49 protein-coding genes are annotated in these 57671 nt (G+C 62.0%); 24 read left to right on the top strand and 25 right to left on the bottom strand.

Features of this window, described 5'->3' with window-relative positions:
• Positions 1–11: 11 nt before the first annotated feature.
• The 9 genes from O9K64_RS12195 to O9K64_RS12155 all read right to left on the bottom strand — a co-directional run bounded on the left by O9K64_RS12195 (position 12) and on the right by O9K64_RS12155 (position 10907).
• Positions 12–1349 carry a class II 3-deoxy-7-phosphoheptulonate synthase gene (locus O9K64_RS12195; RefSeq protein WP_275098346.1) on the bottom strand — a complete coding sequence of 446 codons (1338 nt, stop codon included), beginning with the start codon at positions 1347–1349 and terminating at the stop codon, positions 12–14.
• A gap of 311 nt (positions 1350–1660) precedes the next feature.
• Positions 1661–2257, bottom strand: a complete 597-nt coding sequence (locus O9K64_RS12190; RefSeq protein ID WP_275098345.1) for an indolepyruvate oxidoreductase subunit beta — start codon at positions 2255–2257, stop codon at positions 1661–1663.
• Between the two features lie 46 nt (positions 2258–2303).
• Complete coding sequence (locus O9K64_RS12185) at positions 2304–4205, bottom strand: thiamine pyrophosphate-dependent enzyme (RefSeq protein WP_335342284.1); 1902 nt, start codon at positions 4203–4205, stop codon at positions 2304–2306.
• Positions 4206–4405: 200 nt separating this feature from the next.
• Positions 4406–5707, bottom strand: coding sequence for a phenylacetate--CoA ligase family protein (locus tag O9K64_RS12180; RefSeq protein ID WP_275098344.1), 1302 nt, complete (start codon positions 5705–5707; stop codon positions 4406–4408).
• Between the two features lie 165 nt (positions 5708–5872).
• Complete coding sequence (locus O9K64_RS12175) at positions 5873–6334, bottom strand: hotdog fold thioesterase (protein WP_275098343.1); 462 nt, start codon at positions 6332–6334, stop codon at positions 5873–5875.
• A gap of 211 nt (positions 6335–6545) precedes the next feature.
• A complete protein-coding gene (gene pcaF / locus O9K64_RS12170; protein ID WP_275098396.1) occupies positions 6546–7757 on the bottom strand; it encodes a 3-oxoadipyl-CoA thiolase in 1212 nt (403 codons plus the stop codon).
• Positions 7758–7799: 42 nt separating this feature from the next.
• Positions 7800–9317 (bottom strand): 3-hydroxyacyl-CoA dehydrogenase PaaH, encoded by a 1518-nt coding sequence (paaH, locus tag O9K64_RS12165; RefSeq protein WP_275098342.1) that lies wholly within the window; start codon positions 9315–9317, stop codon positions 7800–7802.
• Positions 9318–9321: 4 nt separating this feature from the next.
• Complete coding sequence (paaG, locus tag O9K64_RS12160) at positions 9322–10113, bottom strand: 2-(1,2-epoxy-1,2-dihydrophenyl)acetyl-CoA isomerase PaaG (protein ID WP_275098341.1); 792 nt, start codon at positions 10111–10113, stop codon at positions 9322–9324.
• Positions 10114–10124: 11 nt separating this feature from the next.
• On the bottom strand, positions 10125–10907 hold the full coding sequence (locus O9K64_RS12155; RefSeq protein ID WP_275098340.1) for an enoyl-CoA hydratase-related protein: 783 nt from the start codon (positions 10905–10907) through the stop codon (positions 10125–10127).
• 339 nt (positions 10908–11246) lie between these two features.
• Between O9K64_RS12155 and paaZ the strand changes: the two genes are divergently transcribed.
• From paaZ to O9K64_RS12140, 3 genes are all read left to right on the top strand, one after another.
• Positions 11247–13268 (top strand): phenylacetic acid degradation bifunctional protein PaaZ, encoded by a 2022-nt coding sequence (gene paaZ / locus O9K64_RS12150; protein WP_275098339.1) that lies wholly within the window; start codon positions 11247–11249, stop codon positions 13266–13268.
• Positions 13269–13477: 209 nt separating this feature from the next.
• Positions 13478–14503 (top strand): hypothetical protein, encoded by a 1026-nt coding sequence (locus O9K64_RS12145; protein WP_275098338.1) that lies wholly within the window; start codon positions 13478–13480, stop codon positions 14501–14503.
• A 291-nt stretch (positions 14504–14794) separates the two neighbouring features.
• The gene (locus O9K64_RS12140) at positions 14795–15838 is read left to right on the top strand and encodes a 2Fe-2S iron-sulfur cluster-binding protein (RefSeq protein ID WP_275098337.1); all 1044 of its coding nucleotides are present in this window, start codon (positions 14795–14797) and stop codon (positions 15836–15838) included.
• 231 nt (positions 15839–16069) lie between these two features.
• On the opposite strand, the gene O9K64_RS12135 is transcribed toward O9K64_RS12140, so the two are convergent.
• The 11 genes from O9K64_RS12135 to ftsY form a co-directional block, all read right to left on the bottom strand.
• Positions 16070–17017, bottom strand: coding sequence for a PaaX family transcriptional regulator C-terminal domain-containing protein (locus O9K64_RS12135; RefSeq protein WP_275098336.1), 948 nt, complete (start codon positions 17015–17017; stop codon positions 16070–16072).
• A 367-nt stretch (positions 17018–17384) separates the two neighbouring features.
• Positions 17385–18026, bottom strand: a complete 642-nt coding sequence (locus O9K64_RS12130; protein ID WP_275098335.1) for a CBS domain-containing protein — start codon at positions 18024–18026, stop codon at positions 17385–17387.
• A gap of 260 nt (positions 18027–18286) precedes the next feature.
• A complete protein-coding gene (locus tag O9K64_RS12125; RefSeq protein ID WP_275098334.1) occupies positions 18287–19009 on the bottom strand; it encodes an ABC transporter ATP-binding protein in 723 nt (240 codons plus the stop codon).
• Positions 18999–19772 carry an ABC transporter ATP-binding protein gene (locus O9K64_RS12120; RefSeq protein WP_275098333.1) on the bottom strand — a complete coding sequence of 258 codons (774 nt, stop codon included), beginning with the start codon at positions 19770–19772 and terminating at the stop codon, positions 18999–19001. The genes O9K64_RS12125 and O9K64_RS12120 overlap by 11 nt, the downstream gene beginning before the upstream one ends.
• Positions 19759–20802, bottom strand: a complete 1044-nt coding sequence (locus O9K64_RS12115) for a branched-chain amino acid ABC transporter permease (protein ID WP_275098332.1) — start codon at positions 20800–20802, stop codon at positions 19759–19761. Before O9K64_RS12115 ends, O9K64_RS12120 begins: the two co-directional genes overlap by 14 nt.
• Before the next feature lies 1 nt (position 20803).
• Positions 20804–21685, bottom strand: a complete 882-nt coding sequence (locus O9K64_RS12110) for a branched-chain amino acid ABC transporter permease (RefSeq protein WP_275098331.1) — start codon at positions 21683–21685, stop codon at positions 20804–20806.
• A 387-nt stretch (positions 21686–22072) separates the two neighbouring features.
• Positions 22073–23221: an ABC transporter substrate-binding protein gene (locus O9K64_RS12105; protein ID WP_275098330.1), complete on the bottom strand. Its 1149-nt coding sequence runs from the start codon at positions 23219–23221 to the stop codon at positions 22073–22075.
• A 525-nt stretch (positions 23222–23746) separates the two neighbouring features.
• The gene (gene rpoH / locus O9K64_RS12100) at positions 23747–24595 is read right to left on the bottom strand and encodes an RNA polymerase sigma factor RpoH (RefSeq protein WP_275098329.1); all 849 of its coding nucleotides are present in this window, start codon (positions 24593–24595) and stop codon (positions 23747–23749) included.
• Positions 24596–24708: 113 nt separating this feature from the next.
• Positions 24709–25680 carry a permease-like cell division protein FtsX gene (gene ftsX / locus O9K64_RS12095; protein WP_275098328.1) on the bottom strand — a complete coding sequence of 324 codons (972 nt, stop codon included), beginning with the start codon at positions 25678–25680 and terminating at the stop codon, positions 24709–24711.
• The gene (gene ftsE, locus O9K64_RS12090) at positions 25680–26357 is read right to left on the bottom strand and encodes a cell division ATP-binding protein FtsE (protein WP_275098327.1); all 678 of its coding nucleotides are present in this window, start codon (positions 26355–26357) and stop codon (positions 25680–25682) included. Before ftsE ends, ftsX begins: the two co-directional genes overlap by 1 nt.
• Before the next feature lie 20 nt (positions 26358–26377).
• Positions 26378–27391, bottom strand: coding sequence for a signal recognition particle-docking protein FtsY (ftsY, locus tag O9K64_RS12085; protein WP_275098326.1), 1014 nt, complete (start codon positions 27389–27391; stop codon positions 26378–26380).
• Positions 27392–27604: 213 nt separating this feature from the next.
• On the opposite strand from ftsY, the gene O9K64_RS12080 reads away from it, so the two are divergent.
• From O9K64_RS12080 to O9K64_RS12060, 5 genes are all read left to right on the top strand, one after another.
• Positions 27605–28984 carry a M16 family metallopeptidase gene (locus O9K64_RS12080; RefSeq protein ID WP_305793133.1) on the top strand — a complete coding sequence of 460 codons (1380 nt, stop codon included), beginning with the start codon at positions 27605–27607 and terminating at the stop codon, positions 28982–28984.
• A 178-nt stretch (positions 28985–29162) separates the two neighbouring features.
• The gene (locus tag O9K64_RS12075) at positions 29163–30464 is read left to right on the top strand and encodes a M16 family metallopeptidase (RefSeq protein WP_275098325.1); all 1302 of its coding nucleotides are present in this window, start codon (positions 29163–29165) and stop codon (positions 30462–30464) included.
• 5 nt (positions 30465–30469) lie between these two features.
• Complete coding sequence (gene rsmD, locus O9K64_RS12070; protein WP_275098324.1) at positions 30470–31066, top strand: 16S rRNA (guanine(966)-N(2))-methyltransferase RsmD; 597 nt, start codon at positions 30470–30472, stop codon at positions 31064–31066.
• A gap of 498 nt (positions 31067–31564) precedes the next feature.
• On the top strand, positions 31565–32044 hold the full coding sequence (coaD, locus tag O9K64_RS12065; RefSeq protein ID WP_275098323.1) for a pantetheine-phosphate adenylyltransferase: 480 nt from the start codon (positions 31565–31567) through the stop codon (positions 32042–32044).
• A gap of 44 nt (positions 32045–32088) precedes the next feature.
• Entirely contained in the window at positions 32089–32334 is a 246-nt protein-coding gene (locus O9K64_RS12060; protein WP_275098322.1) for a YfhL family 4Fe-4S dicluster ferredoxin, read from the top strand.
• A gap of 116 nt (positions 32335–32450) precedes the next feature.
• Here the strand turns inward: O9K64_RS12060 and O9K64_RS12055 are convergent, their stop codons facing one another.
• A complete protein-coding gene (locus O9K64_RS12055; protein WP_420493169.1) occupies positions 32451–33104 on the bottom strand; it encodes a thiamine pyrophosphate-dependent enzyme in 654 nt (217 codons plus the stop codon).
• Positions 33105–33334: 230 nt separating this feature from the next.
• On the opposite strand from O9K64_RS12055, the gene O9K64_RS12050 reads away from it, so the two are divergent.
• Genes O9K64_RS12050 through O9K64_RS12040 form a run of 3 tightly spaced genes read left to right on the top strand, consistent with a single transcriptional unit; the run spans position 33335 to position 37176 of the window.
• Positions 33335–34186, top strand: coding sequence for an SH3 domain-containing protein (locus O9K64_RS12050; protein WP_275098321.1), 852 nt, complete (start codon positions 33335–33337; stop codon positions 34184–34186).
• Between the two features lie 12 nt (positions 34187–34198).
• Positions 34199–36133 carry a hypothetical protein gene (locus O9K64_RS12045; protein WP_275098320.1) on the top strand — a complete coding sequence of 645 codons (1935 nt, stop codon included), beginning with the start codon at positions 34199–34201 and terminating at the stop codon, positions 36131–36133.
• An 11-nt stretch (positions 36134–36144) separates the two neighbouring features.
• A complete protein-coding gene (locus tag O9K64_RS12040) occupies positions 36145–37176 on the top strand; it encodes a hypothetical protein (protein ID WP_275098319.1) in 1032 nt (343 codons plus the stop codon).
• 10 nt (positions 37177–37186) lie between these two features.
• On the opposite strand, the gene O9K64_RS12035 is transcribed toward O9K64_RS12040, so the two are convergent.
• Positions 37187–38059, bottom strand: coding sequence for a bile acid:sodium symporter family protein (locus O9K64_RS12035; RefSeq protein WP_275098318.1), 873 nt, complete (start codon positions 38057–38059; stop codon positions 37187–37189).
• Positions 38060–38352: 293 nt separating this feature from the next.
• On the opposite strand from O9K64_RS12035, the gene O9K64_RS12030 reads away from it, so the two are divergent.
• The 6 genes from O9K64_RS12030 (at position 38353) to O9K64_RS12005 (ending at position 42780) form a co-directional block, all read left to right on the top strand.
• A complete protein-coding gene (locus O9K64_RS12030) occupies positions 38353–39504 on the top strand; it encodes a helix-turn-helix transcriptional regulator (protein ID WP_275098317.1) in 1152 nt (383 codons plus the stop codon).
• 137 nt (positions 39505–39641) lie between these two features.
• Entirely contained in the window at positions 39642–39983 is a 342-nt protein-coding gene (locus tag O9K64_RS12025; RefSeq protein WP_275098316.1) for a zinc ribbon domain-containing protein, read from the top strand.
• Between the two features lie 59 nt (positions 39984–40042).
• Positions 40043–40540, top strand: a complete 498-nt coding sequence (locus O9K64_RS12020; RefSeq protein WP_275098315.1) for a zinc-ribbon domain-containing protein — start codon at positions 40043–40045, stop codon at positions 40538–40540.
• Between the two features lie 125 nt (positions 40541–40665).
• Positions 40666–41259: a hypothetical protein gene (locus O9K64_RS12015; RefSeq protein WP_275098314.1), complete on the top strand. Its 594-nt coding sequence runs from the start codon at positions 40666–40668 to the stop codon at positions 41257–41259.
• 125 nt (positions 41260–41384) lie between these two features.
• A complete protein-coding gene (locus tag O9K64_RS12010; RefSeq protein ID WP_275098313.1) occupies positions 41385–41741 on the top strand; it encodes a hypothetical protein in 357 nt (118 codons plus the stop codon).
• 145 nt (positions 41742–41886) lie between these two features.
• On the top strand, positions 41887–42780 hold the full coding sequence (locus tag O9K64_RS12005) for a CPBP family intramembrane glutamic endopeptidase (protein ID WP_275098312.1): 894 nt from the start codon (positions 41887–41889) through the stop codon (positions 42778–42780).
• Positions 42781–43163: 383 nt separating this feature from the next.
• Here the strand turns inward: O9K64_RS12005 and O9K64_RS12000 are convergent, their stop codons facing one another.
• A complete protein-coding gene (locus tag O9K64_RS12000) occupies positions 43164–44567 on the bottom strand; it encodes a heavy metal sensor histidine kinase (RefSeq protein WP_275098311.1) in 1404 nt (467 codons plus the stop codon).
• Positions 44564–45241, bottom strand: coding sequence for a heavy metal response regulator transcription factor (locus O9K64_RS11995; RefSeq protein WP_275098310.1), 678 nt, complete (start codon positions 45239–45241; stop codon positions 44564–44566). The genes O9K64_RS12000 and O9K64_RS11995 overlap by 4 nt, the downstream gene beginning before the upstream one ends.
• Before the next feature lie 125 nt (positions 45242–45366).
• Here O9K64_RS11995 and O9K64_RS11990 point away from each other — a divergent pair, with 125 nt between their 5' ends.
• The 4 genes from O9K64_RS11990 (at position 45367) to O9K64_RS11975 (ending at position 52215) form a co-directional block, all read left to right on the top strand.
• A complete protein-coding gene (locus O9K64_RS11990; protein WP_335342283.1) occupies positions 45367–45963 on the top strand; it encodes a cupredoxin family protein in 597 nt (198 codons plus the stop codon).
• 145 nt (positions 45964–46108) lie between these two features.
• Complete coding sequence (locus O9K64_RS11985; RefSeq protein WP_275098309.1) at positions 46109–47428, top strand: TolC family protein; 1320 nt, start codon at positions 46109–46111, stop codon at positions 47426–47428.
• 70 nt (positions 47429–47498) lie between these two features.
• Positions 47499–49091 (top strand): efflux RND transporter periplasmic adaptor subunit, encoded by a 1593-nt coding sequence (locus O9K64_RS11980; RefSeq protein WP_275098308.1) that lies wholly within the window; start codon positions 47499–47501, stop codon positions 49089–49091.
• Between the two features lies 1 nt (position 49092).
• A complete protein-coding gene (locus O9K64_RS11975; protein ID WP_275098307.1) occupies positions 49093–52215 on the top strand; it encodes an efflux RND transporter permease subunit in 3123 nt (1040 codons plus the stop codon).
• Between the two features lie 444 nt (positions 52216–52659).
• On the opposite strand, the gene O9K64_RS11970 is transcribed toward O9K64_RS11975, so the two are convergent.
• The gene (locus tag O9K64_RS11970) at positions 52660–53025 is read right to left on the bottom strand and encodes a DUF4148 domain-containing protein (RefSeq protein WP_275098306.1); all 366 of its coding nucleotides are present in this window, start codon (positions 53023–53025) and stop codon (positions 52660–52662) included.
• Between the two features lie 390 nt (positions 53026–53415).
• Between O9K64_RS11970 and O9K64_RS11965 the strand changes: the two genes are divergently transcribed.
• The 3 genes from O9K64_RS11965 (at position 53416) to O9K64_RS11955 (ending at position 57436) form a co-directional block, all read left to right on the top strand.
• Positions 53416–54813 carry a diguanylate cyclase gene (locus O9K64_RS11965; protein ID WP_275098305.1) on the top strand — a complete coding sequence of 466 codons (1398 nt, stop codon included), beginning with the start codon at positions 53416–53418 and terminating at the stop codon, positions 54811–54813.
• 351 nt (positions 54814–55164) lie between these two features.
• Positions 55165–56640: an NfeD family protein gene (locus tag O9K64_RS11960; RefSeq protein ID WP_275098303.1), complete on the top strand. Its 1476-nt coding sequence runs from the start codon at positions 55165–55167 to the stop codon at positions 56638–56640.
• Between the two features lies 1 nt (position 56641).
• Positions 56642–57436 (top strand): slipin family protein, encoded by a 795-nt coding sequence (locus tag O9K64_RS11955; RefSeq protein WP_335342282.1) that lies wholly within the window; start codon positions 56642–56644, stop codon positions 57434–57436.
• The last annotated feature ends 235 nt before the right edge of the window (positions 57437–57671 follow it).

Here is a 57671-nt window from a genome sequence, read left to right as displayed (position 1 = left end):
TCACCGGCACCCTACGTCCGCCCCAGCTTGCGGGTGATGGCCAGCGCCATCTCCAGCGCCTGTTCGTAGTTGAGGCGCGGGTCTACCTGGGTCTTGTAGGCCCGTTTCAGGCCTGCCTCGTCCAGGCCGCGGGCGCCGCCGATGCACTCGGTGACGTCGTCGCCGGTCAGCTCGAAGTGGACGCCGCCAAGGATGCTGCCCGCGCTGCGGTGGATGTCGATGGCCTGTTCAAGTTCGGCGAGGATATTGTCGAAGTGGCGCGTCTTGTAACCGCTCCGGGTCGACTCGGTGTTGCCGTGCATCGGGTCGCTGACCCAGAGCACCTGGCGCCCGGTGCGCTTGACTGCCTCGATCAGGCCGGGCAGACCGTCGCCGATCTTGTCGGCGCCGAAGCGGTGGATGAACAGCAGCTTGCCCTCCTCGTTGTCCGGGTTCAGGCGTTCCGTCAGCTCGCCGATCCACTGCGCCGACATGCCCGGCCCCACCTTGACGCCGACCGGATTGCGGATGCCGCTGAAGTACTCGATGTGGGCATCGGTGGTGGCGGCGGTACGGAAGCCGATCCACGGCAGGTGGGTGGTCAGGTTGTAGTAGCCGGGACGGTTGGGCACCGGGCGGGTCAGGGACTGCTCGTAGTGCAGGTGCAGCCCCTCGTGGCTGGTAAAGAACTGCACCCGGCTCAGGTCGCTGTCGCGGCCGCTGCCCAGGGTCTCCATGAATTTCAGCGAATGGGAGAGCTCCGCCACCACCTGGTGGTACTCGTCCGCCAGCGGCGAGTGACCGACGAAATCCAGGTCCCAGTTCTCCGGGTGGTGCAGATCGGCGAAACCGCAATCCGACAGGGCGCGGATAAAGTTCAGGGTCATGGCGGCGCGGCCATAGCCACGCAGCAGTCGCACCGGGTCGGGGATGCGCGCCTCCGGGGTGAATTCGGGCCCGTTGATCAGGTCGCCCCGATAGCTGGGCAGGGTCACCCCGTCGATGGTCTCGGTGTCGGCGGAGCGCGGCTTGGCATACTGCCCGGCGATGCGGCCGACCCGGATCACTGGCTTGTTCAACCCATGGATCAGCAGCAGGCTCATCTGCAGCAGGATCTTCAGCTTGTTGGTGATCATCTGCGCATTGCAGTCACCGAAGTTCTCCGCGCAGTCGCCGCCCTGCAGCAGGAACGCCTCGCCGCGGGCGGCGGCGGCCAACTGGCCCTTCAGCGCCTCGATCTCCCAGGAGGTGACCAGCGGCGGCAGCAGGGAGAGCTGTTCCAGGGTGGCGTCGAGGGCCTCCTGCGAAGGGTAGTTGGCCTGCTGTTTGGCGGGCTTTGCCTGCCAGGATGTGGGGTGCCATTGATTCATCTATGTGACTCGGGGTTCAGGTGGTGCGGATGGGTGCGGATGGGGCGCGACCGGTTCGTTTCAACGGCCAGCATAGCCGAAATAGAGCGGCTTGGGGAGGGCTCGGGTCGGTGGTTGTTCCGGATCCGGCGTAGGGGCAACCCCCCGTGGTTGCCCGGTGTTCCTGGGCATCCGGCAAAAAGGGCAGGCACGGGGGCCTGCCCCTACGGGGCCGTGTGGCGTTTATATTGGATCAGGCGTAGGGGCAACCCCCTGTGGTTGCCCGGTGTTCCCGGGCGTCCGGAAAAAAGGGTAGGCACGGGGGCCTGTCCCTACAGGCTGGCCTGGCGGCCCAGCTCGAAGGCCTTGTCGTTGATCTCCACCAGGGTGGGCTTGCGGCCGCGGAAGCGGTCCAGGATCTCGTTCTTCAGCGCCTCGGCCGGGAACGGCAGCAGTGCCGAGATGGCCCCCAGCATCACCGTGTTGACCAGCTTGAAGTTGCCCAGTTCGCGGGCGATGGCGCCGGCGTCGAAGGCGTGGTATTCGATCCCGGTGGCGGCGATCTCGCCGATTGGATCCTGCGGATAATCGTACAGGCCGAGACTCACCACCGGCGGTTCCTGGCGGGTGGTATTGATCATGGCCACGCCGCTGGGGCGCAGGTGACTGATCCAGCGCAGCGCCTCGGCCGGTTCGAAGCCCACCAGGATATCCGCCTCGCCGGGGGGGATGGCGGGTGACAGCACCCGGGTGCCGAAACGCACGTGGGAGGTGACCACGCCGCCGCGCTGGGCCATGCCCGCCACCTCGGTCTTCTTCACATCGAAGCCCTGGGAGAGGGCGGTCTGGGAGAGGATCTCGGCAGCGGTCATGACGCCCTGGCCGCCGATGCCGGCGACCAGGATATTGGTGATTTTGTTTTCGCTCACAATGGATTCTCGGTTCGGATGGGTTGATTCTTCGGTTGCGCCGGGATCACTGGCGGATGTAATCGGCCAGCGGCAGGATGGCATCCGGACCGCAGGTCTTGGGACAGAGATTGCAGCCGGTGCAGGCGCCGCTCTCAATCTTGACGAAGGCCAGCTCCTTCTCGCTGCCGTTCGGCTTGACCACGGTCTCGCGTCGCGTCACCAGGATCGCCGGACAGCCGATATCCAGGCAGTTGCCACAGCCGGTGCACTTGGCGTCATCCACCGTCAGCGCCGGCTGGGCGCCATAGTAGTCGATCAGCACGCAGGGCTGGTTGGTGATGATCACCGAGGGCTCGGGGATCTTCACCTCGTCGCGCAGCGCGGTGAACAGGGTCGGCAGCTCGTAGGGATTCACCTCGTGGATGCGCTCCGGTTTCACCCCCAGGGCCTCGCACAGCTTACGGAAATCCACCTTCATCGCCTCGTTGCCATGGATATCGCGGCCGCTGGCCGGGTTGTCCTGGCCGCCGGTCATGCCGACCGCGCGGTTGTCCAGCAGCAGGATGGTGACGTTGCCCTTGTTGTAGGTGATGTCGAGCAGCCCCTGCATGCCCATGTGCATGAAGGTGGAGTCGCCGATCACGGCGATGATCTTCTTGTCCCTGTCCGCCTCGACCCGGCCCTTGTCCAGGCCGTGGGCGATGCCCATGGAGGCGCCCATGCAGATGGTGGTGTCCAGGGCGTTCCAGGGGTGCCCGGCACCCAGGGTATAGCAGCCGATGTCGCCGGAGATGGTGGTGTTGCGGATTTTCGACAGGCAGTAGTAGATGCCCAGGTGGGGGCAGGCCACGCACATGGTGGGGGGGCGCGGGAACACATTGGCGCCGGTGGCCGGATCGATGCGCGGCGCCGGCGGTTTGATCTCGATCGGCGCCCTGACCGGTTCGGCGGTCTCGGGCAGCGCCTCACCCAGCAGCCTGGCAATGGCCGGGCGCAGCACATTGGGGGAGAGCTCGCCGATGCGCGGCAGGATCTCCTTGCCCAGCAGCGCGATGCCGGCCGCCTTGAGCTCGGTCTCGAGGAGTGGTTCCACCTCTTCCACCACCACCAGCCGGTCCACCTGGCCGGCCAGTTCGCGGATCTTGTCGACGGGGACCGGGTAACTCAGCCCCAGCTTGATCAACGGGGCGTCGGGAAAGGCCTCGCGGACATGCATGTAGGTGGGGCCGGAGGTGACGAAGCCGACCCGCCGGTCGCTGCCGGCCATGATTTGATTGAGTTCGCTGGACTCGCTGTAGCGCTGGATCTCCGCCTCGCGCTCGAACATCAACGGTAGCCGCTTTTTCGCCACGTTGGGTGTCATGATCAGGCGTCCGGGATCCTTGACGAAGCCCTCCGCCCGGCTCGTTTCGCTGCGTTCATCAAAGCTGACCACGCCCTTGACGTGGCAGATGCGGGTGGTGAGGCGCAGGATGACCGGGGTGTTGAAGCTCTCGGAGAGTTCGAACGCCCGCTGGGTGTATTCGTAGGCCTCCTGGGCGTCGGCCGGCTCCAGCAGTGGCACATGGGCGAAGCGGCCCCAGAAGCGGGAGTCCTGTTCGTTCTGCGAGGAGGAGAGGCCGACGTCGTCGGCCACCGCGATCACCAGGCCGGCACCGACCCCGGCCAGGGTTTGGCTCATCAGGGCGTCGGAGGCGACATTCAGGCCGACGTGTTTCATGGCGCAGAGCGCCCGGCTGCCGGCCAGCGAGGCGCCGATGGCCACCTCCAGGGAGACCTTCTCGTTCACCGACCACTCGGTATACATCTCCGGGTAGTGGGCGGCGAATTCCAGGATCTCGGTCGCCGGGGTACCGGGATAGGCGGCCGCCAGGTTGCAGCCGGCCTCCCAGGCGCCGCGTGCCACGGCCTCGTTTCCCGACATGAAGCGCCGGTTGGATCCGGCCAATGGGGGGACTGCACTCACAATATTCACCTCTGATTCTTTAAAGTCGCGCTACCCCGCCAGACGCGGGAAGCTGTTAACTTGGCCGCTGACAGTATGAAGGGGTCGGAGTCAAGCCGCCCACTCGCAGACGGCTTTTTCCAACCGGCCTCGCGCGGCTTGACTCCGACCCCTGTGCGTCCGTCTCACGACCCCTTTGCGTATCCCGTCCCGGGGTTGGATTACTTCTTCCGGTGATCGATCACCCGCACCGCCTTGCCCTCGGAGCGGGGCACCTCGCCCACCGCCTTGATCACCACCTTACAGGAAACGCCGATAAAGTCCTTGATGTCGCGCACCACCTTGGCCGCGGTGCGGTCGCGGGCCTCCTGCGGTTGCTCCATGAGCGGCGGGCTGCCCTCCACGTTGACCACCATGCTGTCCATGCTGCCCTCGCGGAACAGCTCGATCTGGTAGAAGGGCGAGAGGGTCTCGCTCTGCATCAGCACCGCCTCCACCTGGGTCGGATAGACGTTGACGCCACGGATGATCAGCATATCGTCGCTGCGCCCGGTGATGCGCTGCATGCGCACATGGGTGCGGCCGCATTTGCACGGCGCCGGGTTCAGTACCGAGATGTCCCGGGTGCGGTAGCGGATGATCGGAAACGCCTCCTTGGTCAGGGAGGTGAAGACGATCTCCCCCTCCTCGCCATAGGGCACCGGCTTGCCGCTGTCCACATCCACGCACTCCACCAGGAAGTGGTCCTCCCAGATGTGCAGGCCACTCTTCGCCTCCAGGCACTCGTTGCCGACCCCGGGGCCCATCACCTCGGAGAGGCCATAGATGTCGACACAGTCGATGCCGAGTCGGGACTCCAGTTCGTAACGCATCTCCTCGGTCCAGGGCTCGGCGCCGTGGATGCCGACCTTGAGCGGCAGCTTGCGGATATTGATCCCCATCTCCTCGGCCGTCTCGGCCAGGTTGAGGGCGTAGGAGGGGGTGCAGCTGATGGCGGTGGGGGCGAAATCCTGCAGCAGCATGAGCTGCTTTTGGGTCTGGCCGCCGGACATCGGGGTGACCATCACTCCCAGCTCCTCGCCGCCGTAGTGCAGCCCCAGGCCGCCGGTAAACAGGCCGTAGCCGTAGGCATTGTGCAACCGGTCGCCGGGATGCAGGCCGGAGGCGGCGAGACAGCGCGCCACCAGCTGGGCCCAGGTGCGGATGTCCCGCCTGGTGTAGCCCACCACGGTGGGCTTGCCGGTGGTGCCGGAGGAGGCGTGTACCCGCACCACCTGCTCGGTGGGCACGGCAAACAGCCCGAACGGGTAGTTCTCCCGCAGGTGCTCCTTCTTGGTGTAGGGCAGGTGGCGCACGTCGCTGAGCTGGCGGATGTGCTCGGGTTTGACCCCCAGGTCATCCATCGCATTCCGATAAAACTTGACCGTGTGGTAGCAGCGCTCCACCGTGGCCTTCAGGCGTTTCAGCTGCAGCGCCTCCAGCTCCTCACGCGGCATGGTCTCGAACTCGGAATGCAGTATCATCGCTTATCCCCCGGTATTAGCCCGAATCTTTCACAAATTTGCACAGATCTCGCTTGTCTCTTGCTTCCACAAGAAATATTCCCTCAGTCGGCCGTAATCACTGATACGCCGCTCCTTCGGGAATTTCCTTGTGAAAACAATATCCGGCGCGATCTCAGCACAAATTTATGAAATCTTCGGGTCAGATTTATTTTCCATCCACTCCGCGACCTTGTCCGAGCGGCGGAATACCGTGCCGCTGAACAGGCCAACCAGTCGGCCATCCCCGGTCTTTACCTCCACAGTATAGAGACCGGTGCGTTTGGTGGAACTCTCCTCCCGGGCCTCGGCGACCAGGCGGTCACCCTCGCGGCTCGATCCGGGAAAGCTGAGCTGGGTCGAAAGGGCAAGCGAGGTGGTGCCGTGCGAGTTGGAGGCGACCGCAAAGGTAAAATCCGCCAGGGTGAAGGTGACGCCGCCCTGGGTGACCCGGACCGCGTTCAGCATATCCGGCCTGACCGTCAGGGAGGCGCGGGCATAGCCGGGTCGGACCGCTTCCAGTCTGATGCCCAGCAGTCGGGCAAACTTGTCCTGCTGCTCCATCCACTGGCCGATGGCCTCGGCCTGTTGTTCTGTTTCTGTCGACATAAAAACCTTATTCTAAACGTGGGACGAGGGATGACCAAGCCCTTTCTGTTGCAGGGGATACTGTTTCCGGGGAAACCGTGCGGGAGGCTACTTTACCCTCTGGCCAGCCGTTCCGAAAGCAGCCCATCGTTCTTGGTCGGGTGTTATGCGCACGGTGTCTGCCTGCGCCCGGATCGTTTGTTTGCCGATACCGCTGGCGGCCGTCGCTGCGTCATCCCTCGCTACGTTCAATGATCAGGGCGATGCCCTGGCCGACGCCGATGCACATGGTGCAGAGGGCGTAGCGTCCGCCCGTCTGCTGCAGCTGGTACAGGGCGGTGGTGACCAGGCGGGCGCCGCTCATGCCCAGCGGGTGACCCAGGGCGATGGCGCCGCCATTGGGGTTGACGTGGGCGGCGTCATCGGCCACGCCCAGGTCGCGCAGCACCGCCAGCCCCTGGGCGGCGAACGCCTCGTTGAGCTCGATCACGTCTATCTGTTCGATGCTCAGGCCGGTCATGCGCAGCAGCTTGCGGCTGGCCGGGGCCGGACCGAAGCCCATGATGCGCGGCTCCACGCCGACCGCCGTGGCGGCCACCACCCGGGCCTTGGGGACCAGGCCGAAGCGCTCGCCGGCGGTCTTGGAGCCGAGCAGCAGGGCGCAGGCACCGTCGTTGACCCCGGAGGCGTTGCCCGCCGTCACCGAACCGCCCTGGCGGAACGGCGTGGGCAGGCTGGCCAGCTTCTCCAGTCGGGTGTCCGGCCGGGGGTGCTCGTCCTGCTCGACCACCCGCGCCTCGCCCTTGCGCTGGGGTAGGGTCACCGGCACGATCTCCCGGGCCAGGCGCCCGCTGGCCTGGGCCGCGCCGGCGCGCTGCTGGCTCCTGAGGGCGAAGGCATCCTGGTCCGCTCTGCTGATGCCGAACTGCTCCGCCACGTTCTCGGCCGTCTCCGGCATCGAGTCGATGCCGTACTGCTGCTGCATCAGCTGGTTGATGAAGCGCCAGCCGATGGTGGTGTCATAAATCTCCGCCCGGCGCGAGAAGGCGCTCTCCGCCTTGGGCATGACAAACGGGGCGCGGGACATGGACTCGACGCCGCCGGCGATCAACAGCTCCGCCTCGCCACACTTGATGGCGCGCGCCGCCATGCTCACCGCGTCCATGCCGGAGCCGCACAGCCGGTTGACCGTGGTGCCCGGCACCACCGCCGGCAGGCCGGCGAGCAGCGCCGCCATGCGCGCCACGTTGCGATTGTCCTCGCCCGCCTGGTTGGCGCAGCCGTAGATCACGTCCTCCACCTGCGACCAGTCGACCGCGGGGTTGCGCTCCATCAGCGCCTTCAGGGGGATCGCCCCGAGATCATCGGCGCGCACCGCGGCGAGGGCGCCGCCGAAACGGCCGATCGGGGTGCGGATGGCATCGTATATATAGGCGTCGTTCATTCTCTGCATCTCTATCTGGATAAAAATCGGGGCGGGTTGGCTTCAGGCGTAGAAGCGGGTGCCGCCCTCGACCTTGCGGCGCAGCAGCTGGGAGATGCGGTAACGATCCAGGCCGTAGGCCTGCAGCAGGTTCTCCAGCACCGTCAGTACCCGTGGCAGGCCGATGCGCTCGGCCCAGGCCAGCGGGCCGAGGGGGTAGTTGACCCCGCTCTGCATGGCGGTGTCGGCGCCGGCCACGTCGCACACCTGCTGGAACACCGTGTCGGCAGCCTCGTTGGCCAGGGTACAGACGGTACGCATCACCACCATGCCGGGGATGTCGGCGATCACCGAGACCGGCTTGCCCAGGGCCTGGAACAGTCCGACCGCCTGCTGCAGCGCCTCGGGCGTGGCGTTGTCCCCGGGACACAGGGCGAAGCGGGTGGCGGTGGCATAGTCCAGGGCCAGGTCAAACAGTATGGTGTCCGTCAGGTGGTCGGCGGCGCCCCGGCGGGTGGCGCTGCGGCCGTCGGTGAGGGCGATGCGGGTATGGCCGATGCGGATCCAGCCGTTGCCCTCGGTGCGTTTGACGCGGATGCCAGCCTGCTTCCACAGCGCCACCAGCGGTTCGGCGATGCCCAGTTCGCCGGTGATTTCGATGGTCTCGGGTGGCGGGGCGGCCGGGGCGTCGACCGCGGAGGTTTTCACTGCGCCCTCGCGGTAGTCGTAGAAACCCTGACCGCTCTTGCGGCCATGCAGCCCGCCATCCACCAACTCCTTCTGGATCAGCGAGGGGAGGAAACGCGGGTCGTAATAAAAACCGGCGTAGACGCTGCTAGTGACGGCGTAGTTGACGTCGTGGCCGATCAGGTCCATGAGCTCGAACGGTCCCATGCGGAAGCCGCCCGCCTCGCGCATGATGGCGTCCAGGGTGGCGACATCGGCCGCCCCCTCTTCCAGCAGGCGCATGCCCTCGGCATAGAAGGGGCGGGCCACCCGGTTGACGATGAAACCGGGGGTGGACTTGGCGTAGACCGGGTGCTTGCCCCAGCCGGCGGCGGTGTCGAACACGGTCTGCGCCACGGCCGGGCTGGTGGTGACGCCGGAGACCACCTCCACCAGCTTCATCACCGGGGCCGGGTTGAAGAAGTGCATGCCCACCAGGTTGCCGGGGTGCGCCAGCCTGGCGGCAATGGCGGTCACCGACAGGGAGGAGGTGTTGGTGGCGAGGATGGTCTGTTCGCCGCACAGCGATTCCAGCTCGGCGAACAGTTGCTGCTTGACCTGCAGATCCTCCAGGATCGCCTCGATCACCAGTGCCGCCTCACTCAGCTCGTCCAGGCGGGTGGCGGCGGTGATGTTGGCCAGCAGGCTCTCGCGCTCGGCCTCGCTCATCCGCCCCCGGGCGACCTGTTTCTTCAGGCCGGCATCGATCTGGCCGATGCCGCGTCCGATCGCCTCCGGGTTGGCGTCGAACAGCAGCGTGGGGTGGCCCGCGGCGGCGGCGATCTGGGCGATGCCGGCGCCCATGGTGCCGGCACCGATGACGGCGACGGTCTGTTCCGTGGTGAGTGCGGCCATTAGCCTATTCCCCCTTGAATTCCGCTGGGCGCTTGGCGATGAAGGCGGCGACGCCTTCGCGGTAGTCGTGGCTGCAGCCGGCGATGTACTGCAGGTCGCACTCCAGCTCCAGCTGCTGTTTCAGGCTGTTGCCGCCGGCTGCGTTGATGGCCCGCTTGGTCAGCGCCAGTCCCTTGGTGGGCTGGGTGGCCAGGTGAGTGGCCAGGCTGCGCGCCTCCTCCATCAGCCGGTCGTCATCTACCACCTGCCAGATCAGTCCCCAGTCGGCCGCCTGTTCGGCCGACAGCTTGCCGCTGAGCATGGCCATGCCCATGGCGCGGGCACGGCCCACCAGCCGGGGCAGGGTCCAGGTGCCGCCCGAGTCGGGGATCAGGCCGATCTTGGAGAAGCCCTGGATGAAGCTGGCGGAGCGGGCCGCCAGCACGATATCGCAGGCCAGGGCGATGTTGGCACCGGCCCCGGCGGCGACGCCGTTGACCGCGCAGATCACCGGCTTGTCCAGGGTCATGAGGCTGCGCACCAGCGGGTTGTAGTTCTGTTTGATGGAGAGGCTCAGGTCGGGCATCGCCTCGCCCGGTGCCACCGCCCGGTCGTTGAGGTCCTGGCCGGCGCAGAAGCCGCGCCCGGCACCGGTAAGCAGCAGGCAGCGGATGGAGCCGTCCTGTCGCACCTGCTTCAGGGCGTCGCGGATCTCGCCGTGCATCGTGGTGTTGAAACTGTTCAGGCTCTCCGGCCGGTTCAGGGTCAGGGTGGCGACGCCGTCTGCCACCTGGAATTGAATCGTGTGGTAACTCATGGTGTTCTCTTTTATTGACCTGTGAATTTGGGGGGACGCTTCTCCAGGAAGGCCTCGATGCCCTCCCGGCGGTCCGCGCTGGCGGCCAGGAACAGGAACGCCTTGCGTTCCAGTTCCAGGCCCTGGCTCAAGGGGGTTTCAAAGCTGGCCAGAATGGCTTCTTTTGCCAGGCGCAGGGCGATGGGGGATTTCTCCGCCATGGTCTCCGCCAGGGCGGTGGCCCGTTTCAGGGTCAGTTCCGGCTGGGTCACCTCGGCCACCAGGCCGGCGGCCAGGGCCTCGCGCGCGCCGATGAACTCGCCGCTGAGGATAAGCTTCATGGCCAGGGACTTGCCGACCGCGCGCACCAGCCGCTGGGTGCCGCCGGCGCCGGGGATGATCCCCAGGTTGATCTCGGGCTGGCCGAAGCGGGCATCCTCGCCGGCGATGATGCAGTCGGCGTGCATCGCCAGCTCCAGGCCGCCGCCCAGGCAGTAGCCGTTGACCGCGGCGATGAGCGGCTTGGGAAAGCCGCGGATCGCCTTCCAGTGTTGCGGACGCCGATCCTTCCACAGTCCAACCGCGTCCAGCGCCGCCATCTCCTTGATGTCGGCACCGGCGGCAAACACCTTCTCCGATCCGCTGAGCAGCACCACGCGGACTTGTTCATCCACCGTCGCCGCCGCCGCCAGGGCCTCGGCGAGTTCACCCAGCAGGGCGGTGCGCAGCGCATTGTGCGCCTCGGGGCGGTTCAACCGGATCAGCTGGACGCCGTTGCGTGGCGGGTCCACCTGGATATCCCTGTAGGCCATCATCTCGTCTCCTTGGACGCGCTGGTCAGGGCGACTTATCCGCGCGCTTTATAGGGTTGTCGTCAGCCACCCCTGCCGGAATCCCTGGTTACGGGGATGCGCTTTCAGACCTGCATGATGTTGTATCACAACTCGATTTTAAAATACTACGAAAAATAATATAAAAGTCAAAATATTGTATCGTATTAGATTGCGGGCTACTATCAGCCACGGTTGTCTGTGGCGGGACCACACGCATCAGTGAGCATAGCCGCTTTTCCCGCGGGGAGTATTCGGGGCGTCCCCACAGTCCAAATTTATTGAGCGTGATAAACAGGCCCTGGCGGGCTGGAGGAGCGAGAGATGCGATTGAAGAGTTATGCCTGTGGTGCCTGGGTCGAAGGTGCGGGACCGGGGGTCATGCTGAACAGCGCGGTGACCGGTGAGGCGGTGGCCGAGATCAGCAGCCGGGGTCTCGATTTCGCCGCCATGCTGCGTTACGGCCGGGAGGTGGGCGGCCCGGCGTTGCGCGCGCTGACCTTCCATGAACGCGCCTACAAGCTGAAGGAGCTGGGGCTCTACCTGCAGCAGCGCAAGGAGGAGTTCTATACCCTCTCCAGGCACACCGGTGCCACCCGTTCCGACTCCTGGATCGATATCGAAGGCGGTACCGGCACGCTGTTCGCCTACTCCAGCAAGGGGCGGCGCGAGATGCCAAACGGTCACCTCTATATCGACGGCCAGCCAGAGATGCTGTCGCGCAAGGGGAGCTTTGTCGGCCAGCATATTTATGTGCCGCTGGAGGGGGTGGCGATCCACATCAACGCCTTTAACTTCCCCTGCTGGGGAATGCTGGAGAAGCTGGCGCCCAGCTTCATCGCCGGTATGCCGTGCATCATCAAGCCGGCCAGTCAAACCGCCTACCTGACCGAGCTGATGGTCCGCCACATGATCGAATCCGGCATTCTGCCGGAGGGCTCGTTGCAGCTGGTCTGCGGCAGTGTCGGCGACCTGCTGGATCACGTCACCTGCCAGGATGCGGTCACCTTCACCGGCTCCGCCTCCACCGGCCTGATGCTGCGCCGGCACCCGGCCATTCTCAACAATTCGGTGCGCTTCACCATGGAGGCGGATTCGCTCAACGCCTCCATTCTTGGTCCCGACGCCACACCGGGAAGCGAGGAGTTCGATCTCTACGTCAAGGAGGTGGTGCGGGAAATGACAGTGAAGTCCGGACAGAAGTGCACCGCCATCCGCCGCGCCCTGGTGCCGCGTCACCTGGCGCCCTTTGTGATCGATGCGCTGGCGGCACGTCTCGGCCGGGTGGTGGTGGGCGATCCCGACCGGGAGGGGGTGACCATGGGCGCCCTGGCCAGCACAGAGCAGTGTGCCGAGGTACGCGAGCGGATAGCCGAGCTGACCCGCTCCTGCGAAATCGTCTATGGCGACCCGGGCGAGGCGGTCCCCGGCGCGGGGGCCTTCATGAAACCGGTGCTGCTCTATTGCGATCGGCCGTTGCAGAACCGCGAGGTGCACGATGTCGAGGCGTTCGGTCCGGTCAGCACGGTGGTTCCCTACGAGGGGGTGGATGAGGCGATCCGGCTTGCCGGGATGGGCCAGGGCAGCCTGGTCAGCTCCATCTTCACCTACGACGAGGCCTTCGCCCGGGCCATGGTGCTGGGCCTGGGGGCCTGGCACGGCCGGCTGCTGATCAACAACCGCGACTGCGCCAAAGAGTCCACGGGCCACGGTTCGCCGCTGCCCTATCTGATCCATGGCGGGCCGGGCCGCGCCGGCGGCGGCCAGGAGCTGGGCGGTATCCGTGGTGTACTACACTATATGCAGTGCGTCGCGCTGCAGGGATCGCCCAGCATGCTCACCGCGGTGAGCGACAAATGGATAGCGGGTGCCCGGCGCATCGAAGACCGCGTACACCCCTTCCGCAAGTCCATTGAAGAGCTGCAGATTGGCGAGGGCATCGTGAGCGGACAGCGCGTCGTGACCCTGGAGGATATCGAGCATTTCGCCGAGTTCAGCGGCGACCGCTTCTATGCCCACATGGACGAGGCGGCGGCCAGGGCCAATCCGTTCTTCGAGGGGCGGGTGGCCCACGGCTACTTCATCGTCTCGGCGGCCGCCGGGCTGTTCGTCGATCCGGCACCGGGCCCGGTGCTGGCCAATTACGGCCTGGAGCACCTGCGCTTTCTGACACCGCTCTATCCCGGGGATGCCATCCAGGTGACCTTTACCTGCAAGCAGAAGGTGCCGCGGGTGAACGAGGAGTACGGTGAGGTGCGCTGGGATTGCCAGGTACATAACCAGCGCGGCGAACTGGTCGCCACGTATGACGTGTTGACGCTGGTGGCCAAGCGGCAGGCCGCCTAGGAGCCTGTCGCTCCGTCGCAGGGACGCGACGATAACCGGGGGGTTGGCAGCGAGATTTTTAATGATACAAAAATAAAATAAATATAAAAAATATTGTATCGTTTAAGAATGCTTGCTATGTTTCTCCCATGCCGCAACGCGGCGCATGCGGTTTGTCTATCCGCACGGCCCTGGGCGGTGTGGTTACAAAGAGTCGAGGAGCGAGAGCGATGAGTGAGAGAGAGCGGTTTGCAGACAAGATGGAGTTCCCCCCGGAGACCCCCCAGCCCAATATCTATCCCCTGAGCTGGGTGCGCGAGACCAGCAAGATGCAGGAGGTGTGGGAGGCGGCCCAGCGCGAGTATTGGGACCCGGAAAAACTGCCCTGGGATACCTTCGATCCGGACCAGTACAGCTGGGAAGAGCGTGAGTCGATCGCCTACTGGTGGACCCTGCTCTCGGTGTTCGACGCCTCCGCGCCACCGGTGTTTGCCGAGGCCATGATCAAGACCTACGAGGACCATGAAGAGGATCCGGTGCGCCGCTGCTTCTTCTCGGTCACCCGGGACGAACAGAACCATGAGCAGATGTGCGGTCTCGCCATCACCAAGCTGCTGGATCACCCCGATGCCATGACCTACACCCCCAAGACCGAACTGGGGCGGAAACTGCAGCGCAACGCCAAGTGGCTCTACTTCAACGGCGGGCGCTACTGGAACGGTTACAAGCAGGCGGTACCCAAGTACAGCCTGGCGGTGCTGTTCAGCTCCTTCCTGATGGGCGAGATCGCTGCCGCCACCATCTTCCACCAGATGGCCAAGAGCTGCGAGGAGGAGGTGTTCCGGGAGGCGTTCCGCAATATCGGTCGCGACGAGGGCCGCCACATGGCCATCTGCATGGCATTGATGGAACGCGACTATCCGAGCCTGCCGGAGGAGAACAAGTCGGTCATCACCAAACAGATCCGCGCCGGCTACCTGTTCCTGTCGGCGGTGCTGTATGAACCGCCGATGGAGTTCTGGGATCTGCCCGAGGATTTCATTGCCGTGCAGCGTGAGGCGGAGGCGATCGCGCGCAACGCCGGTTTCGGTATCCCCGCGGTCGAGGAGAAGCTGGAGAACTGGCGCAGGGCGATGCTCAATCTGAAGGGGGTGCTGGATCGCTACGACATCCCGTTCCCCGCCATCCCCGAGGTGGGCATTACCGGTCAGGAAGTGCTGGATATTGATCTGGACGAGATCATTCCGATATTCTGAGAATTTCCAGGTAACCGGGTGGTGACCCGCCTCCCGGTTTTGTCCAGGGATTGGCGTAGGGGCAACCCCCCGTGGTTGCCCGGAAGGCGGTGCTTCGTTGGAAAAGGGCAGGCACAGGGGCCTGCCCCTACGGGTTGGTGCGGTGGCTTTTTCCCATGCCGCATAGGGGCAACCCCCCGTGGTTGCCCGGATGGTGGTGCTTCGTTGGAAAAGGGCAGGCACAGGGGCCTGCCCCTGCGGCGACAAGCCGGATGGCCGGGAGCGGCTTTACCCATGGTCTGGTATTAACTGATGAAAAAAATCCGATTATATCCATCCGGTCACGAGGTGGAGTGCCAGCAGGGGGAGACCGTCCTGGCCGCGCTGGAAAAGGCGGGCTATGCACTGCCCAACAACTGCCGTGCCGGCGCCTGCGGCGAATGCAAGATCAAGGTCCGGCAGGGCGAGTTCGACCAGGGCATGGTGCTGGACATGGCGCTGGCCCCGGAGGAGCGGGATCAGGGCTTCGGCCTGATGTGCATGGCCAAGCCGCTGTCGGATCTGCTGGAGATCGAGTGGGGCACCGAGGATGCGCAACCGAAGCTGTTTCCACCGCGGGAGAACGTCTCCTTCGTGGTGGTGGAGCGGCTGGTGCGTACCCACCGTATCATTGAACTGCGGCTACGGCCGGTGGGCAAGCCGCTACGCTACTGGCCGGGCCAGTACGTGCTGGTGAACCATCCTGACAATCAGATTCCACCGCGTGCCTACTCCATTGCCAACGCCTCGCGTCCGGATGGCGAGATCAGCCTGCAGATCGCCCGGGTCGAGGGCGGCGGCATCAGCAACTGGGTGCATGACAACCTCAAGGTGGGCGACCGGATCAAGCTGTCGGGTCCCTACGGCACCTTCATCGGTGATCCGGCGGCCGAGACCCCGGTGCTCTGCCTGGCGGCCGGTACCGGGCTGGCACCGATCATGGCCCTGGCCGAGGCAGCCCTGAGCCGCGGCTACCGGCAACCGGTGACGGTGCTGTTCTCGGCGCCGACCCATGACGATCTGTATGACACCGGCCGGCTTGCCCTGTGGCAGGCGAAACACCGCAACTTCAAATTTGTGCGCACCCTGACCCGGGAGCAGGGTGAGGCGCCGCTGGGGCGGATCCCGGCCATCCTGCCGGAGATGTTCCCCGATCTCTCTAAGCACAGCGTCTATGCCGCCGGCAGCCCCGAGTTCGTCGACGCCTGCATCGCCGCCGCCAGGGCGCTGGGGGCCAGGGAGGCGCAGATCCATACCGAGGGCTTCTTTGAGCAGCAGGCGTCACCGGAGACGCCGGCGGCCGATCGGTTGCTTTGAATGCCGCTTGAGGGATGCCTGTTTCCGGGTCGGCTTTTTCCAGAGCAGTTTTTTGCTCCCGCCAAGACGCCAAAAACGCCAAGAAAAACTGATTCCTGCGATTAAATTCCGATTCCTGTGGTCTTTGCGCTCTTGGCGAGAGCAAATGCCTTTTCTCCGTACCCGCCAGTTCTGCGGGTGAGCCATTATTGCTTGTTTCTATCTGTAGGACAGTGAAGTACCGAGTGCCTCTCAGGCCCAAGACGCAAACCGCTGACTGAACCGGGGTGAGGTCTGACGAAAGGGGCCGGCCTGGTTCTCGCACAGCGCCAGGATATGCTGTTCGGAGCATGCCTCCAGGGGGCGATAGATGGCGGCGCACAGATCCTGCGCCTGTTGTCCCAGCCAGTTGTCCGGCAGCAGTTCGGCCGGCAGTTTGGGATCTTTCAACAGGATGCGGCGGTAGTGATGGATCAGCATGATGCGCAGCATGAAGCAGTGCTCCGGATCCTCCTGCTCCACATGCCGGGCATGCTGCATCGCCTTGGCCAGCGACCGGTAATGCTTGATGAAGGCGCCGTACTGCTTCTCCAGCTCGCCCAGCTTGAAACACTGACGCACCATGCCTTTGGTGCCGAGCCCGTACATGGGGTCATAATTGCTCGCCCGCAGCACCACCGCCTGGTTGGTGACCCCGACCTGGGCAAGGATCGCCTGGGTCTGGGTGATGGGTGCGGTCGGATGGCCATAGGCGTTGGGAGCGATGATGCCGTAACCGAGCCAGGTCAGCTCCTTGCGCAGCCGTGCGCGCTGTTTGGCATTGATCCCCTGGGTGCCGGTGAATACCAGGATCCAGTCGCCATTCCACTGTTTGTTGGAGGGGTAGTAGATCAGTTCGTCGTAGCCGCTGACCTTCTTCCGGGCGCTCTCGGTCAGGCGATAATAGCTGCGCCGTCCGATCTTGCTGCTCTCGACAAAGTCATCCTTGGCCAGCCGGTAGACGGCGGTGCGCACCAGCCGTTCGTTGACGCCAAGCGGTTCCAGCAGGGCGGTGATGCTACCAAGCCAGATCTCCCGGTCATGGGACTCCACCACATCGCCGAACAGGGTGGCGACCAGCGACGGCGTGCGGCTGGGAGGTTCCTGGCGAAATCCGTCCAGGATGGACTTGAGTTGTCGTTGAAAGGGGTTGCTGGCCACGGTTTCTCGGTCACGGGCTGAATTGGCGTGGCTGCATTCTAGCAGCCCGCAAAACCCGAGTCATGATGGATACCTCAGTCCGCAAGGCAGAATAATCACCCCGTGAGTAGTTACCAGGCGGACAGACTCCTAGCCCTGCCCCTTACCCGTAAGCGGGTCGTACTGTATCCAGGCGTAGGATGGGTGGAGCGCCTCCGTGAACTCTCCGTCGGCTCCGTCTTCGGCGCGCAACCCATCGTGCACCTGCAACCGCGTCCGAAGATGGGTTACGGCGCGCCTGACCGCCGCGAATAGCCTTCAACAAGGGCGCCGCGCCTCCACCCATCCTACACGTGTGTTCATCGGTATTTGTGGGTAAAGCGCAGTCCTAGTCTTTTTTCGGCAGGACCTCGGTGATCAGCTCGTAGCCGATCTCCTGCAGGTGCTTGTCCAGCGCCGCCGGTTCATCGGCGATGTAGCGCACGATGGCGACGCGCTGGGGGCTGCCGATCTGGGAGACCGGCGAGACGACGGTGGCGATATAGCCGCCGGCGTCGTTGATCTGGTGCAGCAGGCCGCCGAGGGCGCGCGCCTTGTTGGGCAGGCTGACGGCGATGCGGGTGGTGTTGTCCAGGCCGCAGCCCATGATGTCGAGGAAGAAGTCGAGGATGTCGGTCTCGCTGACCACCCCCACCAGCTCGCCGTCGGCGATCACCGGCAGGTTGCCGATCTTCCTGTCGCGGATCAGCTGGCCGGCCTCCTCCACCAGGGTGTCGGGGGTGCAGGTGATCACTTGGCGCACCATCAGCTCGCCGACGGTGACCTTGGAGGTGAGATAGTTGACCTCGCCCACCGACAGGGTGGTAATGGCCGAGGGTCCGGCCCGGTCCAGCTCCTTCTGGCTGAACAGGCCGATCAGGTGGTTGTTGTCATCCACCACCGGCAGGTAACGCCGGCCCTTGTCGCGCATCACCTGGGCGGCATGACTGAGCTTCATATCCGCCGTCACGGTATCCACTTCGCGGGTCATGATCTGTTCCACATACATAGCGTCTTCAACCTCGGTTATTTCGATTAGTAATGGTCCTGTCCCGGCAGCATACGGGGCGGCGCCTGTTTAGGAGCGGCGCCCCCGCCGCGAACATCGGCCCGGGGCGGGCCTCCTACAAGGGGGTGTATCCGACCCCGGATCATCTGTAGGGGCGCCTCTGGCGCGAAGGTGTTCGCGGCGAAGCCGCTCCTACGGGGGGTGCCTTGTCCATTCCCGGGCCGGCGCCGGTCCAAGTGCTATCAATGCCCCAGATAGGCCTTCTGCACCGCCTCGTCGGCCAGCAGGGTGTCGGCATCGGCGGTGAGCACCACCCGGCCGGTCTCCAGCACGTAGCCGCGATCGGCAATGCCCAGCGCCGCCTTGGCGTTCTGCTCCACCAGCAGGATGGTCACGCCCCGTTCGTTGAGTTCGCGCACCACGCGGAAGATCTCCGCCACCAGCAGCGGCGCCAGCCCCATGGATGGCTCGTCCAGCAGCAGCAGCTTGGGCCGACCGAGCAGCGCCCGGCCCATCGCCAGCATCTGCTGCTGGCCACCCGACAGGGTGCCGGCCGCCTGGCGGCGCTTCTCCTGGAGGATCGGGAACAGGGCGTAGATGCGCGCCATCTCCTCGGCCATCCAGGCCTTATCCCGGCGCTGGGTGAAGCCGCCCAGCAGCAGGTTGTCCTCCACGCTCAGCGGCGCAAACACCTGGCGCCCCTCGGGGATGTGGCAGATGCCGGAGCGGACGATCTTGTGCGGCGCGCTACGGGTGATCTCGCGGCCGTCGAAGACTACCCGGCCGCCGCTCGCCTTGTGCACATTGGAGATGGTGTGCAGCAGGGTGGTCTTGCCGGCGCCGTTGGCGCCCACCATGGCCACCAGCTCCCCGGGGTGCACCTCCAGGGAGATCCCGTGCAGGGCCTGGATGGGTCCGTAATGGGAGGTCAGTCCCTCCACCTGTAACAGGGCCTCAGACGGCATACTGCACCTCTCCCCCCAGATAGGCCTCGATCACCTTCGGGTCGTTTTGTATCTCCGCCGGCAGGCCCTCGGCCAGCCGGCTGCCATAGTCGATCACCAGGATGCGGTCGGAGACCTGCATCACCAGCCCCATGTTGTGCTCCACCAGCAGCACGCTGACCCCGGTCTGGCTGATGCGCCGGATCAGCTCGCGCATCTCCACCGTCTCGGTATCGTTGAGCCCGGCGGCCGGCTCGTCCATCAGCAGCAGCTTGGGCCGCGCGGCCAGGGCGCGTGCGATCTCCACCCGCTTGAGCACCCCGTAGGGGAGCGAGTCGGCGGGCTGGTGGATGTACTGTTCCAGGCCGCAGAACACCAGCGCCTCGCGCGCCCAGTCCTGCGCCAGGCGCTCCTCACGGAGGATATTGGGCAGGCGCAGGGCGGCACTCCACAGGCGGCTGCGGGTGCGCAGATGGCAGCCCACCTTGACATTGTCCAGCACGCTCATGTTGAAGAACATCTGCAGGTTCTGGAAGGTGCGGGAGATGCCCATTTTGGCCACCTGATGGGGCAGCCGACCGACGATCTCCTGGCCCTGGAAGCGGATGTTCCCCTCGTTGGGGAGGTAGATCCCCGAGAGCATGTTGAACAGGGTGGTCTTGCCGGCGCCGTTGGGACCGATGACCGCGTAGACTTGACTCTCCGGCACCTGGAAATGGAGATCGGCAATGGCGGTCACCCCGCCAAAGGAGATGGTCAGATCCTGAACCTCAAGCAACGCCATGACGCTTCTCCTCCTTCTGCGAGGCTGGCTTCCGTGGGGTGGGCTTGTGCGACGCCGGCTCCTGCGGGGCCGGCTTGCGCGTGGTGGGTGTTGCCGGACGCCGGAGTTTGCGCAGCAGCTCACGCAATCCGACGAACAGCCCCTGGGGCAGGAAGATCATCGTGCCCATGAGGATGGCGCCGAAGATCATCACCTCGTAATCCTCGAACACCACCAGCAACTCGGGCAGGAAGGTGAGGATGAGGGCGCCGAGCACGGCGCCGTAGGTGGAAGCCATGCCGCCGAGCACCACCATGGTGACCAGCTCGATGGAGAAGAAGAAGCTGAACGAGTCGGGGCTGACGAAGGCCTGCTGGTGGGCGAACACGCTGCCGGCGACCGCGGCGATCAGGGCGGCGAGCACGAACACGCCGGTCTTGGTGGCGGCGGTGTTGATGCCCATCATCTCGGCGGCCACCTCTGAGCCGTGCAGGGCGCGCAGGGCACGGCCGCTGCGCGAGTCGATGATGTTGAGGGCCAGCCAGACCACCACCACCAGCAGGGCGCCGATGACGATATACCAGCGCTGGTCGCTGTCCACGGCCCAGCCGAAGAACGACAGGGTGGGGATGCCGCCGAGGCCGTCGGGGCCGCCGGTGAGCCAGCCCAACTGGACGATGAAGATGTGCACGATGATGCCCAGGCCGAGGGTGGCCATGGCCAGGTAGTGGCTCTTGAGGCGGAGGATCGGGCGCGCCACGATATAGGCGATGACGCCGGTGAAGGCGAGACCGAACAGCAGGGCGGGCCAGGGGTTCCAGCCGTAGCGGGCGGTCAAAATGGCCGAACTGTAGGCGCCGAGGCCGAAGAAGGCGGCGTGGCCCAGGGAGATCTGCCCGGCATAGCCCATCAGCAGGTTGAGGCTGACCGCGAGGATGGCGTTGAGGCCGGCGGTGACGCCGACCACGGTGACGAAATAGTTATCCGGAAACAGGATCGGCAGCAGAACAATAGCCGCCGCCAGAAGAAATAATCCGCTCAGGCGCTTCATACTATACCCTCTCGACCGAGGCCTTGCCGAACAGGCCGCTGGGGCGGAAGAACAGCACCAGCAGCAGGATGATGAAGCCGATCGCGTCCTTGTAACCGGAGGAGATAAGGCCGGCGGAGAGGGACTCGATCAGCCCCAGCAGCAGGCCGCCGGCGACCGCACCCATGGGGTTGCCCATGCCGCCGAGGATGGCGGCGGAGAAGCCCTTGAGGCCGAGCATGACGCCGGTGTCGTAGGAGGTGAAGGTGATCGGGGCGACCAGGATGCCGGCCATGGCGCCGATGGCGGCGGCGATGCCGTAGGCGAGCAGCAACATGACACCGACATTGATCCCCACCAGGTGGGCGGCGGTCTTGTTGCAGGAGCAGGCGAGGATCGCCTTGCCCAGGGTGGTGCGGTTGAAGAAGTACTGGGTGCCGAGTACCAGGGCGACGCCGCCACCCATGACCCAGAGGTTCTGGGGCAGTACGGTGGCGTTGCCGATCTGGATCGGCGTGTTGCCGGAGAACGGCGGCAGGGCGAACAGGTCCTTGCCCCACACCAGCAGGGCGACGCCGCGCAGGAAGATGGAGGCGCCGATGGTGATGATGATGGTGGTGACTACCGAGGCGCCGCGGGCCGGGGCGATGGCGAAGCGCTGTAGCGCCATCCCCACCAGGGTGGTGATCAGCACGGCGCCGATGGCGGCGGCCCACAGGGGCAGGCCGGCGTCGCCGGCGGAGAGCGCGACCGCGCTCATGCCGCCGATCATCACGAATTCACCCTGGGAGAAGTTCACCACGTCCGAGGCGTTGTAGATAATGGCAAAGCCGAGCCCCACCAGGGCGTAGGTCGAACCGACGGTGATCCCGGTGAGCAGAAACTGGAGGATCTGATCGAACATCCGAAAAATCCTGTGTCGGGGAGGTCAGCGAGCCGCACCTGCGCAAGTAGACGTGCTTGCGGCAGGTTGGAGCTGCGGCACTCCCGGGTTGTAAAACGGGTTGGTTGGGTGGCGACGCCGCTCCCTGCGGGCAGTCGGCGGTCCGGTGTCGTCACCGGACCGCCGGCCGTCGCCCTAGCAGCCTGTCGGACTTAACGCTGATCTACTGCGGAAAAGCCGGATTTGGCCATATTTTCCGATCTTTCTCGTTAAATAGGTCCACTATTCCATCCTTAGGTCCGTAAACGGTGCATCCCTGCACCACTGCTGGCCTCGAAAGATCGAAAAATCTGTCTCAAATCGGCTTTCCCTCGCTATGATCGGTCAAGCGGGACAGGCTGCCACGACTTACTTCACGATGGTCCAGTCACCGTTCTTGATCTCCAACATCTGGAAGGCGTCCAGGCCAAGGCCCATGTGGTCGCTCGGGCTCATGTTGAACACCCCGCCGGTGCCGGGGAACTTGCTGGTCTTCTCGATCTCGTCACGCACCTTGGCCTTGTCGGTGGAGTCGGCGCGGTCGATCGCCTCCAGGGCGATCATCAGCCCGTCATAGGCGTGGCCGCCGAAGGTGGAGACATCGCCGAACTTGGCCTCGTAGAGGTTCTTGTAACCGAGCAGCACAGGGCGCTGCGGATCGCTCTCCGGCAGTTGATCGGCCACCAGCAGGGCGGCCGCCGGCAGGCGTACGCCCTCGGCCGCTTCACCGGCCAACTCGATGTACTTCTTCGAGGCGACGCCGTGGGACTGGTAGAGCGGCAGGGTGATGCCGAGCTGACGTACGTTCTTGGTGACGATCGCCGGACCGGAACCAAAGCCGAAGTTGAGGATCGCCTGGGCGTCGGTGTCGCGGATCTTGGCCAGCTGCGCGGTCATATCGGTATCCTTGGCGCCGTACTGCTCATCGGCGACGATCTCGATATCGTAACTGGCGGCCATCGCCAGACTCTGGTTGCGCCCGGACTTGTCGAAGCCGCCGTTGCCGCTGATCAGGGCCACCTTGGTGATGCCGCGGCGGTTCATGTCCTCGTAGATCTTCTGTGCCGCCATGCGGTCGGTATGGGGGGTCTTGAAGGTCCACTTCTGCACCGGCTCGATGATGCTGACCGCCCCGGCGAGGGAGATGAAGGGGATCCCTGCCTTCTCCACCAGCGGCATCACCGAGAGGCTGGAGCCGGAGGTGGAGCCGCCGACGATCACATCCACCTTGTCCTTCTGGATCAGGCGCTTGACGAAGTTGACCGCCTCCTTGGCGTTGCCGCCGGTGTCATAGTGCATCAGCTCCACCTGGCGGCCGTCGATGCCACCCTTGGCGTTGATGTTGTCGATGTACAGCTGCAGGGTCTTCAGCTCCGGATCACCGAGAAACGATGCCGGGCCGGTCACGGCCAGGAAGGTGCCGATCTTGATCGGCTCCGCCGCCAGGGCTTGTCCTGCCGCGCCCAGGGTGAGTGCGACGCCGATGGCCAGGGCGGTTGCGCTTTTTTTAATATTCATAACGTTTGATCACTCCTCAATGCTCTGTCTGTAAGTTCTTGTGAGTCGTGCACTTGAAGGATAGCGGCATGCCGTACACCGTCAACGCAGTTCACTACTATACATTCTAATTATTACCGTGCGAAACCTATGGTAAATTGAGCCACGCAACCCGGAGGTAATGAAAAATAATTCATGTGACTCGGGGTTTTGCATGTGGGTTAATGCCGTTATGAGGGCGTGTCAGCAACTCGTAGTTCACGCTGAACCGAGACAAAAACCCTTTAAATGCCACTGTTTAAGGATTCGAGCAGTGAGCATAACGGCTAGGGTATGTGGGGTCAACAGGGTGCGGAAAAATACAGAACGCTATTATAGAGGCAGGAAATTTCTCTAACTGACTGTAAGTACAATAAAAAATACAGTTACAAACGCAAGTAAAAATAGTTTTTTTCTGCTTTTTTTGTGTCGGAAGCGTGAAATATTTTGCCTGTTGGTGAAAGTAGCAGTGCGGAACATGAAATATTATTCATGTTCCGCGATGGTTCAGGCAATGAGATGGGCCTTCAATTTACCCATGGCGGCCTTTTCGATCTGGCGGATGCGCTCGGCCGAGACTCCGTACTTATCCGCCAGTTCATGCAGGGTCATCTTCTTCTCCGCAAGCCAGCGCGCTTCCAGGATCTCCTTGCTGCGCTCATCTAGTCCTTCAAGGGCCAGATAGAGCTGTTGTTTGTCATTTGCCTCACTGTCCACGCTCTCCAGCTGGCGGGAAGGCTCCATGCGCATATCGGCCAGGTAGGCGGCCGGGGCCGGGGCCTGATCGTCATCACCGTTATCAATGCCGTCGAATGCCAGGTCGTGGTTATTCAGGCGGCTCTCCATCTCCAGCACGGTTTCCGGTTTGACACCCAGATCCCTGGCGACGCCCTCGACCTCTTCCTGAGAGAACCAGCCCAGGCGCTTCTTCGAGCTGCGCAGGTTGAAGAACAGCTTGCGCTGCGCCTTGGTGGTGGCGACCTTGACGATGCGCCAGTTGCGCAGGACGTATTCGTGGATTTCTGCCTTGATCCAGTGCACGGCGAAGGAGACCAGGCGCACCCCGTGATCGGGATCGAAACGGCGCACCGCCTTCATCAGGCCGACAGTTCCCTCCTGAATCAGGTCGGGGAGGGCCAGGCCATAACCGGCATAGCCGCGGGCGATGCGGATGACAAAGCGAAGATGGGACATCACCAGGGTGCGGGCCGCCTCCAGATCCCCCTCCTCCTGCAGTCTCACCGCCAGGCTATGCTCCTCTTCGGCGCTCAACATCGGCAGCTGGTAGGCCGCGCTGATGTAGGCATCGATACTGCCGGTGGGCAGTGTGTTTGCGATAGCGAGTTGTTTGCTCATCTGAAATACCCTAGTTATTTGGTCTGGTATTATATTAGCACCCTTGCATATAGGGTGCTACTACATATTAGCACTCGGGGGGTAGGAGTGCTAATGGCCGGATTGGTTCCCTGTCAGGCGGGTTCGATCTCGTGGAGATGGCGGCCCACGGCAATCCACGAGCCGATCAGCCCCAGCAGGGTGCTGCCGCCGAGCAGGATCAGCAGGGTGGTGAAATCGATGCCGCTGAGCCGGAAGCCGCTCTGATAGAGTCCGGCCAGCTGTTCGACCGGGTTGTCCAGCAGCAACAGGGAGATGCCGACCATCAGCCAGGCGGAGATGCCGCCAAACAGACCGTACCAGGCGCCGTTGTACAGGAAGGGTCGCCGGATGAAGGCGTTGGTGCCGCCGATCAGCTTGGTAATCTCGATTTCGGCATGCCGGTTCTGGATCTCCAGACGGATGGTGTTGCCGACAATCAGCAGTACCGAGAGTCCCAGCAGTGTGGCCAGGATGATGACACCGCGCCGGGCGATCTCGGTAATGGCGTGAAAGCGTCGGACCCACTGCAGATCGAGCTGGGCAAACTCCACCTCGCTGTACTGCTTGAGCCTGGCGAGCAGCGCCTCGGCCGCGGCCGGTTCGGCCCGTTCCGCGGCCGGTTCAACAATCAGCAGGGAGGGGAGGGGATTCTCCTCCAGGCTATCCAGGACACCGGCAAAGCCGCTGAGCCGGCGGAACTCGTCCAGCGCCTCGGTCCGGCCGATCAGCCGGACCCGGGTGATGGCCGGGTCGCGCTGCAGTTGGCTGGCCAGGCTGGCTGCCTGCGCGTCACTGGTCTCCTGGGTCAGGAACAGCGAGATGCTGGCGGCGCCGTCCCAGTGGCCGCTGAGTGATTCCACATTGCCCAGCAGCAGGTAGAGGCCGGACGGCAGCGCCAGGGCGATGCCGATCACCAGGGTGGTCATCAGGGTGGAGAGGGGGGTCCTGATCAGGCGTCCCAGGCTGGCCAGCGCCACCTGCAGGTGGCGCATCAGCCAGACATCCGCACGTAGCGTACTGCGGGGGCTGATGCGGGCCGACTGTCGCTTGCGGGGTCTGCGCATCAGTTGACCGACTCGGCGGCGTTGTCCCGGGCCAGGCGACTCTTATCCAGTACCAGGATGCGCCGGTTCATATGCGAGATCAGCTCCAGATCGTGGGTGGCGATCAGCAGGGTGACGCCGACATCGTTGAACTGCTCGAACAGGTTCATGATCTCCCGGGAGAGGGCCGGGTCCAGGTTGCCGGTGGGCTCATCGGCCAGTACCACGGGCGGTTTGCTCACCACCGCGCGGGCGATACCGACCCGCTGCTGCTCGCCGCCGGAGAGGGTGACCGGCAGGTTTTTCTCCTTGCAGAGCAGCCCCACCTTGTCCAGCGCGGCGCGCACCCGGCGGCCGATCTCGATATGCCCGAGGCCGGCCACCACCAGCGGCATGGCGACGTTGTCGAACACCGTGCGGTCATGGAGCAGGCGGTGATCCTGGAAGATCATGCCCACCTCGCGGCGATGATAGGGGATCTGGCCGCGGCCCAGCCGGGTGAGGTTGCGCCCGGCCACCCGCACCTGCCCCCGGGTGCTCCGCTCCAGCAGTCCGATCAGCTTGAGCAGGGTGCTCTTGCCGGCACCCGAGTGTCCGGTGAGAAACACCATCTCGCCCGGATCGATATGGAAGCTGACGTTGCTCAACCCCTCATGTCCGCCGGGGTAGCGTTTGGTGACGTTGTCAAAGTGGATCATAGGAAGTGGCTGTGTTGGGTCTATTCCGCAAACAGGGCGTTGACGAATTCAGTGCCGTCAAAGTGGCGCAGGTCTTCGATGGTTTCGCCGACCCCGATAAAGCGGATCGGCAGACCGAGCTTCTCGGCGATGGCGAAGACGATGCCGCCCTTGGCCGTACCGTCGAGCTTGGTCAGGGTGATGCCGGTCAGGCCCACCGTCTGGTTGAACTGGACCGCCTGATTGAGCGCGTTCTGTCCGGTGGTGGCATCCACCACCAGCATCACCTCGTGGGGGGCGTCGGGATCGATCTTCTTCATCACCCGGGCGATCTTGGCCAGCTCCTCCATCAGGTTGCCCTTGGTGTGGAGGCGTCCGGCGGTATCGGCAATCAGCACATCGATACCGCGTGCGGTGGCCGCCTGCAGGGCGTCGAAGATCACCGAGGCGGAGTCCGCGCCAGTGTGCTGGGCCACCACCGGGATGCCGTTGCGCTCGCCCCAGCTCTGCAACTGCTCCACCGCGGCGGCGCGGAAGGTATCCCCGGCGGCCAGCATGACACTCTGCCCCTCGTCCCGCAGCCGCTTGGCCAGCTTGCCGATGGTGGTGGTCTTGCCGGCCCCGTTGATGCCGACCATCAGGATCACCTGGGGTCTGCCGGGTTCGGCCTGGCGGACCGGTTGGTCACAGCGGTTGAGGATCTGCTCCAGCTGTTGCTTCAGTATCGCCGTCAGGCGTTCCGGGTCGGACAGCTCCTTGCGTCTTACCCGTCCGGTCAGGTCATCGATAATGCGGCTGGTGGCGTCCACCCCCACATCCGCCATCAGCAGCAGGGTCTCCAGCTCCTCCAACAGGTCGGTATCGATGCTCTTGCGGCCCAGTACCAGGTTGGCCAGTCCATCGGTGAAGTTGCTGCGGGTCTTTACCAGCCGGTTCTTGAGGCGGGCAAACAGGCCCTCTTTCCCTTCTGGCCTCACCTCCGGCTCCGGTGCCGGGGCACTGACGGGCTCGCCCGGGGTCTCCTGGGGGGGTGTTTTCTTTCCAAATCCAAACATGCTGGTTTATCCGCTATGCCATTGAACTGATGACAACAGCTCTTGTCTCTTGTAAGGGAATCCGGTGCTGGACCCAATGTTGGATCCAATGCCGCACTGTGAAAATAATCCGCAGGCCGGTTTTAAATGCTAAAGTCGGATCGTAACATTTTGCGGGGAATCAACCTATCCCTGTTGCGCCGATGTCGGGCACAGGGTGTCATGGAACACATTATGAGACTACTCCTTAGTGCAGCGTTGCTGCTGCTTGCCGGCCCGGTATTGGCCGAATCCCTGGTGACGGAAAATCTGGTGCACGAGACCATGCTCGATAACGGCATGAAAGTGATCGTCAAGGAGGATCACCGGGCACCGATCATGGTCTCCCAGGTCTGGTACAAGGTGGGGTCCTCCTACGAGCCGGACGGCTTCACCGGCCTCTCCCATGCCCTTGAGCACATGATGTTCAAGGGGACCGAGAGCCATCCGCCCGGTGAGTTCTCCCGCATCATTGCCGCTAACGGCGGCAGCGAGAACGCCTTTACCGGGCGCGATTACACCGCCTATTTCCAGACCATGTCCAACGACCGGCTGGAGATTGCCCTGGAGCTGGAGGCGGACCGGATGCGCAATCTGACCCTGCCGGCCGAGGAGTTCGCCAAGGAGATCGAGGTGGTAAAGGAGGAGCGCCGCCTGCGTACCGAGGATAAACCGACCGGGCAGCTCTATGAACAGTTCACGGCACTGAGCTACCGTAGCCTGCCCTATGCCAACCCGGTTATCGGCTGGATGAATGACCTGGAACAGATGCGGGTGGAGGATCTGGCCGCCTGGTACCGGCGCTGGTATGCACCCAACAACGCTACCCTGGTGGTAGTCGGGGATGTCGACCCGCAAGCCGTATTCCAACTGGCCAGGAAGTACTTCGGTCCGCTGAAGCAGGAGCAGCTACCGGTACTCAAGCCGCTGCGGGAGCCGCCACAGAAGGGCGAGGTCCGTTCCGTGATCAAAATACCCGCTAATGAACCCTACCTGCTGATGGGCTACAAGACCCCGGCAGCGACCTCGGCGGAGCGTCCCTGGGAGCCCTATGCCCTGGAGATGCTGGTGGCGATCCTGGATGGCGGCAACAGCGCCCGCTTCAGCCGCAATCTGGTCCGCGGCAGCGAGGTGGCCGTCTCGGCCGGTGCCGGTTACAACGCCTTCACCCGCCTGCCGGGGATGCTGACGCTCGACGGGACCCCGGCCAGGGGCCGCGACATCGGCGAACTGGAGAAGGCGCTGCGTGAGGAGATCGCCCGCCTGCGCAGCGATCCGGTGACCGAGGAGGAGTTGGAGCGGGTGCGGACCCAGGTGATCGCCTCCAAGGTGTTCGAGCTCGATTCGGTATTCTATCAGGCGATGGAGATCGGCACGCTGGAGACCATCGGGCTCGACTGGCGATTGATCGACCAGTACGTGGAGGAGTTGAAGAAGGTAACCCCGGAACAGGTGCGCGAGGTGGCGCAACGGTACCTGCGGGATGAGAATCTGACCGTAACCCTGCTGGAACCGCTGCCGATGGACAACGGCAAACCGGTGCGCAGCTCGACAGGGGGACGTCATGGGAGTTAAGACGATGGGATTTAGGGCTCGCGCAAGAATAATTTCGCAGTACCGAGGGCGTAACTGGGCTCCGCTGGCAAGGCACGCTTTGCAGGCAATGGCCGTTCCCTTGCCAAAAAGCGTAACGCCGCCAGCGGGGTCCAGAGGCGACCGAATACCGAAACTTATTTTGGCGCGAGCCCTTAGCATGCTGGTAATGTTGTTGATGCTGCTCCCGGTCCAGCTCTGGGCCGCGCCGGCGATCCAGAGCTGGGTCACCGAAAAGGGCGCCCGGGTGCTGTTCGTACCGGCCCCGGAGCTGCCCATGCTGGATCTGCGGGTGGTATTCGATGGCGGTAGTGCGCGCGGGGCCATTCCCGGTGTCGCCTCCCTTACCAGTGCACTGCTGGAAGAGGGGGCCGGTGACTGGGATGCCGATGCGATCGCCCAGCGGCTGGACAGCGTCGGTGCCAAGATGTCGGCCAGTTCTCAGCGTGACATGGCCTGGCTGACCGTGCGCACCCTGACCGAGAAGCGGGCGCTGACCGAGACCATGGACACGGTGGCCCAGGTGCTGGGCGCGCCCCGGTTCGATCCGCTGGCCTTCGAGCGCAACCGCAAGGCGATGCTGGTGTCGCTGAATCATGACGAGCAGTCACCCGGCACGGTGGCCCAGCGGACCTTTATGCACACCCTGTTCGGGGAGCATCCCTATGCCGCCCAGGTGGAGGGCACCCAGGAGTCCCTGGCGCGCGTCAGCCGCGAGGATGTGATCGCCCACTATAAAAAATACTATGTGGCGAAGAATGCGGTGATCGCCATTGTCGGCGCGGTGGAGCGCGCCGAGGCCGAGCGTCTGGCGGAGCTGGTCACCAGCGGTCTGCAGCCGGGAGAACGGGCGCCCGAACTGCCTCAGGTGTCCGATCTGCAGGCCTCGCGCACCCTGATCCTGCCGTTCCCCTCCAGCCAGTCGCATATCCTGATGGGGCAACCCGGCATGCAGCGGGGTGATCCGGACTATTTCGTGCTCTACGTGGGCAACCATATCCTCGGCGGCAGTGGCCTGGTCTCCCAGTTGAGTGACGAGGTGCGGGAGAAACGGGGCCTCTCCTACAGTGTCTACAGCTACTTCTCACCCATGCGCCGGAACGGCCCGTTCCTGATTGGCGCCCAGACCCAGAATGCCAAGGCCGTGGAGACCCTGGAGGTGATCCGCCAGACCCTGGCCCGGTTTATCGAGCAGGGACCGAGCGAAGTGGAGCTGACCGCCGCCAAGCAGAATATCACCGGTGGATTCCCGCTGCGCATCGCCAGTAACAGCAAGATCCTGGAGTATATCGCCATGCTGGGTTTCTATGACCTGCCGCTGGACTATCTCGATACCTTTGTCGACAACGTCAACAGCGTCACTAGCGAACAGATCCGCGATGCCTTCCAGCGCCGCATCAAGCCGGATCAATTGCTCACCGTGGTGGTGGGCGATGAGCAGAAGCCGGCGCCGGCCAACTGAACCCGGTGGTAAAACGGCGACGGCCCGGCCCGGGTTGCGGGCCGGGTTCCGGACAGCGCAACCAGATACGCCTGATCGGCGGGACGCATCGCGGGCGGCGCCTGGAGTTTCCCGACAGTCCCGGATTGCGTCCCACCGCCGATCGCACCCGCGAGACCCTGTTCAACTGGCTGCAGCCGCTGCTGCCCGGGGCGCGCTGTCTGGACCTGTTTGCCGGCAGCGGCGCGCTGGGTTTTGAGGCGGCTTCCCGCGGCGCCGGAGCGGTGACCCTGCTGGAGCAGGATCCGCGAGTGGCCGGCCAGCTGGAGGCCAACCGGGCGCTGCTCGGGATGGCGTCGATCGCCATCCATCAGGCCGATGCCACCCACTGGCTCGACCAGCCGGCACAACCGTTCGATATCGTTTTCCTCGATCCGCCCTTCGCCGACCACCTGCTCACGGAGTGCTGCGGCAAACTGGAGCGACGCGGCTGGCTGGGGAGCGATCCGCGTATCTACCTGGAGTGGGACCTGCACGGCCCATCCCCCGAACTCCCCCCGCACTGGATCAGACTGAAAGAGAAAAAGGCCGGTCAGGTGGCCTATGCGCTCTATACCCGCTGATCCCCGGCGCTGCGGGTTCGCCCCGTGCCTGCCCTGGTCCCGCACAATCGGAGAGATCGAGCAGCCAGGGGGGGTGTCCCTATGCCGGGTCTGGAATACCCGCCGCGCCGCCCCGTAGGGGCGGGCCCCTGTGCCTGCCCTTTTTTCCGGATGCCCGGGAACATCGGGCAACCACGGAGGGTTGCCCCTGCATCCATCCCTGGACAAATCCGCTCCCGCACATCCCTGTGCTCCGCTGGATAAGTCCACCCCTGGACAAAAAATTCGGGAAAATGCGATTTCTCATTTGACTTTGTCACATCCGATACTATTATCTCGCACCCTGGGGAATAAAATGGGCTCGATCCGCGTTGCGTCGGGGATCGGTCTCTTCGCGGTAAGGTACGGCGCCGAAATCGGACCATCGCCGTCATCTGTTACCATAATTTTTTCTGTCGTTATGCGATTGCCGACGGGTACGGCACCGATCCGGGCAATCAAAGACGAAGGACCTACGCCATGACCATTGCAATCTACCCAGGTACATTCGATCCCATCACCAACGGACATACCGACCTGATTCAGCGGGCCGCCAAGCTGTTTGACAAGGTGATCGTGGCGGTGGCGGCCAGCAGCGGCAAGCGTCCCCGCTTCTCGCTTCAGGAGCGGGTCGATCTGGCCAACCGGGTGCTGGCCGGCGTGGACCGGGTGGAGATCATCGACTTCGATACCCTGCTGGTGGACTTCACCCGGCAGTGCAAGGCGGACGTGATTCTGCGTGGTCTGCGCGCGGTGTCCGATTTCGAGTACGAATTCCAGCTGGCGGGGATGAACCGGCGACTGGCGCCGGAGGTGGAGACCATGTTCCTCACCCCGGCCGAGCAGTTCGCCTATATCTCCTCGAGCCTGGTGAAGGAAATTGCCGCCCTGGGGGGGAATGTGTCAGAGTTTGTCCATCCCCTGGTGATCGAGGCGCTCAACGGCAAGCAACCGGTTTAACTTAGAAGATATGAGGTGAAGGACCTCTTTCAGGAGTTTGTGTTATGGCATTAATGATTACTGACGAGTGCATCAACTGCGATGTGTGTGAGCCCGAGTGCCCGAACGGGGCCATCTCCCAGGGCGACGAGATCTATGAGATCAACCCTGATCTCTGTACCGAGTGCGTTGGGCACTACGACGAGCCCCAGTGTGTGGAGGTCTGTCCGGTCGACTGTATCCCCAAGGATCCGGACCACGAAGAGACCCGTGAGGAGCTGCTGGAGAAGTACGAGCACATCACCGCCTGATCCTGTCTGCAATCCGGAATAAAAAGGCCCCGCTAACACGGGGCCTTTTTATTCCAGGGAGAGACTTGTGCCGCCGAGGCCAGGATATGCGGGCGAAATATGGAAAAGACTGCCCCTCAGGCATAGCGCCGCCGACAGTACTTTACCGGGTCGGAGTCAATTTTTATCCGGGACAAAAAACCGAGCCGCCAGCTGGTCGGTGGTGACCGGCCCTCCGCGAGCCGGTGTGGAGGATCCGGCAGGGGGTGGCGCCCGGAACACATCCCCGTGGCCAGCTGATCCCCCTGTTGCAGGCGCTGGGCCGCCAGCAACGGATCGGCGGTGGTGGCCCCGGTCTGTTCATGCACGGTCTGTTTCCACGCCCGCTGTTCCGGATGGTAGGTGACGCAAGGGCTCAGCACATGGATAAAGGCGAAGCCGGGATACTCGATCCCCTGGACCAGCAGCTCGGTCAGTCCGCCAGGATCGCCGGAAAAACCCCGCGCAATTAAGCCCGCGCCCGCGGCCAGAGCGATAGCGGCCGGGTTGAAACCGGGTAGTCCGGTGCCGTGGGGCGTCAGCCGGCTGCCGCTCCAGTTCGGCGGCGTGGTGGGCGAGGCCTGCCCCTTGGTCATGCCGTAGACCTGGTTGTCCATGACGATGTAGGTGAGGTCCAGGTTGCGCCGGCAGGCATGTATGAAGTGATTGCCACCGATGGAGAAGCCGTCACCGTCACCGCCGACCATCAGTACCGTCAGTTCGGGCCGCGCCGCCTTCAGTCCGCTGGCGATGGGCAGGGCGCGGCCGTGAATGCCGTGGAAACCGTTTCCAGCTGTTGCGCGTCGCCTTGCCCAGTCGCCGGTTCACCCTCCCAATTGGGAGGTGCCGAATACGCACCCTTACGCATAATGAAGCTGTGGCAGTGACAAATGCAGGCCAGGATGGGCCGGTCGTTGTGGCGAATGAAGGATGCCAATGAATTTCCGGTTCGCTAAGCCGGTTCGCTAGGGAGGTGCAGACAATGAACAGAAAACTTCGTTATGCGGTACCGATCGTGGCGGTGCTTGCCGTGGGCTGCAACAGCACCACGGGTAGCCTGAGCAAGGAGAATATGGGCTCTACCCTGGGGGCGGTCGGCGGCGCGCTGATCGGTGCCAAGGTGGCGGGCGGCAACAACCGCTGGCTCGGTGCCGCCATCGGCGGGGCGCTGGGATTCTATGCCGGCAAGGTAATCGGTCGGAACCTGGATGAGCGGGACCGTCAGGCGCTGGCGGCGCAGACTATCGAGGTACTGGATCAGCCAACCGCCTCGGTCTCCACCTGGCAGAGTGATCGCAGCGGTGCCGCGGCGGAGATAAAGACCGGGGAAATCAGCTACAAAAGCGAAACCCGCGAAGTGAAGCGACTGGCGACGGTTGAGGCTGTTCCCAACATCCGCCTGGAGAGCCGGGAGTATCAGACCACCTCGGCCCTGCGGGTGCGATCCGGCCCGGGTACCCGCTATCAAACCATCACTACGCTGCAACCCGGTGACCGGGTCGATTCCGCCGGGCGTACCGAAAATGGCTGGCTGATGCTGGCCAAGAAAGGGGTGACGGTCGGCTATGTGCATGGCGACTATGTCACACCCTATAACCCCATCGAGCAGGCGAAGGCCGAGGGTATCGATCTGGACAGTGTCGAGCTTGAATCCCTGCCCCGTCAGGAGGCGTTTGCCGGTATTGACCTGGACAGCATGGAGACGACCACATCAACCGTAACCGCGCAACTGGGTTGCCGCGATGTGCAGATCAGCGTCACCACCGACCAGGGTACGGAGAACGAGACCGCCCAGGCGTGTCAGAAGCCGGATGGCGTCTGGGAGCTGGGTTGAAGGAGGCTTGTCATGTGCGGGAAAGTCGGTTCAATTAGTTTGGCCCTGTTGCTCTGTTTCAGCAGCACGGCCAGCGCGGACAAGATGCTGGCGCATAGCAAATCCCTGGGGATGTCGTTTACCGCCCTGGGGGATACCTGGTGCGCGCCGGAGGTAAGGATGCGGGTCGACGCTGCGGACGCCGGAAAATTCGCCACGCCCGACTATGGCGACATTATCCAGCGCCTTGGCCAGGTGATGGCCCGGGAATGCCCCGACGCCGAGCGGTTGTCCATCACCGGTATGAACGGTGACCGGCTGGTTTGGAGTGGCAGTGCCGGGAAGCAATACGGATGGCGTATCCAGCAGCAAGCGACGGCTGGCGTGGCGCAGGTGCCATCCCCCGCCAGCCGGATACCGGCGTCCGGGCCGTCGCCGGCCGCTTCCACGGCGCCAAGCGAAACGCCCTCCGCGGCAGTACCGGTCATCATGGCCGAAACACCCACGACAAGCCCGGGACCAGTGGTGATACCGGCGGCACCCGTTTCCGTACCTCAAGCCGTGGCCGTTCCTGAATCCGCGGACTCCCTTGCCGAGCCGGCGCTACAAATGGAGATCGCCGGTTGGAAACCCGGCGAACCGGTGATTGCACCCCCCGATCTGCCGCCGATGATCGAAATTCCCGGTCAGGAGGACGGTTGCCTGATCCGTACCCTGGCGGAGGTGAAGACGGAGTTGAATCCCGATTATAAGGTCAGCGGCGAGTCACGCTGCACGGCGGGCTATCTCCAGTCGGCCAATGCCCTGAAGAATGTCCGTGCCACGCTCTATTACGCGGGGCAGAAGCAGCCATTCACCCGGCTGGACGGCAGCTGGTTCGATGGCTACAACTTCCAGCGCGGCACGCGTCCCGCTCAGATCGTGGCCCGTTCGTTTACCCGTCAACTAGACAATCGTCGCCGGGTCAACGTGGAGACCCACCGGTTGCTGGTATGGGCCGGCGAGGACCGTGATCTGCGGGTGCACTATTTTGCCGGCTATTACTACACGCCGTACAACGATTGGCGACTGGATACGGCCACCCCGTTCATCGTGTTGACCGATAATGGAGAGTTGCAGCGCAACCCCCACAACTCCGCCTTGGCGAAATCCCTGGCCGAGATGAATAAAACCCTGCTGGGGTACCCTTCCACGGACCATGTCGGCAACGTCAATTTCACCATTGTCGATCAATTGCACAATGCGCCCGGCCATAAACAGCTGGCGCTCAGCATCGCCAGCCTCGATCCATCGCTGCACAAGGAGGGGCGTGCGGTGCGTGCCCGGGGCATGCCCTGGAGCCTGACCATCACCAAGGACTACGCCGCCATGCGCGCGGGCCAGGCACTGGCCGAACAGCGCCGTATCGAGGCCGAGAAACAGCGCCAGGAGGCGTTGCGCGCCCGCCACCAGGAGCGCCTGGAGCAGCAGTACCAGCTACTTGCGGCGGCCTCGCGGTACGATCAGTTGCGTTTCTACGCCACCCTGATGATGGAACCCGGCCGGCTGGATCCGCTGAAGGTCGATTTCAGCGCGCAAAAACCGGTGGGTGGCAACCCCCTGGCGGGATCGGTGCAGTTTACCCATCCGGCACAATTCGCCAAACGTGCCGTGGATGGCGATGTGGTGCAGAACAGTCCGTTGTATCTGTTGGTGAAGGGTGATGACGGACATGTGCAAAAGCCCTACCCGATGCGCGTGGACTACAACGAAACGTCCGTGAAAATTGATGGCTGGATGCTGCTTCGGCTGGATCCGAAATTCCGCTTCGGCATGGACCAGAAAGGCAAGCCGGAGTTTCTCATCACGATCCAGGATGCGGTCCCTTGCAAGTCCGAACAGTGCCGCGATGAGCTGGATACGGCCGCTATGATAAAAACCTGGTATGGCGACAGCGACCTGGATATCGCCGCGCTTGGCAGGCGCTGAGGAGACACGTCATGAAGATCATGGAGAACAAACGGCTGGTTCTGGGTGCCAGCGGGGCGCTGTTGGGTGTGCTGCTGCTGGGGGGCTATTTCTACACCGCCAGTTACGGCGTCGAACAGTTTGAAGACTATCTCTATGATAACCGGCTGCAGGATGCGATCCGCTACCGGGATATCTCCTACTCGCCACTCTCCGATACCATTTCCCTGCGGGATGTGGACCTGGATCTGGTGCTGTTCGAATCCGGCGGCTCCCGCAAAGCCCCGACCAGTCTCAATCCGCTTGCCATGCTCGGCGCGGTGGGTAACCCCGCGCAGAAAAAGGTGTCCGGGAAGCTGGACAGCCTGAGTCTCAAGGGCGTGAGCGGAGATGACCGGCTTGAACTGCGCTTCAGCGGTTTTGAAATCATTACCAACCCGACACCTGATGACCGGCAACAGAACCTGCTGTATGAATTCGGCGCCGCGCCCCTGGCGGTTTTTCGCCAGCTGGGCATCGACCGGACACGGCTGGCCGGGACCGTCTCATACCACTATGACCAGAGCGAGGATGTGCTGACGGTGGCGCTGGAGTTCGACGCCGAGCAGATCGCAGGGTCCACCATCGAACTGGAGTTGGGGCGCGCGCGCCGGCTGGTGGAGGTGAAGATTGAGGAGCTGGTGAGCGGTGCCATGACCAATCCCGGGCGGCTGATCGAGGAGTTCGGCCGGGTGGAGTTCCGTGCGCTGGAGGCACGGGTCACGGATCACGGTTTTATTCAAAACCTGGCCTATCTGGATGCGCTGGAAAAATTCAACTATGCCAAGGCGCTGAATGAGGGGTGGGAGATCGATGCGCTGCGGGTGGCCGAACAGGAGTCGGCAGCGGCTATGCAGGCCAGTATGGCGGACGTTCTGGATAAGTCGGGTATTGAGGCGTTGCAGCAGTTTCAGCTGGCCGGCGGAAGCCTGCGGCTCTCATCGGAAGCCAAGCGTCCGGTGCGCTTCGCGGATTTGATTCGGGATGGAAGACCGCACCGGGATATCAGTGTCAAACTGCGCTGAAATTGATGCCTCACGCCGCTGCCCTGGACAGGGTGGCGCGTCGCAGATGGACGAAAACAGCCGTCACCAGATACATGATCAGGGAGTAGACCGCCGCCGGTACCGCCATGGCCGGTGCCGCCAACAGGCCCGCCGCGATGGCGATCGCGGTGCCGCCGCTCTGCATGCCGGTCTCGATCACGATGGCGGTGGTCTGCTGCTGGCGCAGATTCGCCGCCAGGGCCAGGGCATAGGCACAAGCCATGCCCAGCAGGCACAGGGTCAAGGCGGCGGGACCGGCGGCCAACAGCATATCCGGTAGTTTCTGGCGTTCGCGGTATACCAGTGCCGCGATCAGCAGGACCAGCGCGGTCACCGCGATCCGAATTACATAGGGTCTGGCTCTGTCGGTAAAAGCGGGGGCGAAATGTTGCAGCGCCATACCGATCAGGGTCGGCAGCAGTACCATCTGCACCACGCGTTCCGAAATATCCGCAAAGCCCAGGGTCAACGCGGTATCGGTATCGGCGAACAGGCGCGCGGCGATGCTGACGTAGAGGGGGATGGTGACCACGGGAAGCAGCTTGCTGACCGCGGTCAGCGTCAGTGACAGGGCGGCATCACCCCGCGCCAGGTAGGTGAACAGGGTTGACGTCGAGGCCGACGGACTGGCCGCCAGCAGCACCAGGCCGATACTCAGCTCGGCCGTCAACGAGAAGGCCCCGGCTACCAAAAAGGCCAATCCGGGGAATACCACAAATAGGGTCGCCAGACCGATCCCGGCGGCATGCGGCATGCCCAGCAGGGCGGTAAAGTCGCTTATCCGCAGGCTCATGCCGACGCCCAGCATCATCGCGGCGATCACCAGCGGTAGCAGTACTTGTATCGGAATACCCGCTTCCATGGCCGTAGCCCTCACGCATCGGGGGTTGCGCGGGCCGCCGCATGGCAACCCTGATGGAATCTACTGTAGCACCTGGCGTGGGAAATTGTCTTCCCCAGGGGGTAGCGCAGTGCCGCCATCGGGTTGGTGATTGAGTAATTGTAAATCCTGACTATTATAGGGGGGAATAGCCGTTAACTTCTTCCGCATTAGCGCCTATTCACATTGAAAGCGAACTGTTTTTCAAGTGGGCGTCAGCCGGGGAAAGGGGCGGATCACCACTGGCGTGTTGAGCGGCCACCAGGAGCCTGATTATGGAGCGGCATCAGCAGCTAATCGACCAGATCTACGCGGCGGCACTCGACGCGTCCGGCTGGTCGCTTGTCATGGAGTCCATGGAGCAGAAATTCGGTTGTATCGCCTCGGGCATTTATACCGCCCACCCCTACTCGGGGCGGGTGTCGCTGACCGAACTGCGGGGTATCGATGCGGAACTGCTGGAGACCTACATTGCCCACTTCCTGCTCGACAACCCCTGGCAAGCGGTCCCGTCACTACAACGGCAGGGGTGCGTCCGCACCGACGCCTCGCTCGATCGTTATTACAAGCAGCCGGGCTTCTATCACAAGACGGAGTTGTACAACGACTGGATGAAACCCCAGGATTTCATCCATACCCTGGGTGTCAATCTGTACGTGGACAGTCACTCCCAGACCAAGTGCTTTCTCTATCGGCCACGGCAGATGGGGGCGTTCTCAACGCATGATGTTGCCCGTTTCAAGTGGATCGCCGGTCATCTTGCCAATGCGGTGTGCGTGGCGCGGCGACTTTCGATTCAGCGCTCCATGATCGACGACCTGCAGGGTGTCGTCGATCGGATGGCACTGGGGGTGGTGTTTCTCGACCCGGCAGGACATATCCTGCAGGCCAACCGTTTTGCCGAAGCTTTGCTCGGGCGGCATGATGGCGTGTTGACCAGGGAGTCCCGAGTGGCCGCCAGTCACCGTAAGGACCAGGGAAAACTGAATGGGGCGATGCGTTGCGCATTGGCGGCGCGCTATGGAGACACCCCGGGCGCGGCGCACATGGTCAGCCTGCGCCGGCCGGATGGAAAGCAGCCCCTCTGCGCCATACTCGTTCCCCTGTCTTGTGGAGATTCGGGACCATTTTTGATGGAGAAGGCGGCCGTCGCGCTGATCCTGAACGATCCGGAATGTGATTCCCTCATCTCAACGGATTGGCTGCGGCAGCGTTTTCAGTTCAACTCCACGGAGGCCCGACTGGCGCAGGACCTGAGTCGTGGTTGTGACCTGCGCCAGGCGGCGGGCAAGGCAGGCATCACCTACCAAACCGCTCGCTGGTACCTGAAAGGGATTTTCCAGAAGACCGGCGTCGACCGGCAGGCGGAGCTGGTCCGTCTGCTGCTATCGGAACAGATCATGCTGCGCCAGCACCAGGCGCGGTAACCGGTCCCTCTTCAAGAAACGAACCCTCCCGATTGGGAGGTGTTTCTCCCGGATTACTTGGCTAAAACAGCGTTGAGTACGACCTTGTACCGTATCAGGGTTGGGCGGTTGCTTTCATATCGCAAGGAGGAGAGGAAATGGCGCTTATCGAATGTACAGAGTGTGGAAACCGCCTCTCTGACGCGGCCGCCACATGCCCGACCTGCGGCGCGCCGGTGCCACGGACCCCCGGCCCCGAACAGGAGTCGTGCCCGTTTTGCATGACCCTGGTCAGCAGCCATGCCACAACCTGCCCCAGTTGCCAGGCGAAGAAAGGCTACCTGTACGAACCCCGCTACGGTGTGTTCGGAAAAACGGGCACCCTGATCTGGGGGGTGGCGGTGCCGGCGATCACCGTCATCGGAATCCCGTTTTCACTCTATGCCGCCTACCGGCTGTATGTAACTGGCCCCCGATGGTTCCAGCCCCGTCACGCCTGATATACGTCTGTTAGGCGGTCAGCAAGAGCTCATCATTTTCATCTGAGGAGGTAAAGAATATGGCCTTGGTTAATTGCGAAGAATGCAATAAGGAGGTTTCGGACAAGGCGGCGTCTTGTCCGAACTGCGGCGCCCCCCTTCAGGTTGCCACTACGAAACAATCGCTTTGGGATTCGGTCAGCCAGAGTTCTGGCCCGAAGGAGGTCGTTATCAGAGGGACAGACCCCGCGTACGAAGGTCGGAAGCTGGGCGAAGGACTCATCATGATGGTCATGGCTCTGTTCCTGCATCCGGTATTCTCGTTTGTCGGGTTCTGGCTTATCTGCACCGGACTGTTACTCTCGTTTGTGCACGTGTCAGGGATCGCGGTAAGCCTAGACACGAAAGACTCCCCAATCTGGTTTTTCATGGCCATGGGTGTTTCAGGAGTTTTGACCGTGTTATTCAGGAAGATGATCCCGGCAACTATGAAATGGATGTTCTTTATCGCTGTTGGGGTGCTAGGGTTAGCGTTCGTAGGCGGGATTATTTCAGCAATAATTGAGAGGTCGACATAGAGTCAAGCGGAGAATTGAATGCCTACCGAAGCCGTAAACTCGGACGCATTTTTCGTTCGCTACGCTCACTGCAAATGCGCCGATTACGGCTGGCGCTAATTGAATCAAAAAAAGGAGACATTCCGATGCCGATAGAAAACGTCTACAAAGGTAAAAAGCTGATGTATAAATTTGCGGTGTACAGGCTTTCCGGAACTGTCCAGAGTGAGAGTACGCGCAGCGAAACGGAGGTGAGTGGCAAGATTTATGGCGGCGGAACAAATTCCACCTATGGCACCGTTGCGCCAGTCCAAGGCGAGATAAAATCCGAAACGATTCGCTATCAGACGATCTTCCTGAAGGAGGATGATGGAACTGAGCACGCGCTTGAACTTGTGGATTTGGTAGCGCCATGTCGGGAGGGTCATAAGGTGACACTGTGGCGTTTGGGAGAAGATCTTTGGTTTCAAGTCCACAATCAAACAACAAACCAGTTCTATACATACGGCAAGTTGAAGAAGCTGGTCTATCCCAAGGTCGCGTACTTCGTTCTTGGCATATTGTTTGGCATCTATGCTGTAGATCAAAATCACACAGGAGGGAAGTACTTGTTGGCTCTTCTATTCGCAATCTTGATAGGTCTGGCAATAGCCACCATTCCCTGTGGAATAGTTGCGTGGCTGCGCGAAAAAGCAATTTTCGGCGCGGCCAATGCACCAAACATGGTATTGGCAAAATAGCGGCAAACCAATATCGAGGTCGGGGAATTCATCAAGAAATGAGGTAGTTACTCACCCGGTCTGTACGTGATTGGCCTGTCTTGTCGGTCTATCGCCTTGTGAGTGGTTACCAAAGGAGATAAGTTATGAAAACCATCAACATGGGCAGTTTTCGCAATTGTTTCGCTTTCGTGGTATTGACTGGTTTGACGGCCTGCGGGGGCGGCGATCCGATTGACAGTCGTGCTGTCCTAATGGCCTCTTGCGAAACGAGCCAGGGCATCGGCTGGCTCAAGCGTGAGTACGGTAATAGCTACTGTGATTGCTGGGCGGATCAAGCGAAGGATGTCCTGAGCGGCGAGAACTACCAGACGCTCGTAAAGGCTGCCCAGGCGGAGACGGCGGCGGCGGACAAGGCCGATCGAGAAAAAATCATTCGTCGGCATACGGAGATATACTCGGCCGTGTCCGATGCTACTAATCGTTGCGCGAAGGCGGGCTAGGCAGATCCTCATCCCGCCCAGCGCTAGATGACGCCGTCCCGGGCGACGCCTGTTTCAGCATGTCGTCACGAGCCGGTTTCCGGTAGAATACGCGGCTGACCCGTCTCCAACCAGCCACCGATTCGCACCGGAGCTTACGTAATAGATGCGCGCCTTTGCCTACTTTATCCTGCTCATGCTGGTGTCGCTGCTGCTCAGCGCCCTGCTCAACCATCCCCTCTACGGCCTGCTGCAGGAGAGCATGAGCAAGGGGCCGCATAAACTGATCAATACCGTGGCCAAGTTGATCGCGATACCGGGCTTTATCCTGATTCTTCGCCACTTCGCCATCAATAATAAAATCGGCCTGGGTTACGGCCTGCCGAGATCCGCGTTTGTAAGCGATCTGCTCAAGGGCTGGCTCAGTGGCCTGTCGATCCTGCTGCTGCTGAGCGCCGGTCTGTTCCTGTTCGGCGTACGCAGTATCGATTTCCCCACCGAGGCGTGGCTGCCGCTGCTGTTGAAAACCACCCTGGTGGCCCTGATCGGCGGTCTGCTGATCGGTTTTATCGAAGAGACCTTTTTCCGCGGCGGGCTGTTCGGGGCCATCCGCCGTGATCACGGTTTCGTGGTGACGATGCTGCTTTCCAGCCTGTTCTATGCCGGTCTGCACTTCATCGACCCGCCGCCGCTTGCCGGCGCCGAGGCGCAGGCCTGGTACAGCGGCCTGCTGATACTCTCCGGCGCCTTCTCCCAGTTTGCCGAATGGCGGATATTCGACTCATTCGTCGCCCTGTTCGGCCTCGGGGTCTTCTTCGCGGTGGTGCGCGAGCGCACCGGCAACATCGCCTACTGCATCGGCCTGCATGCGGGGTTCGTTTTTGTCATCAAGACCGTGCGCAAGTTCAGCGACCTCAATCCCGACAGTGCCTTCAGCTTCCTGGTGGGCAGCTACGACGGCATGATCGGCTACCTGTCGGCGGCCGGCCTGCTGATCCATACCCTCCTGGTCTATCGTTTCTGGCGCCGGCCGAAAGCCGCGCAGGCTTGTACGGAATAACTCCCGTCACGGAGAATCAACCGTTCGGGCGATCATGTTTGGTGAATAAATCCCAGGGGTAATCCCCCGGTTCAGCCGGGGGACTAGTCAGGTTTGACCTATGCATGGGTCGAGCGCCTCTGGCTGACATATGGCAAATGGACTCTCGCCAAGACGCCAAGAGCGCAAAGATTAAGGGAAGGAATTGGTTTTCCTTGGCGTGCTTGGCGTCTTGGCGAGAGTAATGATCCTTTACCGATCCGGGATCGGGTAGGCGCCGTGGGTACGAAAAGTTGTTCAGCCGTCTTGGGCGGCTCAAGGTGTTGTGGCGCCGTTGAGGTGCTCACCCATGCTGGCAGTAGTTAACTTTGTCCATGAGTTCAGGGCTTCAGGTGAGGATTCGATTATTCAACACTTGACGGCAGCAGCAGGGTAAAGCGCGTGATGCCATCGGCCGAACTCACGATGACATCGCCGCCATGGGCGCTCAATATGGAGCAGGTGATCGCCAGGCCCAGTCCCGAACCCTCGGTCTTCCGGTGGTGTGCGCTGTCGGCCCGATAGAAGCGATTGAAGAGTCGGGGCAGATGCTCGTCCGGGATACAGGGGCCGGTGTTTTCCACGGTCAGCTGAACCGAGCCATCTTCCTGCTTGCCGATTCTGATGGTTACGGACTCACCTGCCGGTGTATAGCAAAGCGCGTTGGACAGCAGATTGCTGATGGCCCGACGCAACATGAGACGATCGCCGAGGATGGCCCCATCCCCCTCGGCCGAGATTTGAATCTCCTTCTCCTCCGCCAGTGCGTCATAGAACTCCAGTAGCTCTGCCACCTCATCAGCCAGTTCGAGTTGTTGCCGTTTCGGGATGAGCTGCTGGTTATCCGCCTTGGCGAGAAACAGCATGTCGCTGATCATACGGGACAGGCGCTCAAACTCCTCCTCGTTGGAGGCCAGTATGTTCCGATAGTCCTCGACCGTTCTTGTTTTCGACAGGGTGACCTGAGTTTGGGTCAGCAGATTGCTCACCGGTGTTCTCAGTTCATGGGCGAGGTCGGACGAAAAATCCGACAGTCTCTGAAACGACTCCTCCAGCCGGGAGAGCATTTCATTCAGGGTGCTGGTCAGGTCGGCCAGTTCCAGGGGCATTGTCTCCGCGGGCAGGCGCGCGTGCAGCCGATTCGCGGTAATGTCCTTGGCCTGGCGCTTGATCGACTGAAGCGGCGCCAGCCCCCAGCAGACGACCAGCCAGCCAAGCAGGCCCGTTGCGATGGTGGTCAGCGCTATGAACACCCTAAGGTTTTTGCGGAAAGAGCGCATGAAATGTTCGTGATCGGATATCTCGGTGGCAATCACCACGGTATAGGGGGAGCCGGCACCACCCTTGGAGATGTGTGTTTCTGATATGCCGCGCCATACGAGTCCATTGTCGGCCGTCCATTTGACCAGATATTCCGAACCTGTCGCAGTGAAATGGTCTAGTAATTTTGGGGGCGGCTCGAGTTCGGCATTGGCGCGTACCCATCGCCAGTCTGGTCCGATAACGGCAATGACCAGATTGTTATACCCGATCAACGCGTCATCCAACCGACTCGTAAACGTTTCACCACGGGGAGTTGCCAGAGCCTTTTCGAGGATGTGCCTGACCTGTTTCATTTTGCCGCTTAGCACCACCAGGTCCTGCTCTTCAAAATGGTGTTCCTGCGAGTGCATGACGTACCACCCGAGCAGCGACAGCACGAGTGCCGACAACAATGCGAACCACAAGGTCAGGCGAAGCGTCAGCGATCGACTCTGTAACAGACTCAATCCGTAACCTCCAGTACGTAGCCCATGCCGCGCACCGTGTGGATCAATTTGGGTTCGAAACCATCGTCAATCTTCATGCGCAGGCGCTTGATGGCCACTTCGATAACGTTGGTGTCGCTGTCAAAGTTCATGTCCCAGACCTGTGATGCGATCAGTGAACGGGGCAACACTTCCCTCTGACGACGGAGCAATAACTCCAGCAAGGCGAACTCCTTGGCGGTCAGGTCGATGCGTCTCCCCGCACGGACCACCCGACGCCGCAAGAGGTCCAGTTCAAGATCGGCAATCTTCAACGACGTGGATTCCTTCGTTTTCGCGCCGCGACGTAACAGCGTTCGCACACGCGCCAGCAGTTCCGTAAAGGCGAATGGCTTTACCAGGTAATCATCCGCGCCCAGTTCCAGGCCCTTGACCCGGTCTTCAACTTGATCGCGGGCGGTCAGGAACAGTACTGGCATCTCCTTGCCGGCGCGCCGTATCCCATGCAATACCTGCCAGCCGTCAATATCCGGCACCATGACATCGAGTATCGCCAGATCATAGGCCTCGGTAAGTGCAAGATGAAGACCATCCAGGCCATTGACCGCCAGATCGACCATGAAGCCGGCCTCGGTCAAACCCTTTTTCAGGTAAGTGCCTGTTTTCGGTTCGTCTTCCATCACCAGGATTTTCATAAGCTCTCTCCACCAGGATGCCGCCGCAACTGCCGGTGCATATTACGCCACTTCCGGCCGCGGATCGCAAAGATTACAGAAATGTAATCCTCCCGCCAGTTTCCTGTTGGTTTTAGGCAAGCAGAATGGCACCGCCGAAGTCGGATGCTTCGGTATGTTCAACAGATACCCAACGATATTTCAACCCGATTACAAGGTGGTTTATGAAGAAGAGAATTTCAATTCTGGTTCTGGCTGCGTTGCCTGCCCTTGCCTTGGCGGCGGGTGATAACGCCGGCAATCATGGTATGGACGACCATCAGATGCCGCAAGGCCATGACATGGCCGGGATGCATAAGGATAAGCACGCCGCGGTGGCGGGAAAGCCGGGGGAATCCGCACAGGCAAGTCGCACCATCGAAGTCACCATGGATGACAACATGCGTTTCACGCCGAGCAATATTCGCGTCAACAAGGGGGAGACCGTGCGTTTCTTCCTCAAGAACCAGGGCAAGGTAGCGCACGAGCTGGTGATCGGAACCCAGGATGAATTCAACAAGCACGCCGCAATGATGCGCCAGATGCCGGGCATGAAGCATACCGAAGCGAACCTGATCAATCTCAATTCCGGACAGAGTGGCGCCCTGGTGTGGCAGTTCACTCAATCCGGTTCGGTCGATTTCGCCTGCCTGCAACCGGGCCACCGGGAAGCCGGCATGGTGGGTAAGGTCGCGGTTAACTGATTCCATGGGACGGGGCTGCCACATGCGCCCCGGCCCTGTGGGAACACAAAGGTATTCGGCCATATGTTGTCGCTGAACAAAAACAGTGGCCAGAAATTCCTGCCTGGGTGGAAACCGCCCGGCAATAATTCCAGGAGTTATAATAATGCGAGTGCTTACGCATGCGTTGATCATCGTGCTTGGTGCCACCATGCCATGGATGACGATCAATGCCGAGACGGCGGGGTTGACGCTTGACAAGGCGATCCGGATAGCCGTCACCACCGACCCCTGGCTCACTGGCAGCCGTCATCAGGAGACGGCGCTGGCGGACGAGGCCGTTTCCGCCGCCACGCTGCCTGACCCCAGGGTCAGCGTAATGGCGGCCAACCTGCCCACCGACAGCTTCGATCTAGGCCAGGAGGCGATGACACAGCTTACAGTGGGTGTCACGCAGATGTTTCCACGCGGTGACAGTCGGGCGCTCGCACGGCAACAGAAGCAGCAATCCAGCTTGCAGCAGCCGTTACTGCGAATGGATCGCGAGGCCAAGGTGGCCGCCACCGTGAGCCAGCTGTGGCTGGAGGCGTTCAAGGCCGAGGAAAGCATTCGCCTGATTGAAAACGATCGCGCCCTGTTCGAACAGCTGGTGGATGCCGCCGAGGCGAGTTATGCCACGGCCCTCGGACGGTCCCGCCAGCAGGATGTGATCCGCGCGCAACTGGAGTTGACGCGCCTTGATGATCGCCTGACCGCACTGAACCAGCAGAAGGAATCGGCGCAACAACAATTGTCCGAATGGGTTGGCGAGTTCGCGGACAGTACCCCCGCCGGCCCTTTGCCCATGCTGGAGCTGCCCGCACCGGCACTGTTGACGGATAACAGGCCACTCTCCCAGCCACTCTCCCAGCAACCTTGGTATGAATGGCTGCGCCTGCATCCGGCGGTGCAGGCCGAGGACCGCCGGATCGATTCCATGGCAACGGGGGTCGAACTGGCCCGGCAGAAGTACAAGCCGGAATGGGGCGTAACCGCGCAATACGGTTATCGCGCCGACGACCCGCTGGGGCGTGAGCGCGCCAATCTGTTTTCCGTCGGCGTGAGTTTTGATTTGCCGTTGTTCACTTCCAACCGGCAGGACAGGGACGTCAGCGCCGCCGTGGCCCGTGCCGAGGCCGTTAAAACCGACAAATTACTCCTGGTCCGGCAGCTGATGGCGAAACTGGAAATGGCACGAGCGCAACTCAAGCGCCTGGACCAGCGCCAAACGCTTTACCAGCGGCAACTGCTGCCGCAGATGAGCGAACAGGCCGAGGCCGCCCTTGGCGCCTACAACAACGACGATGGCGACTTCGCGGAAGCCGTGCGCTCGCGCATCGCCGAGCTCAACGCCAAAATCGACGCCCTTGCCATCGCGGTGGACCGGCAAAAAACCATCGCGCAGATCAGGTACCTGCTTGCCCAGGTGCCCACGGTGAACGGGTGAAAGCGGGCGCTTGAACCTGAAAAGCACAATTGACCGCCTCATTACAAAGCAAGTGGCTTAGGAATCGAACATGAAGAACATGATGAAAACACTAGGTTTGGTCACCATCGGTGCGTTGGCGGGTGCCGCCGGGGTATGGACGGCGGGCGACGGTTTGAACGTGGCGGCCCAGACTGAAAGCGGTGATCGTCCGCCGCTCTATTGGGTCGCGCCGATGGACCCGAACTACAAACGTGACAAACCGGGCAAGTCACCCATGGGTATGGACCTGATCCCGGTGTATGAAGAGGCCGCAGCTGGCGACACTCCCGGCACGGTGCGCATATCGTCCGATGTCATCAACAACCTGGGGGTGCGCACCACCCGCGTCGAACGAGGCGCAATCGAAACGGAAATTCAGACCGTCGGTTATGTGCAATACGACGAGGATGAACTGGTGCATATTCATCCACGGGTGGAAGGCTGGATCGAGAAGCTGTATGTCAAGGCCGAGGGGGATCCGGTCGCCAAGGGCGCGCCACTCTACGCCATCTATTCACCCACGCTGGTCAATGCCCAGGAGGAGCTGGTACTGGCCCTCAAGCGGGACAATCCACGGCTTGTCAGGGCCGCACAGGATCGGCTCGCGGCCTTGCAGTTGCCCCGTTCGGTGATTGCGGATTTGAAGAAGAGCCGAAAGGTGCGCCAAACCATCACTTTCTACGCACCACGATCCGGCGTACTGGACAATCTCGACGTGCGGGAAGGCATGTTTGTCAAGCCGGGCATGCGGATGATGAGTATCGGCGTGCCGGAGCACATCTGGGTGGTCGGCGAAGTGTTCGAACGCCAGGCGGCGCTGATTGCCTCAGGCGATGAGGTCAGCATGCGCCTGGATTATCTTCCGGGCCGGGATTGGAGCGGTACTATTGATTACGTCTACCCGAGCCTTAACAGCAAAACGCGCACCGCCCGGATCCGCACCCAATTCGACAATGCCGACGGCGTACTCAAGCCGGGCATGTTTGCCCAGTTGGTGATCAGTCCGCGTCAACTCCAGGAGACGCTGTTTGTTCCGCGAGAGGCATTGATCCGAACCGGCGGCCAGTCACGCGTGGTCATGGCACTGGGTGAGGGCAAGTACAAATCGATTCAGGTGACGGTTGGCCGTATCAGTGACCGGCAGGTGGAGATCCTGTCCGGGCTTGAAGAGGGCGAACAGATCGTTACCTCGGCGCAGTTCCTGCTCGATTCCGAATCCAGCAAAAGTTCGGATTTCAAGCGCATGAGTCAACAAGGGGATGAAGAAGCCGTACCGGATGAGGCCTGGGTGGCGGCACGCATCGAGGGCCTGATTGCGGATCACCGCATGGTGACCCTGGCGCACGAGGCGATCGAAGTCTGGCAGTGGCCAGCCATGACTATGGATTTCCTGGTGGATACGCGGGTCGATCTAAGCGCACTGAGAGCCGGTATGAGCCTGCATGTCGAAATCATCAAGGGCGCGGGTGGCGAGTACCGGGTTGGTCAAGTGCATATACCCGATGATGCTGCCCAGGATGACAATGTTCTGGCCATGGACCATAGCCAGCAACAGGGTACAGGACGCGCAACGCTGCCGGAGATGGATCACAGCCAGCATCAGGGCATGACCATGATGACCAGCGAAAAGAAGGGGCAGTGAAATGATTGCAGCCCTCATTCGCTGGTCCGTCAACAATCGCTTCTTTGTGCTGCTGGCGACCCTGATTCTGGTTGGGGTGGGCCTCTACTCGCTGAAAAATACGCCGGTGGACGCGCTACCGGATCTGTCCGACGTGCAGGTGATCATCAAGACCAGCTACCCGGGCCAGGCGCCCCAGGTGGTGGAAGATCAGGTCACCTATCCCCTCACCACCGCCATGCTGTCGGTGCCGGGCGCGGCGACGGTGCGCGGCTACTCCTTCTTCGGCGACTCTTACGTCTACGTGATTTTCGATGACAAGACAGACGCCTATTGGGCCCGCTCTCGGGTGTTGGAATACCTGTCACAGGTGGCGCCGACGCTGCCGCCCAATGCGCGGCCGCAACTGGGACCCGATGCCACGGGCGTCGGCTGGGTCTACCTCTATGCCCTGGTAGACAAAACCGGCAGGCACGACCTCAGTCAACTGCGCAGCCTGCAGGACTGGTTTCTGAAATACGAACTGCAAACCGTGCCCGGTGTCTCCGAAGTGGCCGCGCTCGGCGGCATGATCAAGCAGTATCAGGTGATGGTGAACCCGGAAAAGCTGCGTGCCTTCGGCATGCCGCTGTCCCACATCCAGACGGCAATCCAGCGCGGCAATCAGGAGGTGGGTGCCTCGGTCGTGGAAATGGCGGAGGCCGAGTACATGGTGCGGGCCACCGGCTATATCCATAATATCGAAGACCTGGGCAATATTCCGCTCGGGCTGGATGCCAACGGCACGCCGCTATTGCTCAAGGAGGTCGCCGATATCGAACTGGGACCGCAGATGCGCCGGGGCATCGCCGAGCTTAACGGCGAGGGTGAAACCGTCGGTGGCATCGTCGTCATGCGCTTTGGGGAAAACGCCCAGAAGACCATCGACGGGGTCAAGGCCAAACTGGAAAAACTCAAGGCGGGGCTGCCGGATGGCGTCGAGATCGTCACGGTGTACGACCGCTCCGGCCTGATCGAGCGCGCGGTGGAAAACCTCTGGCACAAGCTGTTGGAGGAGTTCATCGTCGTCGCCCTGGTGTGCATGGTGTTCCTGTTCCATGTGCGCTCGTCGCTGGTCGCCATCATCAGTCTTCCGGTGGGGATACTCACCGCCTTCATCATCATGCACTGGCAGGGACTCAACGCCAATATCATGTCGTTGGGGGGCATCGCGATTGCCATCGGCGCCATGATCGACGGCGCCATCGTGATGATCGAGAACATGCACAAGCATATGGAGCGCACACCGCTGACCAGGGAGAACCGCTGGCGCCTGGTGGCCGATTCGGCGGCCGAAGTGGGGCCGGCGCTGTTTTTCAGTCTGCTGATCATCACCGTCAGCTTCGTGCCGGTGTTTACCCTGGAGGCGCAGGAGGGGCGCATGTTCTCCCCGCTCGCCTTCACCAAGACCTACGCCATGGCCGCCAGTGCGGCGCTGTCGGTAACCCTGGTACCGGTGCTGATGGGGTTGTTTATTCGCGGCAAGGTGCTTCCCGAACATAAAAACCCGATCAACCGGATCCTGATCCGTGCCTATATGCCGGTGCTAAAAGGTGCTTTGCATTTCCCCAAATCAACGCTGTTCCTGACGTTGCTGGTTACGCTTATCGGCTTCTGGCCGGTGAACAAAATCGGCAGCGAGTTCATCCCGCCGCTGGACGAGGGTGATCTGATGTACATGCCCACCACCTATCCGGGCCTGTCCATCGGCAAGGCGCGTGAACTGCTGCAGCAGACCGATAAGCTGATCGCCACGGTGCCGGAAGTGGAAACCGTGTTTGGCAAGATAGGCCGGGCGGAAACCGCTACCGACCCCGCGCCGCTGACCATGGTCGAGACCTTTATCCAGCTCAAGCCCAGGGAGCAGTGGCGTGCAGGCATGACAACGGAGAAATTGAAAAAGGAACTGGATGCGCTGGTCATACTGCCGGGACTGACCAACGCCTGGGTAATGCCCATCAAGACCCGCATCGATATGTTGGCCACCGGTATCAAGACGCCGGTGGGGATCAAGGTGGCGGGCGAGGATCTTGCCCAGATCCAGCAGATCGGCCAGCAATTGGAACAGATCCTTAAGGATGTCCCGGGCACCGCCTCGGTCTATTCCGAACGGGTGGCCGGCGGCCGCTATATCAAGGTGGATATCGAACGCGCCAGGGCGGCGCGTTACGGCCTCAATATCGCCGATGTGCAGCAGATTGTCTCCACTGCCATTGGCGGCATGAACGTCAGCCAGACCATCGAGGGGTTGGAGCGCTACCCGATCAACCTGCGCTATCCGCAGGACTACCGCAGTTCGCCCGAGCAACTGGCGCTGTTGCCCATCGTCACGCCGGGCGGCCAGCGCATCGCGCTCGCCGATGTCGCCCGTGTCTACGTGGAGGACGGCCCGCCGGCGATCAAGAGCGAAAATGCGCGCCTCAATGGCTGGACCTTCGTCGATATCGAGGGGGTGGATGTGGGTAGCTATGTCCAGAACGCCATGGTGGTGGTGGATGAGCAGCTCAAGTTGCCCGCCGGCTATTCCGTGGTCTGGTCCGGGCAGTATGAATATATGCTGCGCGCCAAGGAGAAGCTGACCTATGTGGTGCCGATGACGCTGGCGATCATCGTGGTGTTGCTGTACATGAACTTCCGCCGCTTTACCGAGGTGGTCATGATCCTCAGCACCCTGCCCCTGGCCATGGTTGGCTCGGTCTGGCTGATGTATCTGCTGGGCTACAACTTCTCTGTTGCAGTGGGCGTTGGTTTCATTGCACTGGCCGGCGTGGCGGTGGAAATCGGCGTAATCATGCTGGTTTATCTCAATCAGGCGTACCTGCAGATGCAGGCCAAATGCGAGAAGCAGGGGGTGCATCCCAGAAGGGAGACCCTGCAGCACGCGGTACTGCATGGCGCGGTTTTGCGCGTACGCCCGGTCATGATGACCGCCGCCGCCATTATCGGCGGCCTGCTGCCGATCATGTATGGCAGCGGTACCGGATCCGAAGTGATGAGTCGCATCGCCGCCCCCATGGTCGGCGGTATGGCCAGCGCCCTGGTGCTTACCTTATTGGTGCTGCCGACGGTTTATTACCTGTGGAAAAGCCGTGAACTCGGCGAGTAGTACTACTTCAATTTGATAAAGTACTTTTGTAGGGTGAGGAGTGGTGCAAGGATGTACCGTTTACGGACCTGAGGATGGAATGCGCCTAACGGCTTATCCACCCTACGAAACTCAAACAGCTTTACCCGGCAATATTAAATTGGAAGGCTACTGGGAGTCTGTCGGGCTTGACCGATCGTGGCGAGTCCATAGACTGGGGTTTAATGCGTGTGCGCCCTGATGTTGGGGTTCGTTCCTTCCCCAACCGACGGGCTAGGGTAGGTTGGATTAGCGCAGCATATTCCGGCGAACTAGCGGGCTGTTGTGAGCGACACGAACTGTCTCGATCGCAATTGATGGGACTTCGAGCGAAGACTCCCGCCGAGCGGCGGTTGTCGGGGATTGGTGGTAATCGCGCCGCCCGGCCTGTTGGCCGGGACAACGCACACTTCTAATCAGAGCAAATCAGCCATTGGGGTACGACGCTTCATACTGGCGGCGTTCCTCCTCGGCCATGGCCGTGACGGGGTGGGAAGTGCCGTGATCGATCTTATCATCATGCGCCAGCTTGCCGTTTTCAATACGGTAGCTGTGCTGGGGTGGCAGGTACCCTAGCTCATTCCCGGCGTAGCTCCAACCGGCGGCATCCACTGGATTATCGCGGAAATTCTCCAGTTCCTGATTCACCTCGGCACGGCTTTTGCTGCTGGGCGTGGCGTGGGGCGCCCAGCCGATCTGACCACCGACCCAGCTCCAGCCGCTGTCAGCAAAGGCAGCGGGAACGATGAATGCGCTGAGGGTCAGGGCAATGACAGATTTCTTGATAGACATGATGAATCTCCTTAAACGGTTTGGTTAGTGAATTTACTCGGTATTTCGGGAAACCGTGGCGCTATCTTAGGGGGGTGGTCCCAACAGGACGCTGACCTGGAGATTACATTTTTGATAGGTGGTTGCGCTTGGCGTGTGGAGGAGACGGGATTGCAACGTGCCTGAAACGGTGTCACTCACACTCCGTGGGATCTTCACCTGGCAGTGGGAAATAAGCGAATAAAGTAATAAAAAACGGTACAGCCTGCCGGAATGTATGTTTAACTAGGCTACGCAAAGAGGTGTATCGGATGGAAAGTGGTCTTACCATTTTTGTGACCCTTGTCATTAACTTCCCGTCATGAACGGGTCTGGGTTGATAAGCAGACGAGTGCGATTCGACAGCAGCTTGTGAACAGATCAGAAAACAACCCCAACGATTTCCCCGCGCGCTATCAGGAGAGCGATTCAGGGCGGCGTATTTTTGTCCTCCTGCTGCTGGTGCTCTGCATCAGTTTCGGCGGCTATTACCTCATCTTCCGCTTCGCCACCCAAAGCATCGATAACCAGGCCCGGGCCGAGATGAAGAGCCGGGTTGAGGTTGCCCTGGATATCGAATCGAGACGGCTGGGCGATCTGCTCACTGAATACGCCTTTTGGGATGTGGCCCATAAAAACCTGATACAGCAACCCGATCCGCAATGGGCCGATGAAAATATCGGCACCTACATGGCTGACAATCTCTCGATCGCCCTGTCCATTGCCGTGCGCGGCGACAATAGCGAAGCGATCGCCTTTCGTGACGGAAAGCAAGCCACCGGGGTACTGGCCGATCTCAGGCGGGCCGGGCTCGATAAACTGGTCCCCGTTATCCGCACGGACACCAGCCGGCCCGATCCCCAAAATGCCTTTATAGAGCTCGACGGGCAATTGATGCTGCTGGCGGTGGATACCTTCACTCCCGAGTTTGAGCGCAGCCCGGCGGCGGACGGTGCCTACCTGTTGATCGCCAGGAGCATCGATGCCGAATATATTGCGACCATCGGTGAGCTTTATAAAATCCCCAATCTGCGTTTTGCGGGCGGGGCCGCCATCGACCCGGCCCTGTCCCATACCCTCCAGGACCTGGAGGCGAAATCCCGGCTCACCCTGGCCTGGGATGAACGCTCTCCGGCAAAGAACACCTCCCACCGGATCGCCTTGCCCCTGACTGCGACCTTTCTGCTCATGGTCGTGATCAGTGGCTGGATCATCCGCATGGATATCGGTCGCCGTCAACAGCAGGAGCAGATGCTGCGGGAGCTGGCAACCCACGATCCACTCACCGGGATCTACAATCGCCGGCAGTTTTTCCGCTTGGCACATCGGGAACTGGGCAGGACCAATCGCGAGAAAATCGCCATGAGCCTGCTGATTCTCGATCTCGATCACTTCAAGCAGGTGAATGATCATTATGGTCATGTCGCCGGTGATCAGTTGCTGATCAATACCGCCAAGGTGCTTTTCGAGGGCCTTCGGGAATTTGATGTCATCGCCCGTTATGGGGGCGAGGAGTTTGTCATACTCCTGCCCAACACCGACCTGAAGCAGGCACAGGAGATCGCTGAGCGTTTAAGAGTACTGGTTGAGCAGTCGGTACTCCTGTTTCGGAAAGTATCGCTCCAGGTGACGGTCAGTATCGGCATTACGACTTACCGTTACAAAGAGGAACCCCGTGAGCTGCTGGCCCGCGCTGACCACGCCCTCTATGCCGCCAAAAGCGCGGGCCGAAATCAATGTCATGTGGCGGGCAGCCATGGGCCGGACTAGGAGTCTGTCGGGTTTGAGTGAACCGGCAGACCGGCCGCGGATTGCTCACTCCTTAGGACCCGCGCAAGAATAATTCCGTAGTACCGAGGGCGTTCCTGGGCCCCGCTGGCAAGGCACGCTTTGCAGGCAATGGCCGCTCCCTTGCCAAAAAGCGTAACGCCGCCAGCGGGGTCCAGGGGCGACCGAATACAGGAACTTATTCTTGCGCGGGTCCTTATAGACGGTATCCTCCCCCGCCCCGATGTGATCCGTCTCCGGGAACAGACCCCCCTAATCCGCTGGCGGATGACTTCCAGGCGCAACATCCGGGCTGAGCCTTCTATACTTAACTCGGTAGAAGGTGAGGCAGGTATGAACGGACTGGATACCAGACTCGGGCTGCTGATGTGGTTTCTGTTGGCGGTGCTGACGACGCCGGTAGCGGCGGTGGAGCCGGAGACGCCACCGCCCGGGGCGCTATGGATGCTGAAACTCGATGGCGTGGTCGGGCCCTCTACGGCCGACTATCTGGTGCGTGGGCTCGAGCGGGCGGTGGAAGCGGAGGCGGCGGCCGTGCTGGTGCGCATCGACACCCCTGGCGGGCTGGACAGCTCCATGCGCGATATGATCGCGGGGGTGCTGGCCTCACCGGTTCCGGTGATCTGTCATGTGGCGCCCGGGGGGGCGCGGGCCGCCAGTGCCGGGACCTTCCTGCTCTACAGCTGCCATGTCGCGGCGATGGCGCCGGCCACCAATCTCGGCGCGGCGACCCCGGTCTCGATCGGTACACCGATGAGTCCGCCGCCGGAGCGGGAGCGTCCGGCCCCGAAGGAGCCGTCATCGAAGGATCAGACCCCACCTGCCGATGGGACCTCGAAAGATCAGGCCGCACAGGGTGATGCGACCGCGCAAGGTGATGCCGATAGCAAGGATGACGACGCCGCGGACTCCCCACTGCCGAAGAGCGCGATGGAGCGCAAGGTGACTAACGATGCCGTGGCCTACATCCGCAGCCTTGCCGAGCTGCGCGGGCGCAATGCCGACTGGGCCGAAAAGGCGGTGCGCCAGGGGGCGAGCCTGAGCGCCGCCCGCGCCCTGGAGCTGGGGGTGATCGACCTGGTGGCGGCCGATACCGAGACGCTGTTGAAGGCGCTGCAGGGCAAGCGCGTGAAGATCGGCGAGCGGGAGGTCACGCTTGATCTCGCCACCGCCCCACGGGTGGTCCACGACCCGGACTGGCGGAGTGAGTTCCTCGCCGTGATCACCAATCCCAATGTCGCCTATGTGTTGATGCTGCTGGGCCTGTACGGGTTGATCTTCGAGTTCTCCAACCCCGGCTTCGGCCTGCCCGGCATCCTCGGCGCAACCTGCCTGCTGGTGGCACTCTACGCCTTCCAGATACTGCCGGTCAGCTATGCCGGTCTCGCGCTGATGCTGCTCGGCGTGGGGCTGATCGCCGCCGAGGTGATGATGCCGAGTTTCGGCGTGTTCGGCATCGGCGGGCTGATCGCCTTCGTTATCGGCTCGATTATGTTGATGGATACCGACATCCCCGCCTACCAGGTGGCCATGCCGGTAATCGTGGCACTGGCGCTGATGACCGGTGCGATGCTGTTCATGGTGCTGGGCATGGCGATGCGTTCCCATCGACGCCCCCGGGTCTACGGTGCGGACCTGGCGATCGATCAGTGTGTGACCATCGAACAAGTCAATGCCGATCTGGCCCTGGCCCGTTACGAGGGCGAGCTCTGGTCGGTGCGCTGTAGTGAACCGCTGGCCCCCGGCGACCGGGTCCGGGTCAAGGCTATCGATGGACTAACCCTTGTGGTCGACAAGCTGGAGGAGTGAGATGGCGGGCGGATACTACTTTGTCTTAACCTTACTGGTCATCATCGTCATGATGTTGATCATGATGTTCCGCGTCCTGCGCGAGTATGAGCGGGGTGTCATCTTCATGCTCGGGCGCTTCTATCGGGTCAAGGGGCCGGGTCTGATCATCGTCGTGCCGGTGATCCAGCAGATGGTCCGGGTTGATCTGCGGACGCTGGTCATGGATGTGCCGACCCAGGATGTGATCTCGCTGGATAACGTCTCGGTCAAGGTCAACGCCGTGATCTATTTCCGGGTGGTGGACCCGGAACGGGCGATCATCCATGTCGAGAACTATCTTGAGGCGACCAGCCAGCTCTCCCAGACTACCCTGCGTTCGGTCCTGGGCCAGCATGAGCTTGACGATATGCTCTCTGCGCGTGACAAACTCAATATCGATATCCAGCAGATCCTGGACAAACAGACCGACGCCTGGGGTATCAAGGTCGCCAATGTGGAGATCAAGCATGTCGATCTGGATGAAAGCATGATCCGCGCCATCGCCAAGCAGGCGGAGGCGGAGCGTTCCAGACGCGCCAAGGTGATCCACGCCATGGGTGAGTTGGAAGCGTCGGAAAAGCTGCTGCAGGCGGCGCAGATACTGGCCAAACAGCCGCAGGCGCTGCAGTTGCGCTATATGCAGACCCTGACCGAGATCACCGGCCAGAATACCCACACCATCGTGTTTCCCCTGCCGATCGACCTGATCAACCAGTGGACCGGTAAAGGGGGCGGGGCGAGCGTGGCGGTGGATGAACGCAATGAAGGCGAATAATGCTAACTTCGCAATAACTTTGCACATAACATGCAGGATGCCGGAAGTCTGTTTGCGTGCATACGTCGCTTCATGAACAATGCCCGATCATGGCCGAATGGCACTTACTTAAGCCAAGAGCCACCGTCATTCCGGCGCAGGCCGGAATCCAGACGTGTGCCTGGCATGACGCACAGGCCGCCGTTCCAGGCTAAGCCTGGGACAATATGGTCCGCCGTTACCGGACGGAAGGACA

It is taken from the genome of Sedimenticola hydrogenitrophicus (genome assembly GCF_029017505.1).
Taxonomy (GTDB): domain Bacteria; phylum Pseudomonadota; class Gammaproteobacteria; order Chromatiales; family Chromatiaceae; genus Sedimenticola; species Sedimenticola hydrogenitrophicus_A.
The sequence above is the reverse complement of the archived record's forward strand: the minus strand, read 5'-3'. Positions and strand labels throughout refer to the sequence as shown.

Coding starts and splice junctions, on each gene's coding strand:
- O9K64_RS12195 (WP_275098346.1), bottom strand. CDS start 1,349: ATGAATCAATGGCACCCCACATCCTGGCAGGCAAAGCCCGCCAAACAG.
- O9K64_RS12180 (WP_275098344.1), bottom strand. CDS start 5,707: ATGATACTGCATTCCGAGTTCGAGACCATGCCGCGTGAGGAGCTGGAG.
- O9K64_RS12175 (WP_275098343.1), bottom strand. CDS start 6,334: ATGTCGACAGAAACAGAACAACAGGCCGAGGCCATCGGCCAGTGGATG.
- pcaF (WP_275098396.1), bottom strand. CDS start 7,757: ATGAACGACGCCTATATATACGATGCCATCCGCACCCCGATCGGCCGT.
- paaH (WP_275098342.1), bottom strand. CDS start 9,317: ATGGCCGCACTCACCACGGAACAGACCGTCGCCGTCATCGGTGCCGGC.
- paaG (WP_275098341.1), bottom strand. CDS start 10,113: ATGAGTTACCACACGATTCAATTCCAGGTGGCAGACGGCGTCGCCACC.
- O9K64_RS12155 (WP_275098340.1), bottom strand. CDS start 10,907: ATGATGGCCTACAGGGATATCCAGGTGGACCCGCCACGCAACGGCGTC.
- paaZ (WP_275098339.1), top strand. CDS start 11,247: ATGCGATTGAAGAGTTATGCCTGTGGTGCCTGGGTCGAAGGTGCGGGA.
- O9K64_RS12145 (WP_275098338.1), top strand. CDS start 13,478: ATGAGTGAGAGAGAGCGGTTTGCAGACAAGATGGAGTTCCCCCCGGAG.
- O9K64_RS12140 (WP_275098337.1), top strand. CDS start 14,795: ATGAAAAAAATCCGATTATATCCATCCGGTCACGAGGTGGAGTGCCAG.
- O9K64_RS12130 (WP_275098335.1), bottom strand. CDS start 18,026: ATGACCCGCGAAGTGGATACCGTGACGGCGGATATGAAGCTCAGTCAT.
- O9K64_RS12125 (WP_275098334.1), bottom strand. CDS start 19,009: ATGCCGTCTGAGGCCCTGTTACAGGTGGAGGGACTGACCTCCCATTAC.
- O9K64_RS12120 (WP_275098333.1), bottom strand. CDS start 19,772: ATGGCGTTGCTTGAGGTTCAGGATCTGACCATCTCCTTTGGCGGGGTG.
- O9K64_RS12115 (WP_275098332.1), bottom strand. CDS start 20,802: ATGAAGCGCCTGAGCGGATTATTTCTTCTGGCGGCGGCTATTGTTCTG.
- O9K64_RS12110 (WP_275098331.1), bottom strand. CDS start 21,685: ATGTTCGATCAGATCCTCCAGTTTCTGCTCACCGGGATCACCGTCGGT.
- O9K64_RS12105 (WP_275098330.1), bottom strand. CDS start 23,221: ATGAATATTAAAAAAAGCGCAACCGCCCTGGCCATCGGCGTCGCACTC.
- rpoH (WP_275098329.1), bottom strand. CDS start 24,595: ATGAGCAAACAACTCGCTATCGCAAACACACTGCCCACCGGCAGTATC.
- ftsX (WP_275098328.1), bottom strand. CDS start 25,680: ATGCGCAGACCCCGCAAGCGACAGTCGGCCCGCATCAGCCCCCGCAGT.
- ftsE (WP_275098327.1), bottom strand. CDS start 26,357: ATGATCCACTTTGACAACGTCACCAAACGCTACCCCGGCGGACATGAG.
- ftsY (WP_275098326.1), bottom strand. CDS start 27,391: ATGTTTGGATTTGGAAAGAAAACACCCCCCCAGGAGACCCCGGGCGAG.
- O9K64_RS12080 (WP_305793133.1), top strand. CDS start 27,605: ATGAGACTACTCCTTAGTGCAGCGTTGCTGCTGCTTGCCGGCCCGGTA.
- O9K64_RS12075 (WP_275098325.1), top strand. CDS start 29,163: ATGCTGGTAATGTTGTTGATGCTGCTCCCGGTCCAGCTCTGGGCCGCG.
- coaD (WP_275098323.1), top strand. CDS start 31,565: ATGACCATTGCAATCTACCCAGGTACATTCGATCCCATCACCAACGGA.
- O9K64_RS12060 (WP_275098322.1), top strand. CDS start 32,089: ATGGCATTAATGATTACTGACGAGTGCATCAACTGCGATGTGTGTGAG.
- O9K64_RS12050 (WP_275098321.1), top strand. CDS start 33,335: ATGAACAGAAAACTTCGTTATGCGGTACCGATCGTGGCGGTGCTTGCC.
- O9K64_RS12045 (WP_275098320.1), top strand. CDS start 34,199: ATGTGCGGGAAAGTCGGTTCAATTAGTTTGGCCCTGTTGCTCTGTTTC.
- O9K64_RS12040 (WP_275098319.1), top strand. CDS start 36,145: ATGAAGATCATGGAGAACAAACGGCTGGTTCTGGGTGCCAGCGGGGCG.
- O9K64_RS12035 (WP_275098318.1), bottom strand. CDS start 38,059: ATGGAAGCGGGTATTCCGATACAAGTACTGCTACCGCTGGTGATCGCC.
- O9K64_RS12030 (WP_275098317.1), top strand. CDS start 38,353: ATGGAGCGGCATCAGCAGCTAATCGACCAGATCTACGCGGCGGCACTC.
- O9K64_RS12025 (WP_275098316.1), top strand. CDS start 39,642: ATGGCGCTTATCGAATGTACAGAGTGTGGAAACCGCCTCTCTGACGCG.
- O9K64_RS12020 (WP_275098315.1), top strand. CDS start 40,043: ATGGCCTTGGTTAATTGCGAAGAATGCAATAAGGAGGTTTCGGACAAG.
- O9K64_RS12015 (WP_275098314.1), top strand. CDS start 40,666: ATGCCGATAGAAAACGTCTACAAAGGTAAAAAGCTGATGTATAAATTT.
- O9K64_RS12010 (WP_275098313.1), top strand. CDS start 41,385: ATGAAAACCATCAACATGGGCAGTTTTCGCAATTGTTTCGCTTTCGTG.
- O9K64_RS12005 (WP_275098312.1), top strand. CDS start 41,887: ATGCGCGCCTTTGCCTACTTTATCCTGCTCATGCTGGTGTCGCTGCTG.
- O9K64_RS11995 (WP_275098310.1), bottom strand. CDS start 45,241: ATGAAAATCCTGGTGATGGAAGACGAACCGAAAACAGGCACTTACCTG.
- O9K64_RS11990 (WP_335342283.1), top strand. CDS start 45,367: ATGGCACCGCCGAAGTCGGATGCTTCGGTATGTTCAACAGATACCCAA.
- O9K64_RS11985 (WP_275098309.1), top strand. CDS start 46,109: ATGCGAGTGCTTACGCATGCGTTGATCATCGTGCTTGGTGCCACCATG.
- O9K64_RS11980 (WP_275098308.1), top strand. CDS start 47,499: ATGAAGAACATGATGAAAACACTAGGTTTGGTCACCATCGGTGCGTTG.
- O9K64_RS11975 (WP_275098307.1), top strand. CDS start 49,093: ATGATTGCAGCCCTCATTCGCTGGTCCGTCAACAATCGCTTCTTTGTG.
- O9K64_RS11970 (WP_275098306.1), bottom strand. CDS start 53,025: ATGTCTATCAAGAAATCTGTCATTGCCCTGACCCTCAGCGCATTCATC.
- O9K64_RS11960 (WP_275098303.1), top strand. CDS start 55,165: ATGAACGGACTGGATACCAGACTCGGGCTGCTGATGTGGTTTCTGTTG.
- O9K64_RS11955 (WP_335342282.1), top strand. CDS start 56,642: ATGGCGGGCGGATACTACTTTGTCTTAACCTTACTGGTCATCATCGTC.